We start from the raw sequence: 55,544 nt of genomic DNA on the forward strand, positions 1-55,544 counted from the left end.
TCGATGACGGGGCGGTCGCACATGACCATGCCGCCGGAGTGGATGCCCAGGTGCCGTGGGAGGCGCAGGAGCTGCTCGGCGAGGTCGACGACGGGGTCGGGGATGCCGTCGACGTCGCCGCCCTGGGTCTCGGGCGGGAGCGGCCACATGCCGTCGCGGGCCTGCGAGCGGTCGCCGCGCGCGGTCGGGATCCCGGGCGGCAGTGCTGCCGGGTGGGCAGGTTCGGGCGTGTCGGTCGGGCGCAGCGAGCCCCACCGTTCGATGCGCTTGCTCCAGGCGTCCTGCTGACCGACGTCGTAGCCGAGGGCTCGTGCTGCGTCCCGGACGGCTGACCGTGGTCGGTAGGAGATGATGTTGGCGACCTGTGCTGCGTGCGTGCGCCCGAACGTCGTGTAGACGTGCTGGATGACTTCTTCGCGACGGCCGGACTCGATGTCGACGTCGATGTCGGGCGGTCCGTCGCGCTCGGGTGCGAGGAAGCGCTCGAAGAGCAGTCCGTGGCGGACGGCGTCGACCGCGGTGATCCCTAACGCGTAGCAGACGGCCGAGTTGGCTGCCGACCCTCGGCCTTGGGCGAGGATGCGGTGGGTGCGGCAGAACTCCACGAGGTCGAAGACGATGAGGAAGTACCCGGGGAAGTCGAGGTTCTCGATGACCGTGAGCTCGTGGTCGATCTGGGCGTAGGCGCCGGGGATGCGTTCCGCGCCGCGGGGACCGTAGCGGTCGAGCGCCCCGCGCGCGACGAGCTCGCGCAGCCAGGTCGCCTCCGTGTGCCCGGCGGGCACCGGGTAGGGCGGGAGGTTCGGGGCGACGAGCGCGAGGTCGAACGCGCACTCGGCGGCGAGCGCTGCCGCCGCCGGCACCGCCTGCGGGTGACGACGGTGGCGGGCGAGCATCTCGGCGGCAGAGCGCAGGTGGGCGGTGGGCGCGGCGGGCAGCCAGCCGTCCATGTCGTCGAGGGAGGACCGGGCGCGGATGGCCGCGAGCGCTGCGGCGAGGTTCGCGTCCCGGGGGTGGGCGTAGTGGGCTCCGGTCGTGGCGACGTACGGCAGGCCGGTCGCCTGGGCGAGGTCGACGAGGAGGTCGTTGCGCTCGCCGTCGAAGGGGTCGCCGGTGTCGGTGAGCTCGACGGCCACGTTGTCGTGGCCGAAGGTCGCGACGAGCCGGTCGAGCTCGGTGCGGGCTGCGTCCGGGTCCCAGGAGGACCGGCCGCCTCCCAGTGCTTGGCGCACGGCGCCCTTGCGGCAGCCTGTGAGGACGAGCCACTCCCCGGCGGCCTCCTCTCCGAGGTGCTCCAGGGTGTAGTCCGCTGCTCCTTTGTGGCCGGTGGCGAGGTGTGCGGTGGCGATCGCTCTCGAGAGGTTGCGGTAGCCCTGGGGTCCGCGGGCCAGGACGAGCAGGTGCGAGGCGCGCGGGTCGGGGACGCCCGTGGGGGCGTCGAGGACTCCGTCGGGGCCGGGCAGGTGGAGCTCGGCACCGAACACGGTGGGGAGCCCCACCGTGCGTGCGGCCTCGGCGAAGCGGACGACGCCGTACAGACCGTCGTGGTCGGTGATCGCGAGCGCGGAGAGACCGAGGCGCACGGCCTCGGCCGCCATCTGCTCGGGGTGGCACGCGCCGTCGAGAAAGCTGAAGGCGGAGTGCGCGTGCAGCTCTGCGTAGGGCGGCGGTCGCTCAGTCATAGAGCGCCTCGCAGGTCCATCGGCCCCCGGTGCACGCGAGCAGGAGGGCGTCGCCGTCGTCGAGCATCGCCTGGAGGTACACCCTGCGCTGGGGCGTGGCGGTCCACCAGCGTTCCGCGACCGGCCACGGGCCGGCCCAGCCGCTGACGCGGTGAGTGCCGTCCTCGGTGACGATCACGGTGGGCTCCCCGCTCAGGGTCAGCCGCACGCTGACGCCGACGCTCTGCCCGGTCGCGTCGAGGACCTGCACGGGGGCGGGGTCGGTGAGGACGGTCGCGGGTGCCGGGTCGGGGAGCCGGCCGGGCCAGGGCCGGTCGACGGGTCGCGCGGCGGCGTCGGCGTCCCCCCAGGGGACGAGGTGCACCTGGTCGACGAGGCCGCGACCGCCCTGGATGCTCGCGCTGAGCACCGCGTCGCCGCCGAGAAGGCCTTGGACGCGCTCGGTGACGCGACGCGCCCGCAGGTCGTGACCGCTCGCGGCGCCCCACAGCCGGCCCTGCTGCGAGCCGGCGGGGGCGATGTCCTCGGCCGTGATCCCGAGCCGGACGAGCGCGGCGGGCTCCGGGTCGTCGTCGTCCCCGGTGAGGCGTGCGGCGGACAGCCATCCTTCGAGCTGCCAGCGCACGCGGTCGGTGATGCGGGCGGCGGAGAGCCCGCCGAGGGCGCCGTCGTCGGTGCGCCAGGTCCGGACGAGGTCGGTGCCCGACTCGGTGCGGGCGGTGATCCGGATGCGTCCGCACGTCACGGAGCGTTCGAGGACGAGCGCGTAGAGCTCTTCGGCGAGCGAACGAGCGGCGAAGGTCGCGATGTCGACGCGCTCGGCCGGCGGGTCGAGGACGCACCCCACCTCGATGTCCGCCTCGATGCGCCGACGTGCCGGTGGACGCAGGTCGGCGCCGCGAGCGAGCCGGTGCGCCCAGCGCCCCTGGGCACCGAAGCGTGTGTGGACGTCCGCCTCGGCGAGCGCCGCGAGGTCGCCCAGGGTGTGCAGACCGAGCCGCCCCCACAGGTCGACGAGCCCGCGGACCTCTGCCACGGCCTGGGGCGTCGTCGAGGCGTGGAGCAGCGCCTCGAGCGGGTGCGGGGCGAGGTAGCCGACCGACGTTCCTGGCGGCAGGATCTGCGAGGTCCGTGCCGCGAGGAGGGCCGCGAGGATCCCGTCGGCGATCCCCACCTGGCACTCGTGCCCGGTGCGCTCGGCGATCGTCTCCACGAGACGCCTCGCGAGGTTCTCCTCCGACCCGTGATACCTGCTCGCGCCTGCGGCAGGCAGCAGGACGAGACCAGGACGGGCGATCTCCAGCCCCGCCACGAGGGTCTCCACCGCCACGGCGACAGGCTCGAACTCCCGGGTGTCGCGCCCCTCGTCGACAGGCAGCAGCTCCACGCCGGGGCAGCACTCCTGAGCGGCCCGCAGACGCATGCCTCGGCGAACTCCCTGGGCGCGTGCGAGCGCCGAGACCGCCGTGACGCGACGACCGTCCTGGACCGCCGACGGGGTGCCTGCCGAGACGTCGTCCGCCCGCATCGCAGCCAGCACGGGCCAGTCCGGGACCCAGACGACAGCGGTCCGGTGCGCAGTGTCCACCACGCCTCAGCCCACCCTCGCGAGACGCGGCGGGGCCTGCGGGCGCGGCGCGGCCTGCGGGCGCGGCGCACCGCCCGCGGGGAGCCACACATCCTGCTGCTGACGGCTCCCGGCGCTCCCTCGGCCGGTGCGGGTCACGGTGAGCTGCCGCGAGAGCAGCCGGCCGTGCCCCGCACCGAGGCCTGACCACCGGCTGCGCTCGGCGGTCAGGACGAGGTGCGCGCCAGGCCACGGGGTCGTGGCGAGGATGATGCTCGCGCGCTCGCGGGCACGGGAGGTGAGCCGTCGTCTGTCCGTGTCGAGCAGGACCGTCCGCGGGCCGACGACGACGACGTCCATGCCGTCGAGCAGCGCCGCGACCGCTGTGGCTGATTCCGTGCCGGGGTGCGGCACGAGGACGAGCCGGTCGAGGTCGATGCCTGCCTCCGCGACGGCGAGCAGACCGATGCCGGGGGCTCCGACGACGGCGACCCACGAACCTGCCCGGGAGGCCTCGCCGAGGAGCGCCAGCACGAGGGACGTCGAGCCGGTGACCACCGCGGCGCTCCCCCGTCGCAGCCCGCCGGGGACCAGCCCGGAGAGCTCCGCCGGGACGGGCAGCGCGGGCCGTTCGTCGCTGGTCAGCGTCGTGGCCGGGCCGAGAGACGTCGTGGCCGGGCCGAGCGGCGAGAGGTCGGGAGCGGGTGCGTGCTCGGGCACAGACGGCCTGCTCGTCCGTGAAGGGGTCTCGGACGGGGAGATCATGCTCAGGGTCCGCGCACCGGTGGCCTCTTCGGCTCGGCGGAGCGCGGCGCGTGCTCGGGCGGCCCTGCTCGCGGGGTCGTCGACGACGGGCTGGGCGGACATCGCGCGCCTCCTTTCTCGCTCGGTTCGTCGACTGCGTCCGCCCATGCGTTCGAACACTTGTTCGAACACACGATACGTCACCCGACAGAGGCGTCGACCGCGCTCGGCGAAGGTTCACCCGGTCGACGGAACGAGGCGCAGCCCGATCCCGACAGAGCGCTTCCCAGCAGGCGTACGATTGATGAATCCATCAAGTCATCAACGGAACGGCTCTCATGCCACTGCACGCCCTCGGCGTCGACACCCCGCTCAACGAGCTCAAGGCGGAGCTGTTCAAAGCCCTCGCCCACCCCGTGCGCGTCCGCGCGCTCGAGCTCCTCGCCACAGGCCCCCACGCCGTCGCAGACATGCTCGTCGCGACCGGCATGGAAGCCTCGCACCTCTCCCAGCACCTGTCCGTGCTGCGCCGCTCCGGCCTCGTCACCGCACAGCGCGAAGGCAACACCGTGACCTACCGGCTCGCCAACCCCGAGGTCGCGAACCTCCTCGTCGTCGCCCGCACCGTCCTCGTCCAAGCGCTCAGCACCAGCAACGACGCGCTCACCGAGCTCCTCCACCAAGACGACGACCGCCCCAGCAGCACCCAGCAGAACGGCGGTGCGCTGTGAACCAGGACTGGCAGCTCGCCCGCACCCGCCTCGCGGCGCGCACCCTCCCCCGCCGCAGCGACTACGCAGGCCTGCGCCGCTCGTGGCGCGGCGACCTGATCGCCGGAGTGACCGTCTCCGTCGTCGCCCTCCCGCTCGCGCTCGGCTTCGGCGTCACCTCAGGCGTCGGCGCGAGGGCCGGGATCATCACCGCCATCGTCGCCGGGATCGTCGCCGGGTTCTTCGGCGGGTCCAACCTCCAGGTCTCCGGCCCCACCGGCGCCATGACCGTCGTCCTCGTCCCCGTCGTCGCCCAGTACGGCCCCAGCTCCGTCGTCGTCGTCTCCATCATGGCCGGCATCGTCGTCGTCGCCGTCGGGCTCCTCGGGATGGGACGCCTCGTCAACTACATCCCCTGGCCCGTCGTCGAAGGCTTCACCTTCGGCATCGGCGCGATCATCTTCCTCCAGCAGGTCCCCCTCGCCCTCGACACCACCGCGGCCGCCGGAGAGAACACCGCCGTCGTCGCCGTCCGCACCCTCGCCGCGACCGCCTGGCCAGACGCCCTGCCCGCCCTGGGCGTCGTCCTCCTCGTCATCGCCACCATGCTCCTCATCACCCGGGTCCGGCGCACCCTGCCCGCCTCGCTCTTCGCGATCGTCGCCGCCACGATCGTCGCCCACGTCGCGCACCTCGACGTCCGCACCATCGGGGCGCTCCCCGCCATCCTCAACGCACCCCACCTCCCGAGCACCGACCTCGAGACCGTCCGGTCCCTGGTCTCCGCCGCCCTCGCCGTCGCCGCCCTCGCCGCCCTCGAGAGCCTGCTCTCCGCCCAGGTCGCCGACGGGATGGCAGACGACATCCCCCGCACCCAACCCAACCGCGAGCTCGTCGGCCAAGGCCTGGCCAACATCGCGAGCGGCCTCTTCGGCGGCATGCCCGCCACCGGCGCCATCGCCCGGACCGCCGTCAACCTGCGCTCCGGCGCACACACCCGCGTCGCAGCGATCACGCACGCTGTCGCGCTCGCCGCCATCGTCCTCGCCGCCGCACCCCTCGTCGCACAGATCCCCTTGAGCGCGCTCGCGGGCGTGCTCATCGTCACCGCGCTGCGCATGATCGACCTGCGCACGGCACGCTCGATCCTGCGCTCCACCCGGTCCGACGGGCTCGTGTTCGCGCTCACAGCGTTCGCCACGATGGCGTTCGACCTCATCACGGCAGTCGGTCTCGGTGTGCTCGCGGCGATCCTCCTCGCCCTGCGAGCGCTCGCGCGGGCGAGCCACCTCGACCGGGTGCCGGTCCACGACACCGAGGTGAGCACCGAGGACGAGCACCAGCTCCTCAGCGAGCACATCGCCGTGTACCGGATCGACGGGGCGCTCTTCTTCGCGGACGCCCGACGGTTCCTCGACGAGCTGCTCGAGGTGACCGACGTCCACGTGGTCATCCTGCGGCTGAAGAACGTCACGATGCTCGACGCGAGCGGGGCGAACGCCCTCTCCCAGCTCGTGCAAGACCTCGCACGCCACCACGTCGCCGTCCTCGTCAAGGGACTGCGGCCCGAGCACCGGCACGTCATGGCCTCGGTCGGGGTCCTGGCGGAGCTCGAGCGCCGCAACCACCTGTTCGTCGACCTCGATACGGCGATCGAGCACGCCCGCAAGCACGTCCGCCGTGCGCAGGCAGCCATCGACACCGCATGATGGGTGGCATGGAACTCACCCGGCCCGTGCCTCCCGACCCGTACTCGCTCCTGCCGCAGGTCCCCTCCTTCACCCTCACGAGCACCGATCTCACCGACGGCGCCCCGCTCGACCCGCAGTTCTCCCAGGCCGGCGACAACGCCTCGCCGCACCTGGCCTGGTCTGGTTTCCCGGAAGGCACCCAGTCCTTCCTCCTCAACGTGTTCGATCCCGACGCCCCGACGCCTGCCGGCTGGTGGCACTGGACCGTCGTCGACCTGCCGACGGACGTCACCGAGCTCGAGCTCGGTGACGGCTCGAGCGACCTCATGCTCCCGGGCGCGGCGTTCCACGTGCGCAACGACGGCGGCGAGTACGACTACTCCGGAGCGGCCCCGCCGCGCGGCGACCGCGCGCACCGGTACGTCTTCGCGGTCCACGCGCTCGACGTCGACACGCTCGACGCCGACCCGGACGACGGCGCCACCCTCGTGGCGTTCAAGGCGGTCTTCCACACCATCGCGCGAGCGACGCTGACGGCGACGTTCCAGCTGAGCTAGCCTGCCCGGATGGCAGAGCATCCTTCCCCGCCCGCTCCAGCAGCGCCGCCACGGCTCGGCACCGTCACATGGGTCCGCGCCGTCGACCACCCCGAGCTCCTCGCGGGGCCGGTGCACGCCGCGCTGCTGGAGTGGGCTCACCACGACCCGTCGGTGAGCGATCAGGTGCACGTCGCCGAGATCGACCCGACCGTCTCCGACACCGCGGCGATGAGCGAGCAGTACGACATCCCCATGCACGCCTCGGTCAACTGTGTCCTCGTCGCCGGCAAGAGGGAAGGCGTCGAGCGCACCGCGGCCGCTGCCGTCCGCGCCTCGACGCGCGCGGACGTCAACGGCACCATCAAGCGCCTGCTCGACGTCCGCAAGGCGTCCTTCGTGCCGACCGAGCGTGCGGTCGACGAGTCCGGCATGGAGTACGGCGGCATCACGCCCATCGGCCTGCCGTCGGGCTGGCTCGTGCTCCTCGACGCGGCCGCTCGCGACGGATGGATCGTCATCGGCTCCGGGGTGCGCCGGTCGAAGATCGCTCTCCCCGGCGATCTGCTCGCGACCCTGCGCGGCGTCCAGGTCGTCGAGGACCTCGCCCGATGATCACCACACGCGTCGCGTCGCGTGCCGACGCCCCAGCCTTGGCAGCGCTCGCTGCGCGGACGTTCCCGCTCGCCTGCCCGCCGGGCACGAACCCTGACGACATCGCCGAGTTCCTCGCCACGGTGCTCTCCGCCGACGGCTTCACCGTGTTCCTCACCGACCCGACGCACACGATCCTCGTCGCCGACGAGAGGTCCGCCGTCGGTCCGGTCGCGTACGCCATGCTCGTGGCCGGCGAGATCGCAGACCCCGAGGTCGCTGTGTCCGTCACGGCTGCCGCGCCGCTCATGCTCAGCAAGTTCTACGCGCTGCCGGCTCAGCACGGTGGCGGTGCGGCGCACACCCTCATGGACGCGGTCGTCGCCCACGCGGTGCACCACGGCGCCGACGTGCTCTGGCTCGGTGTCAACGAGCACAACGCGCGGGCTCGCCGCTTCTACGAGAAGTCAGGGTTCGAGGTCGTGGGCTCCAAGCACTTCCGTCTGGGCTCCCAGGTGCACGACGACTTCGTCATGGTCCGGCAGGTCGCTCCCGCCGGGTAGGACCGCAGCGGGCGGGCCGGGTGCAGCGGTCAGACGTGGCGGGCGCGCAGCCCGTCGACGAACACGCTGAGACCGAATCCGAAGCGTGCGGTCGCCCCCGCGAGCTCGTGCGGCGCAGGGGCGCTCGTAGCAGCAAGCGCCCCGGCGCCGTCGGGGTCCGCGCCGAGTACCTCGGGGACGGCCGACTGCTCGTCGGCAGTGTTGCCGAGCACGTAGTGCAGGAGCGTCAGGGCGGCGAGCTGGGACTCTGCGGGCGTGAACCCTGCGTCGGTGAGCACCCCAGCCATGAGGGCCATCGTCGTGCTGCGGCCGGTCCGGGGCGGGTAGGCCGTCGCGACGAGCTGGGCACCGTCGCGGTGCGCGAGAAGAGCCGCGCGCAGGCGGTGCGCGAGCTCGTTGATCCGGGTGTCCCAGTCCCCCATCGGTAGGCCTGCCTCGATGCCGTCGAGGATCTCGTCGGCTAGCGCGACGAGGAGCGCGTGCTTGTTCGCGACGTGCCAGTAGAGGGCACCGGCCTGGATGCCCAACGATGCTGCGAGCCGACGCATGGTCAGTGCGGCGAGGCCGTGCTCGTCGAGGAGCACGAGGGCGCTGCGCAGGATCTCCTGCTGGGTGAGGGCCACCGGCTTCCTCTCTGAGACGGGTCGGTGCCCCGAGGATCCGGTCGGCACGACGCCCGACGGTACCTCACGAGAACCCACTCCTTGAACACCGTTCAGCCGAGGAGCTGTGCGCTGGCGCCTCGCCCCTGCGACCTTGCACACATCTCGCACGCGCACAGCACCCCGATCACGACCACGCTGATACCTTTGCGCCGGACGTTGACATCTCTCGTGTCACCAGCAGCACACGCAGTACACGCATCGCAGGGGGCAAGGAGGGTTCCATGGCGAGGATTCAGATCACCGTGTGCGACAGGTGCGGCTCCCTCGAGCGCCTCGTCACCCAGTACGACGTCACGCACGCCAACCGCACCGTGACCGTCGACCTCTGCAGCGAGCACGGTCTCCCGCTCGACGCGATCATGAACCTCGTCGCAGACGCCCCTCTGCGGGAAGCTGCCGCAGAGACGAACGTCACCACCCTCGAAGACCACAGGCGGCGGCCGGACGGCAAGTAGCGACGCAGACGGCAGCCGCTCCGATACTGTCGAGCCATGACCTCGTCGGCTCCCGCCACCTCCTTTCGTGGTCTGCCCCCGGCAGTCTGGCTGCGTGCGCACCCGCTCGTCGCCGACGCTCTGCTCGCTCTCGCGCTCCTCGCCCTGGTGGTCGGGGTGCGTCACGACGAGGGCCACGTCCCGGACGAGATCACGCGGATGGCGGTCGTGCTCGGGGGCGCGGTGCTCGTGGTCCGCCGTCGCTACCCGGTAGCGGTCTGGGCGGTCACGCTCGGGCTCGCCGTCCTGGGTCTGATCTCTGCGCAGGGGACGACGCCGGTCGTGCTGCCGTTGATGGTCGGGCTCTACACGCTCGCGTCTTTGCGTCCGCGACGCGTCGGTGTGCTCGCCGCTGGGCTCACCGCGGCGGTGCTCGTGGTGACCGTCGTGCTCGCGCTCGGATCGGCGTGGGCGAGCCCCGAGCCGTGGGCCGCTCTCGCCTGGAGCGGCATGCCGGCCGCGATCGGCGACGCCGTGCGCTCCCAGCGTGCGATCGTCGCTGCCGCACAGGAACGTGCGATCCGTGCGGAAGACACACGCGAGGAGGAGGCCCAGCGGCGTGTGGCCGAAGAACGGCTGCGCATCGCCCGCGAGCTGCACGACGTGGTCGCGCACCATATCGCGGTCATCACCGTCCAGGCGGGCGTCGCCAGCCACCTCCTCGACAGCGACGCGGCCCAGGCTCGCGAGTCGCTCGACCATGTCCGCAGCGCCGGCCAGACGGTCTTGCGCGAGATGTCGACGATCCTCGGCGTACTCCGCGAGAGCCCTGACGAGGACCGTCGTCCGGCGCCCGGTCTCGCCGGTGTGGACGAGCTCGTCGTCGACGCGCGGCACGCAGGGCTCGCGGTCACGCTGCGGGTCTCCGGGACGCCGTCCGACCTGGCTCCGGTAGTCGATCTCGCCGCGCACCGGCTCGTGCAGGAGTCGTTGAGCAACGCCCGCAAGCACGGGAGCGGGAGCGCCGTCCTCTCCGTCGCGCACACCGCCGAGCTCGTCACGATCGACGTCACGAACCCCGTCCGTGCTGACCAGCCGGTGTCCACACCCGGATACGGGCTGGTCGGTATGCAAGAGCGGGTGTCGACAGCCGGCGGGCTCCTCACGTTCGGGCCGGCGCAGGACGGCACCTTTCGGGTGCACGCCGAGCTGCCCGCCGCCCCGGACCACGAGCGGACCGCGTCGTGACGATCCGCGTCCTGCTCGCTGACGACCAGGCCCTCATCCGAGCGGGGTTCGCCGCCCTCGTCGGCTCGGCAGACGACCTGGAGGTGGTCGGCCAGGCCGTCGACGGTACCCAGGCTGTCGCCCTCGCGCACGAGACGCACCCCCACGTCATCCTCATGGACATCCGCATGCCCGGCACCGACGGGCTCTCGGCGACAGAGCTGATCACCACCGACCCTCGTCTCAGCGATGTCCGCGTGCTCGTCCTGACGACCTTCGAGTCCGACGACACCGTCGTGGCGGCGCTGCGTGCCGGCGCGAGCGGGTTCCTCGGCAAGGGCGTGGAACCGGTAGCGCTGCTCGACGCGATCCGCGTCGTCGCGGCCGGCGAGTCGCTGCTCTCTCCGTCGGCGACGAAGAGCCTTATCGCGCGGATGCTCGCGACGCCTGCCGGTCCGAGCGCAGGTCCGGGCACGCTCGACCTGCTGACCGACCGCGAGAGCGAGGTCGTCGGGCTCGTCGCACAAGGGCTGAGCAACGACGAGATCGCGACGCAGCTCTTCGTGTCACCGTCGACCGCCAAGACGCACGTCAACCGGGCGATGACGAAGCTCGGTGCACGCGACCGCGCCCAGCTCGTCGTCATGGCGTACCAGTCGGGGCTCGTCCAGCCCTAGCGACCGTGGAGCGCACCCGGCAACTCCAGGGGCCTCGTCTGCGCGACGTACCGCATCTGCGGTACGCGCCAGGTGTCTGCGCTGGGACGACGACGTGCAGCACCTGCACCGGGGAGGGTAGGACCACACCCCCGAGAAGGAGCCCCCATGATCGAAGTGCACGAGCTGACGAAGACGTTCGGCGACAACGTCGCTGTCGACAACATCAGCTTCACCGTCCAGCCAGGGATCGTCACCGGTTTCCTCGGCCCGAACGGCGCCGGCAAGTCCACGACGATGCGGATGATCCTCGGTCTCGACCGCCCCACCTCCGGGCACGCGCTGGTCAACGGCCGCAGCTACACCGGCTCTGCAGCACCGATCAGCGAGCTCGGCGCCCTGCTCGACGCCCGCAACGCCGACAAGGCCCGGTCCGCGCGGAACCACCTGCGTGCTCTGGGCGCCACCGTCGGGCTCGGCTCAGACCGGGTCGACGAGGTGCTCGAGGTCGTCGGCCTGACGGACGTCGCCCGGCAGAAGGCCGGGGCGTACTCGCTCGGCATGGGCCAGCGCCTCGGGATCGCCGCCGCGCTGCTCGGCGACCCGAAGGTCGTCATGCTCGACGAGCCCGTGAACGGTCTCGACCCGGACGGCATCCTGTGGATCCGTCACATGCTCAAAGACCTCGCGGCCGAGGGACGCACCGTGCTGCTCTCCTCGCACCTCATGAGCGAGATGGAGCTGACGGCCGAGCACCTCCTCGTCATCGGACGCGGCCGGATCATGGCCGACATGCCCATGCACCAGTTCATCGCGCAAGCGACCGGGAACCACGTGCACGTCGTCTCCCCCGACGGCACGGCGCTGCGCGACCTGCTCGCCGCTCCGGGCGTCGCCGTGGCGTCCGACGCCCCTGGCGTCCTCGACATCGAGGGACTCACCGCCCAGGAGATCGGCACCCGGGCTGCCGCTGCCGGGCTCGTCCTCTTCGAGCTCACCCCGGTCGAGCCCTCCCTCGAGGAGGCCTACATGACCATGACCCGCGACGCCGTCGAGTTCCACGGAACCTCAGCGAGCCCTCACCTCGAGACCGCCAGCGCGCACGCCGCAGACAAGGACGCAGCATGAGCACCGACCTGAAGAGCCCCGACGCACCGAGCACGGCATCACGGCTGTCGACCTGGCACATGCTCCGATCGGAGTGGATCAAGCTCTGGTCGGTCCGGTCGACCACGACCATGCTGCTCGTCGTCGTCGCGATCCTTATCGGGTTCGGCGCCCTCGCCGCAGCCGTCTCGACCGGAGACGTCACGGCCGCAGACGGTGACGGCGGGCCTGGCCGCTTTGCCACCGACCCGTTCTCGCTCGTCATGACCGGCTCGACCTTCGCCGTCCTGCTCGTCGGGACCCTCGGAGCCCTGGTCGGTGCCCGCGAGTTCACCTCCGGCATGATGCGCACCACCGTCTCGGCGGTCCCTCGCCGCCTCGCCCTGCTCGGGGCCAAGGCTGTCGCGCTCACCGTCGCACTCCTGCCTGCCGTCGTCGCAGGCGTCCTCGGCGCGTTCTGGGTCGGCATGACGATCCTGTCCAACGGTGGGGCAGAGACCGTCACGCTCGCCACCGCAGGCTGGGCAGCCGTCGGCACCATCGCCTACCTGCTGGGCGTCGGGCTCCTCGGCCTCTCCCTCGGGTTCCTGTTCCGCAGCATCGCCGGCAGCATCTCGACCATCATCGGCGGGCTGCTCATCCTGCCCGGGATCATCGGCGCTCTCCTGCCCGACAGCTGGAGCCCCCTGCTCAAGTACCTGCCGTCCAACGCGGCCTCGTCCTTCGCCTCGGTCACCGTCCCCACGGACATGCTCAGCGTCGGCGCAGGAGCGGCAGTGTTCGTCGCCTGGCTCGTCGTAGCCCTCAGCGCGGCCGGGTACGTGTTCCGCCGACGTGACGTCTGAACGACGGCCCGGCGCACGCTGAAACGATCTGCGGTCTGCCGCTGACCGCGTGACGGCCAACCACGACGCGACCTACCAGTTCATCTGCGCCAGGCCCACGACACCTCGAGGGACAGATCGTGCCGGGTCGTCGGGATAGTCGCCATCGACGATCCCGACGACCCGGTCGCCACGACGAAGCCTGTCTTTTTTCGCCCACCCTCGTCTTCCACGCCTCGACCCCAAGAATCACCCGTACGGGCGAGGCGGGTCGTGTCATCCGGTGAGGAATCCTCACTGAAGATGATCCGAGGGGGAGACACCATGAGCCAGCACGTGAGTGTCGTGGCACCGCGAGCTGCGTCACTCGGAGCTGCGCTCACAGCGACGCTTGCCGCGATGGGTTGGTCGACTGAGCGATCGTACGATCTCTCCGGGGTGGTCGGAGCCTGCTGTCAGCTGCTGACGGTGCTCGTGGTCGAAGACGACGACGGGTCGGTCCCTGAGACGATCGGCCTCCTGACGACGACCCCTCGTGTGTGCATAGGGTCGAGCCGGGCGCTCCCCCTCTATCTCGCACTAGCCGAGCGCGGTTCTACGGTGCTCAACCGCGATGCCCCCTTCGCGATCCTCATCCATCTCGTTGATGAGGCGTTGCGTGAGAACAGCCCCCGCCCCGGGTCCGCTCCCGTAGACACGACCCCGTTGAGGGATCGAATCATCGAGGCAGACGCGCTTGCACGGCTGACGCCTCAGGAGCTGGCGACCCTCAAGTCGCTCATGGAAGGCGCAACGGCTTCGGAGATTGCCACCCGCTCGTTTCGATCTCTCAACACCGTGCGTAGTCAGATCCGAGCGGTCCTCTGCAAGCTCAGCGTCAGCTCCCAGACTGCCGCCACGGCTCTGGCTGAACGGGTGGGAGGCGTAGCACCCGTACATCACGGACGTGCACGGTTCACCAATATTGGTGATGTGCGATGAAAGATCACCATTGAAGATGAAGGAGTCACACTCGCCAGGCGAGTCAGATCTCGCCTTCTTTATAGGGACCGAGAACATGGCACAAACTGTTGTGGAAGTTGTCAAGATCATTGCCCCGATCGCGCTCGAGGCTCTGGCTAAGTCAGCAGCATCGCTCATGGAGGGAGCCGCCACCCAATCAGCCGTCACGCTGTTGCCTGAGCCACGCACGGTGGCTGACGACGACTCCGGATCGATCATCACGACCGACACATGGCAGTACTGCGAGACCAACTTTGCCAGCCAGTACGGCTATTACTATCAAGGCCTGCGCTCGACGCCGGTCACCGGAGACCTGCCTATCGCCGCGGCCGAAGACATCATCATCTGGGAGCAGAAGAACGGAATCTCTGACATCCAGCACTACCTTCAGGTTGAGTTCAAAGACTCGATCAACAGTGCCGACTCGATCGAACTCGCCAACAACCTCGGATCCTTGTTCCAGGAGCGTTTCGGAGAGGAAGCCCTCAATTGGACGCCATTTTCAAAACGCTATAACTTCCCCGACGGACTCATCGTGGACGTGTACATGGTGACGGCCGCGGCTCGCGACGTCGACAACAACCCTGCCGGCATCGCGAGCTACTGCTTCGTCGCCTACAACCACGTGACGCACTGAGGCCGGTCATGCCTGTCGTCTATCGCGGGATGCTTCCGGACGTCCCTCCTCTCGCTCCGCTTCACGAGGAGAACAACGCGAACGCACTCGGTGTGCGCGTCAACCCGCCGAGCATGGCTCCCGATGTCGAGAGCTACTTGGAGAATGAGGAGCCTTGGGTCAACCCTGTCGACCAGAACGGTGATCCACAAGGCATCTCCGTAGCTACCGGTTCCGGATGCAACCTTCCGGTCCACCGGCGCCCACGAGATGCACCGTGGAACGGCAGCGGCCGAGTCGGCCTCCTGATGTGGGAGCTGGATACGATGCGCCTCGTACCTGCCCACTTGGCGTTGATGCCCGCCCCCTTGCCCGATCAGCCGCATCACGCCGTCATTGGACCTGCTGTGGCGATGTCGCTTGCGACGTACCGTGGTTACATCGCCGCCACCGCAAACGACTGGGCTATCAGCCCAGATCCTGCTGTGGCATGTGCAGCGGCTCTCGGAGGACCAGTCATGATGCAAACCCATCTCGACCGATTGTCCGTCGCGGTAGCGACCGGGGCCGATCCCGCTGACCTCGTCAAAGCTCTGATCGAGGCCAACGCCAGCGGGTTGAGTGCGGCCGAGATCGTCGCTGGCGTGCAAGCACAGGTGCTCAGCGCCGAACACCAGGGCAATTCCGATGGCGCCGAGTCATTGCGTGAGATCCTCGACCGGGTCCACGGATACTGCGCACCCGCCTATCGAATCCCGCTCACCTAGCAAAGTCCTGCTGTGGCTGGCCCCAGGCCGGGCCAGCCACAGCAGGCGCAGTCCGTAGTGATGTAGGTCGAAGAGACAGCTGCATGACTAGGAACCGTCATCTTTTCTTGCAGAAGTTCCGAGCCATCAAAGCCGGTGCGAGACCGGCTCGATCGTCCCTGCCGGGATGGAGGACCGAAGGCTGAGGAAACTGTCCCCGTCGATCATGACAATCGACAGCCCTTTCTGTTGATATTCCATAACCCGAGCTTCCTTGAGACCGTAACTACTGTGCTTCCACCTCTCATTCGGTCGGCACAGGACAAGCACATCAGTCTTCTTGCTCAAGGCTGCACCCACTCGCGCACCGAGCCTGACTGCCATCTGTGCGAGTTCGGCGTGCGTGTAGTCAGGGTGCTTGCCAGTGAAGACAATCACTTTGTCTGCGATCGACTGGATGAACTTCATTGTTGCCTCCTGAATCTCGCTGTTCATGTCAGCGGCCCGGGTGGACCCGCTTATAGAGTTGTTCTTCTGCCGCACACATCTCATGTTCGACCGCTTGTGCAGTATTCTCGTTGTCGATCGTGACTCCCAGCTCGACGTTTGCGTTCTCAGCACTCCAAGAAAAGTTCGCGCTCGTGACTGGAGCCGCGGACCTCCACTACTTGCCCTGGCTCGGGGACTTTCGGTGTCGTGTTCTTGACCTGCGCTGCTTCTTTGACGTCCATTGTCACGAACCGTCAGCCCCTTTGACTTCGCAGCGCTCGACGTCGCTGTCCGTAAACAGACTATCGACCTGACCAGGCCGGGAGTTGAGGCTCGCCGACTCTCAGGAGCACCACACATCCTGCGGTCACGATGGACAGGGCGATCGCCATTTCACCAGGCCTGACCAGGCGTGACACGGCACGCCTCAGCCTCGGGCTAGAACCTCGGCATGACGGCGACGACCTTGGTCGCGATGTCGACAATCGTGCGCGCAGCGGGGATAGCTTCCTTCACGTCCTGGTCTGTCGCGACCGGGCGGTCAGGCGAGGGGTACTCGGAGTCGTTGCGGGTCCTGCGCATCCACGAGAACTCCCGCAGGTCACGCCCCATCGGTGGATCGAGCTGGGCGAGGACGGCCTCCAGGACGACCGCATGCCCACCCTCGCTCCCTCGTGGGCGCAGGCCCTGGTTCGCCAGGATCGCAGTCAGTGCTTTACGCGCACCGTCATAGGCCGCAGTGAAGGCCATCACCTGGTCATCCGTTGCAGCGAGGATCTCAGCGGAGGCGAGGTGCGATCGCGCCTGGTCGAGCATCGCCTCAGCATGTGGGCGATTCGCGTCGACCGTCTCAAGACGTCGCTCAGCGATGAGCGCCTCGATCACGGGGCGGCCCTGCTCCCAGCGGTTCATGAACGGCCGTTCGTCGACGTGCCTGTGGAGTCATGGTCGATGATCGTGACCAGTGGCCGAGACCGGATGGTCACGATGAAGGGGTCTGTCCTGTCGGCCCATGCCTGCGCACTGACACGGGTGATGTTGACATCTAACCGAAGCCGATCGGATGCCTGCTGCGCCACGTCGTGAAGGACGCCACGAGGCGTTTCACCGATCACGAGTACGTCTAGGTCTCGTGGGAAAGGCCCGGGCTCGCCGTTCAGCCGTGCAGCCCAGGATCCGTAGATGATGGCTTGATGGACGCCAGCGATCTCGGTCAAGGCATCTCGCACCACGGGTACCGGGCCATACGTCAGAGTGATCAGCTCGGTGAGCGGACGCAGCAAGGGATAGTCGAGAGCAACTTTGACGTGACGTCCACGCCCAACACGACGAGCAGTGAGGAGCCCCGCCTCGATGAATCGGACGATCTCGCGGTGGACCACCGCGGACTGGGCGCCGGTAGCTCGCTGGAGATCGGCGAACGAGACCTCGTCGTCAGGGCGCAGGAGCAGCTCGGCGAGGAGCTGGCCTACGGTGTCAGAACGTATGATCGGAGCAAGCAAGGAGGGTCCTGTCTTCACAAAACGTGACTCTATCATCACGTTAAGGAGATCCGTTTTCGAGGTGCGGCGTGCTCCGCACCGTTAGCGGATGAGCAAGCCTCTGCGCGTCGCGGGACCACATCCGAGCCGACGGAGTGAGCGCACAGCCGCTGGCCACCGCGAGCTCAGCGATACTCCTGTATCACTGGTGCAACAGCAGTATCTCTACCCGCGTGGGGCCCTGCCGCCACCACCTTTGTAGAATCGGCCCTGCCCCGTCACCGGACACCCCTCCGAGAGGCGATCCCACCCTCGAGAGGTCCCCGGCAATGAGCCTGATCCGGCTGCACGACGTCCACGTCCGGTACGACAACGCCCAGATCCTGCGCGAGGCGTTCTTCCGCCTGGAGCCCGGCGACCGGGTCGGCCTCATCGGCAAGAACGGCTCGGGCAAGACGACGCTTCTCAAGCTCGTGCTCGGCCAGGTGGAGCCCGACTCCGGGACGGTGACGCTCGACCAGGGCATGAAGGTCGGCTACTTCTCGCAGTTCTCCGAGCTCGACGGCGAAGCGACCATCACCGAGGTGCTCGACGCGCTGTTCGTCGAGATCAAGGCGATCGAGGCGGAGCTCGCGTCCATCGACGAGGCCATCGCGGCCGACCCAGACGCTAAGGCCCTAGACGCGCTCGTCCACCGCCAGTCCGAGCTCTTCGAGGACATGGAACGGCTCGACGGCTGGGACTACCACCGCCGCATCGACACCGCACTGACGACCCTCGGCTTCGACGAGGCCCACCGCACGTGCTCCATCGACGAGCTCTCCGGGGGCTGGCGCAACCGCGCCGCTCTCGCGAAGATCATGCTCGAGCGCCCGGACGTCCTCCTGCTCGACGAACCGACGAACTACCTCGACGTCGCCGGGGTCGAGTGGCTCGAGTCGTGGTTCCGCGACTTCCGCGGCGCGGCCATCATCGTGTCGCACGACCGCACGTTCCTCGACGCCGTCATCACGCGCACCGTCGAGGTCGAGAACTTCCACCTCCACGAGTACCCCGGCAACTTTGCCGAGTACGTCACGCAGAAACAGTTCCGGCTCAAGACGCTCGAGTCGCAGTTCGTCCACGAGTCCGAGCTCCTCGCGTTCGAGGCCGAAGGCATCGCCGACCGACGCGAGGCCGCCAAGGCCGCGAGCAAGGGGCTGGGCAACCAGCTCGCCAAGATCAAGAAGTCGCGCGCCCCGCGCCCGGTCGACCAGATCATCACGGAGATCTACGGCGGACTCCACGTCAAGGACGTCTTGTGCCGGGTGGAAGGGCTGAGCAAGGCCTACGGCGACAAGGTCCTCTTCGAGGACCTGAGCTTCGAGATCCGGCGCGGCAACCGGATCGTCGTGCTCGGCGCGAACGGCAGCGGCAAGACGACCCTGCTGCGCGTCCTCACCGGCGAAGAGACCGCTGACTCCGGCGAGGCCGCATGGACCAAGGGCACGTCGACGATCTCGTACAACCAGGTGGTCGACGAGCTCGACCCCGCCGACACCGTGAGCCACGCCGTCAACGCCATGCCAGACAGCCTCGCACTCACCGCGACCCGCAAGTCCGTCAACAGGTTCCTCACGATGTTCCAGTTCTCTGACGCCGACCTCAAGCAGAAGATCGGCAACCTCTCCGGAGGCCAGCGGGCCCGCGTCGCGATGGCCCAGTGCCTGCTCTCCGGGGCGTCTGTCCTCCTGCTCGACGAACCGACCAACCACCTCGACCTGTCGAGCACCCAGGTCATGGAACGTGCACTCGTCCACTTCCCCGGCGCCGTCGTGGTCGTCAGCCACGACCGCTTCTTCACGGACAAGATCGCCAACCGTCACCTCGTCTTCGGCGGCGCTCAGCCGGGCGAGATCGAGGTCCGCGGGGCATAGCCGCACGGCAGAGCGCCCAGCACGCCCCCCCTGCTGGTGGAGGTCACCCACGTCTCGGGACCTAAGACCCAGGCGGCACCAACCACTAGATCTAGTCTCAAGAAGACACATCCTGCACAGCATGTTGTGTCCGATGCCAGATCAGGGTAGCCACCAGCAGGGAGCGAGACACGCAGTGACCGTCGTCGAAGAAGACCGGACCGAGCACGCCGCCGACCGAGAGCCGGGCGCCATGCCGACGATCGTCAAGCGGGACGGACGGGTCGCCGACTTCGACCCGTCACGCATCGAGCACGCGCTCCTGGCCGCGTTCGCGGCCGTCGGAGAGGAACCGCTCCCGCTCGTCCGACCGATCGTCAAGGGCCTGACGCAGCAGGCGAGCGAGGAGCTTGCGCGCCGCTTCCCGGAGACCGTGCAGATCTACGAGGTCCAGAACGTCGTCGAGCACGTGCTCATGGAGAGTCGGTACTACGACGTCGCCGAGGCATACATCGGCTACCGCGTGCAGCGCGACATCGCCCGCAGCAGGTCGACCGACGTCAACCACTCGATCGGCCAGCTCCTGAGCAAGGCGAGCGCGGTGGTGAACGAGAACGCCAACAAGGACAGCGACGTCTTCAACACGCAACGCGATCTGACGGCCGGAGCGGTCGGCAAGGCCATCGGCCTGACGATGCTGCCGGCGCACGTCGCGAACGCCCACCAGAAGGGCGAGATCCACTACCACGACCTCGACTACCACCCCTATGCCCCGATGACGAACTGCTGCCTCATCGATTTCAAGAGCATGCTCAGCAAGGGCTTCCGCATCGGCAACGCCGAGGTGGAGCCTCCACGCTCGATCCAGACGGCGACCGCTCAGATCACACAGATCATCGCGAACGTCTCCTCCAGCCAGTACGGCGGGTGCACGGTCAACCGGATCGACGAGCTGCTCGCGCCCTACGCGGCCAACAACCTCGCGAAGCACCTCGCGGACGCCGAGGCATGGGTGAGCGAACCAGAGCGACGCCAGGAGTACGCGGCCGCGAAGACGCGCAAAGACATCCACGACGCGATGCAGTCGCTGGAGTACGAGATCAACACGCTCTTCACGTCCAACGGGCAGACGCCGTTCACGTCGTTGGGATTCGGCCTCGGCCTCGGATGGTTCGAGCGAGAGATCCAGCAGGCGATCCTGCGGATCCGCATCCAGGGGCTCGGTGGCGAGCACCGGACGGCGATCTTCCCCAAGCTCATCTTCACGCTGCGGCGCGGGGTGAACCTCGAGCCGGACGACCCGAACTACGACATCAAGCAGACGGCGCTCGAGTGCTCGACCAAGCGGATGTACCCGGACGTGCTCAGCTACGACAAGATCGTCGAGCTCACGGGCAGCTTCAAGGCGCCGATGGGCTGCCGCTCGTTCCTCCAGGGCTGGGAGGACGAGAACGGCGAGGACGTCGTCGAAGGGCGCATGAACCTCGGTGTCGTCACGCTCAACCTGCCCCGCATCGCCCTCGAGGCCCGCGGGGACCACGAGCTCTTCTGGTCGTTGCTCGCCGAGCGTCTCGACACCGTGCGGGACGCCCTGCTCTTCCGGATATCCCGGTGCACCGAGGCCATCCCGGGCAACGCTCCGATCCTCTACCGGTACGGGGCGTTCGGCCGCCGGCTCGACCCCGAGGACTCGGTCGACGAGCTGTTCCGCGACGGACGGTCGACCGTCTCGCTCGGCTACATCGGCCTGTACGAGGCCGCGGCGGCGTTCTTCGGCGGCGCATGGGAGCACGACGCGGAGGCCAAGACGTTCACGCTCGACATCTTGCGCACGCTCTCCGACAGCGCACAGCAGTGGACGGACACGTACTCGTACAAGTTCTCCGTGTACTCGACCCCGAGCGAGAGCCTCACAGACCGGTTCTGCCGGCTCGACACGGCGAAGTTCGGGGCTGTCGCGGACATCACCGACAAGGACTACTACACGAACAGCTTCCACTACGACGTCCGCAAGAAGCCCACGCCGTTCGAGAAGCTCGACTTCGAGAAGGACTACGCCCCCCTCACCGCGGGCGGGTTCATCCACTACTGCGAGTACCCGATCCTCCAGCACAACCCCCAGGCACTCGAGGCCGTGTGGGACTACGCCTACGACCGGGTCGGCTACCTCGGGACGAACACACCCATCGACCACTGCTACGCGTGCGGCTTCTCTGGCGACTTCTCCCCCACGGCACGCGGCTTCTCATGCCCGGAGTGCGGCAACGAGGACCCGCGCACGTGCGACGTGGTCAAGCGCACCTGCGGCTACCTGGGCAATCCCCAGGCGCGGCCCATGGTGCACGGTCGCCACGTGGAGATCTCGTCTCGCGTGAAGCACCTGTCTGACGGACAGGTCTCAGGAGAGACCGTCACGGGCGGTGGCACGGTGTCGCTCGAGACCCAGGGCTGACCCGGTGAGGCAGCCGCAGCCGGACTGGCTGTCGGAGCGGGTGAGCCAGGACCACGTCGCCGACTACAAGCCGTTCGTCTTCGTCGACGGCGAGGGCGTGCGCTGCAGCCTCTATGTCAGCGGGTGCCTCTTCGCGTGCGAGGGATGTTTCAACGAGGCAGCGTGGAGCTTTCGGTACGGGCAGCCGTACACGCCTGATCTGGAAGACAGGATCGTCGCCGACCTCGGTCACGAGTCCGTGCAGGGACTGAGCCTGCTCGGAGGCGAGCCGTTCCTCAACACGAACGTGTGCCTGCGCGTCGTCGCCCGGATGAAGGCAGAGTGCGGCACGACGAAGGACGTGTGGGCATGGAGCGGTTTCACGTTCGAGCAGCTCCTGCAGGGCAGCCCGGACAAGGTCGCGCTGCTGGAACAGCTCGATGTTCTCGTTGACGGCCCGTTCACGCTCGCCGAGCGCGATCTCACGCTGGCGTTCCGCGGCAGCCGCAACCAGCGGGTGCTCGACGTCCCTGCGTCGCTGCGTGCTGGTGGGGCGGTGGCGTGGTCGTCGTGCCGTACCGCGGTCGGGAGGCGCGTGGCTCCCTGATCTGCCACGCTTCTCGTGAACGGCGTTTGGAATTACGGCATGCCGAACATTAAGATTGCCTTAGTCGAACAAGGCTCGATGTCATGCCACCAGACACCAGACCAGACAGGACCTCACATGCCTCTAGACCGCGCCACGGCCGCGCGCCGCCTGCTTGCCCTCGCATGCACGTCGACGCTCACGATCGGCCTGACAGGGTGCGCATCGTTCACCGACGACCTCGGCGCCGACGGCGACGACCGTCCGGTGGTGCTGACGACGTTCACTGTGCTCGCCGACATCGCACAGAACGTGGCCGGCGACTCCCTCCGGGTGGAGTCGATCACGAAGGTCGGAGCCGAGATCCACGGTTACGAACCGACCCCCGGGGACATCCGCAAGGCATCTCAAGCCGACCTCATCCTCGACAACGGCATGAACCTCGAAGCATGGTTCGAGCAGTTCGTCGCCGACCTCGACGTGCCGCACGTGGTCGTCAGCGAGGGCGTCGAACCGATCGACATCCGCGAGGACGCCTACGCCGGGCTGCCGAACCCCCACGCGTGGATGAGCCCGCAGAACGTCCAGGTCTACGTCGACAACATGGTCGAGGCGTTCAGCACGATCGACCCCGACAACGCGGCGCTCTACGAGGCGAACGGGGACTCATACACGACGGAGCTCCAAGCAGTTCAGGACGACCTCGTCGAGGAGCTCTCCGTCCTGCCGACGAACCAGCGCGCGCTCGTGACCTGCGAGGGGGCCTTCTCCTACCTGGCACGGGACGTCGGCCTGCAGGAGAAGTACATCTGGGCCGTCAACGCCGAACAGCAGGCGACCCCGCAGCAGATCACCGCCGCGATCGCCTTCGTCGAAGACAACGACGTCCCTGCCGTGTTCTGCGAGTCGACCGTCTCTGACGCTCCGATGCAGCAGGTCGTCGAAGCGACCGACGCCGTCTTCGGCGGGACGCTCTACGTCGACTCCCTCTCAGAGGCCGACGGCCCCGTCCCGACCTACCTCGAGCTCATCCGCCATGACGCGACCGTCATCACCGACGCGCTCACCGGCCATCTCTCATGAGCGCGTCCGCGATCCACGTCGACGACGTCACCGTGCACTACGGCGACGTGCTCGCCCTCGACCACGTGACCCTCGACATCGCGCCCGGACGAGTGTGCGGCCTCGTCGGGATGAACGGCTCCGGAAAGTCGACGCTGTTCAAGACGATCATGGGCATCGTCCGCCCCGACTCCGGAACCGTGCTCCTCGACGGCGCTCCCCCGTCCGAGGCCCGGACCGCCGGCCGGCTCGGCTACGTCCCGCAGAGCGAGGACGTCGACTGGGCGTTCCCCATCTCTGTCCGAGACGTCGTCATGATGGGCCGGTACGGGCACATGGGGTTCACGCGCCGACCGAAGAGAACAGATCACGAAGCGGTGGACCAGGCCCTCGAACGCGTCGAGCTCACCGACCTCTCTCGGCGACAGATCGGGCAGCTGTCCGGCGGACAGAAGAAGCGTGCGTTCGTCGCTCGCGGCATCGCACAGGGCGCGACGACCCTCTTGCTCGACGAGCCCTTCGCCGGCGTCGACAAACGCTCTGAAGCGACGATCACACGCCTCTTGCGAGAGGTCGCCGCCGCGGGAGCGACGGTCCTCGTGTCCACCCATGACCTGCACGCGCTGCCGCGGCTCGCCGACGAGGCGATCCTCCTCATGCGACGTGTCCTCCTGCACGGCGAACCGAGCGCAGTCCTCACGCCCGACAACCTCGCCCTGGCCTTCGGCCTCGACGTCCTGGACCGCGGTGATGACGCGTGACTCTCGTCGACTTCTTCCTCGAACCGCTCACGTACGACTTCATGGTCCGTGCGCTCGCGACGACGCTCGTCGCGTCGATCGTCTGCGCGGTGCTGTCCTGCTGGCTCGTCCTCGTCGGATGGTCCCTCATGGGCGACGCGGTCTCGCACTCGGTCCTGCCGGGAGTCGTCCTCGCGTACATCGCCGGGGTGCCCTTCGCGATCGGTGCGGTCGTGTTCGGATTCCTGGCCGTCGGGCTCATCGGCGCCGTCCGCGACTCCGGCCGTGTGAAAGAGGACGCCGCCATCGGCATCGTCTTCACCACGTTGTTCGCGCTCGGACTCGTGCTGATCTCTGTCACGCCGTCTCAGACGGACCTCAACCACATCATCTTCGGAAATCTTCTCGGGGTGTCGTGGAGCGACCTTCTCCAGATCGTCATCCTCGGGGTCGTGACGTTCACCATCCTCGTGGTGAAGCGTCGCGACTTCACGCTCTTCGCGTTCGACCCGACGCACGCTCACGCGATCGGTCTGCGTCCGAAGCTGCTCGGGGCTGCGCTCCTCGGGCTGCTCGCGCTGACCGCTGTCGTCGCGCTCCAGGCGGTCGGTGTGGTCCTCGTGGTGGCGATGCTCATCATCCCCGGCTCGACCGCCTATCTCCTCACCGACCGGTTCGGGCGAATGCTCGTCATCGCACCGGCGATCTCGGCGCTCTGCGCCGTGGCCGGGCTCTACCTGAGCTACTACCTCGACACGGCGTCCGGCGGGATGGTCGTCCTCACCCAGGGCGCGATGTTCGTGCTCGTCTTCCTGTTCAGCCCGAGCCACGGGGTGGTCGCTGCAAAGATCGCGGCCCGACGTCGCCGACGGGCCGTCGCCGACGCGACGACGGTCTGAGGACCGGGCCGGCTACGTGACCCGGCGCGAGGTAGCGTGCGAGGCTGCTCCCGGCGGAGCCTAGACAGTCATGCGCTCGGGATCGAGACGAACAGCGCGTCGGTGGCGGAGCGTCCCAACGAGACCGACGTGCTCTGGCCCTCGACCTGGACGTCGAGAGCGTCCGAGAACGGCGGGCCGGCGGTGACAGAGACCCGCGTGTCGAGGACGATCCCCTGCTCCTGGAAGAACTGCAGCAGCGTCGGGTCGTTGTCCGAGATCCGCTCCACCACGACGTGTGCGGGCGTGTCCACCGTCGTCATCTGGACCGCGTCAGGGAAGACGACCGTTCCTGCAGCCGACGGGATCGGGTCTCCGTGCGGGTCGCGCGACGGAAACTCCAGGAACGCGTCGACCCGCTCGACCATGAAGTCGGACACGGCGTGCTCGAGGTTCTCGGCCTCGTCGTGGACCTGGTCCCACCGATAGCCGAGGACGCTCACGAGGAAGGACTCGATGAGCCGGTGACGGCGCACCATCGCCAGCGCGTACGCCCTCCCCGTCGCGGTCAGCTCGACCGACCCGTAGGGGGCGTGGTCGACGAGCCCCTGCGCCGAGAGCTTGCGGATCGCGTCAGAGACTGACGACAGCCTCAGCCCGGTCTTTTCCGCGATCGCCGTCGGTGTGACGGGAGCGTCCGACCACTCGGAGAGCCCCCACACGGCCTTGAGGTAGTTCTGCGTGCTCGTGGAGAGATCCGACACCGACATGGCGTCAGCCTACGGACGAACATCCGACTACGACAAACCCTCGCCACCGAGTTCGGCCGGCGCGAGACCATGGGTCAGTCGGTCTCCGGTTCCGTCGTCTCGGTGGTCTGCTCAGGGGCGTGGTCGACCGACAGGCGGAAGTTGTCGCCGTGCTGCTCGACGCCGTGCACGACCGCGTCGCGGACCATGCCGATCCCGACCTCCTGACGCACGATCATCGGATCGGTCCGGAGGTCTTTCCACAGCGCGACCGCGATGAGGAGCATGACGACCACGAACGGCAGGGACACGACGATGGTGATGTTCTGCAGCCCGGTGAGCGCCTCGGCGCCGCCCCCGCTGATAGCGAGCATGATCGCTGCGACGGCGCCCATGAGGACGCCCCAGAACGTCACGACTCCCTTGCTCGGCTCGATCGCTCCTCGTTGGGACAGCGTGCCCATGACGATGGACGCGGCGTCGGCTCCGGAGACGAAGAAGATGGCGACGAGCACCATGACGAGCACGGTGCTGATGCTCGCGAGCGGGTAGCCCGTGAGCAGCTGGAACAGCGCAGCGTTGGAGTCGACGGCCCCGTCGATGGTCATGGTCCCGCCGTCCTGCTGCTGCCGGACGGCTGCCCCGCCGAAGATCGAGAACCAGACGAGCGCGACGAGGGTCGGAGCGAGCAGCACGCCGGTGACGAACTCCCGGATCGTGCGTCCTCGGCTGATCCGCGCGATGAACATCCCGACGAACGGGGTCCAGGAGATCCACCACGCCCAGTAGAAGATCGTCCAGCTGGACAACCATGCGGACATCTCGTCGCCGCCGGTCGCTGACGTCCGAGACGCCATCTCGGCCATGTCGCCGAGGTACGAGCCGATCGTCGCGGGCACGAGGTTGAGGATGAAGAGCGTGGGCCCGACGAGGAAGACGAAGACGGCGAGCACGAGCGCGAGCACCATGTTGATGTTTGACAACCACTGGATGCCGCGCGCGATCCCGGAGACGGCGGAAGCGACGAAGGCGACGGTGAGCACGGCGATGACGCCGACGAGCAGGGGCGTGCTGAGGTCGTCTGCCCACCCGTTGAACTCGAGACCGGCGGCGATCTGCGTGGCACCGATGCCGAGCGAGGCGGCGGAACCGAAGAGCGTCGCGAAGATGGCGAGCATGTCGATGATCCTGCCGGGCACACCTTCGCTCTTGCGTCCGAACAAGGGCCACAGCACCGAGGAGAACAGCTGTTTGCGCCCCTTGCGGAAGGTGCCGTAGGCGATGGCGAGCCCGACGACCGCGTAGATGGCCCACGGGTGCAGTCCCCAGTGGAACAGCGACGTGGCCAGCGCGGTGCGCACGGCGGCCTCGGACTCCGCGGCGGTGGTCCCGGGGGGCGGATCGATGAAGAAGCTCAGCGGCTCGGCTGCGCCGAAGAACATGAGGCCGATGCCCATGCCCGCGCTGAACATCATCGCGATCCAGGAGACGGTGCGGAACTGGGGCACCTCGTCGTCAGCGCCCAGCTTGATCCGCCCGTACCTGCTGGCTGCGAGCCAGATGATGAAGACGACGAAGAAGCTCGCGGACAGCACGAACAGCCACCCGGTCTTGTCGATGACCCAGCTCTCGCTGGTCGACGCGACGGACCCAAGGTTGTCCGTGCTCACGAGCCCCCAGACGACGAAACCGAGCGCGAGCGCGGCTGTCACTCCGAACACCCACCGGTCCAGGCGGGGGTTCTCCGGCTCGTAGAGCTTCACAGACCCGGCGCTGCGCGCCTCGAGGAGACGGTGACCCGAGTGGTCCACACGATCGGCCAAGGACCGCGCGGCGGCCTGCCGGGTCTTGTGGCCGCCCAACGGTCTGCTCGACCCGGTCGATGACCTCTTGTCCGGCTTGGGCATCTGCACCAGCTCCTGCCACGCGTCGTCGAGCGGTCTGGACCGAGCGTCCTGCGGACCAGCGAACGATCAACCACGCTATCTCAGCACGTCAGAGGCTGCCCGGGATGCCTCGCTGAACAGGCTCCGTGGCGTGGAGGGAGACTCGATGGTTCACGTCAGCCGTCGGTACACGACGCGCAGCCCGACGAGCCCGTCGTCCGGGTGGTCGAACGCTTCGGGCACCGTGCCGATGACCTCGTCGCCCTCGACTGCCACCACCGTCTGCCCCGTGCGTGCTCCATCCACCAGGGACGTGCTTCATCGCGCGGACAGACATATTGATGGGTCCGACCTGGCACGACCCGGTACAAAACTCCCGAGAACTTTCCGAAAATGGTGGGGACCATGTCCATCGGAACAGGTCTTCCTGCCGCCACGGCGAGGCGTCGGTCGTGATGTACCGAGGCGAGGCCGACGAGCGTGCGCGGCTGCTGAACTTCGCCGCGCAGCTCATCACCGTCCCCCTCGACGACAGCGGCACGCTCGCCGAGCGAATGTCCAAGACCTTCCCCTGGATGCTCGCGCTCTCGCCAGCAGACCGGGAATCGTGTGCGCGGGACCTCGTCGAGGCCGCGAGGGCTTCGTCCTCCACAGACCAGCGACACCTGGCGATCGAGGAGCTGACATCGTGGAAGGAGACGGCCACAGCGGTGGCCGCCGGTCTCGGCCGCAGCGACCTCGAGTGGCTCGACGACGCCGAGCGTGTGGAGCGTCCCTGATCAGGGCTGCTACGAAGAAGTGCTACCTCGGGACGATCCAGCAGGGCTGGAATGACACATGAGTGTTCGATGACCGACCGCAGGCCGTGGTTCGGGACAGTCTCAGATGCGCATCGCGGCCACAGAACATCTAGCAGCTGAGGACATAGTCGTCAGCGCGTCGCATAGAACACCACGGCCGCAGACGCCGCCACGTTCAACGAGTCCACTCCCCCAGCCATCGGGATCTTCACCACAGCGTCCACGGCTTGCAACGTCTCGCCCCCGAGCCCGTGCCCCTCGGTCCCGAACACGAACGCCACCTTCTCGTTCTCCTGCCCCACGAACTCGTCCAACGTCACCGAATCATCGCTCAACGCCAACGCGGCAACCGTGAACCCCTCCGCCTGCAGCTCCGCAACACCGCCGGGCCAGTTCTCGATCCGCGTCCACGGCACCTGGAACACCGTCCCCATCGACACCCGCACGCTCCGCCGGTACAGCGGATCCGAGCACCGCGGCGTCACGAGCACCGCATCCACCCCGAGGGCCGCAGCCCCTCTAAAGATCGCACCGACGTTCGTGTGGTCGACGATGTCCTCGAGCACAGCAACCCGCCGTGCCCCGGCCCCGCCACGTGCACCAGCCAGGAGCTCGCGCACCGAGAGCAGCAGCGGACGGTGCATCGCCGCGAGCGCCCCGCGGTGCAGGTGGAACCCCGTGATCGACTCCAGCACCGCGGGCTCCCCCACGTACACCGGGACGTCCGGCCACTCGGCGAGGACGTCGTCCATCGACGCGAGCCACTTCTCCGCCATGAAGAACGACCTCGGCTGATACCCCGCCGCCAGCGCACGACGGATCACCGTCGAGCTCTCCGCGATGAAGAGCCCCTTCTCCGGCTCGTGCTTAGACCGCAGCACGATGTCGGTGAGGTTCGTGTAGTCGGCGACACGGTCGTCGGTGGCATCAGTGATCACAGAGGCAGGCACCCGTCGATTCTCCCTGACGCCACGACCTCCGAGCGTCAGGCCCCCACGACCACGCCCCTCAGTCGAGCGCGGAGGCGAACTGGCTCTCGTACAGCCGCGCGTACGCGCCGTGCGCGGCAAGGAGCTCGTCGTGCGTGCCCTGCTCGACGATGTCGCCGTGCTCCATGACGAGGATGACGTCCGCGTCACGGATCGTGGACAACCGGTGCGCGATGACAAAGCTCGTCCGGCCTGCACGCAACGCGTTCATGGCCTTCTGCACGAGCACCTCGGTGCGCGTGTCCACCGAGGACGTGGCCTCGTCGAGGATGAGGATCGCCGGGTCCGCGAGGAACGCACGAGCGATCGTCAGCAGCTGCTTCTCGCCGGCGCTCACGCTGGCCCCGCCCTCGTCGAGAACCGTGTCGTACCCGTCGGGGAGAGTGCGCACGAACGGGTCGACGTGCGTGGCCTCCGCGGCCTCGACCAGCCGAGCGTCGTCGACGTCCGGTCCCGCGCCGTACCGGATGTTGTCCGCGATGGTTCCCTCGAAGAGCCACGTGTCCTGGAGGACCATCCCGATGTTCGAGCGCAGGTCGTCTCGCGTCATCGTCGCGACATCGACCCCGTCGAGCGTGATCCGCCCGGAACCCACCTCGTAGAACCGCATGATGAGGTTGACGAGCGTCGTCTTGCCCGCGCCCGTCGGGCCGACGATCGCGATCGTCTTGCCCGGCTCGGCCACCAGCGAGAGACCCGTGATGAGCGGCGCGTCCGGCGAATAGCTGAACGCCACGTCCTCGAACGCGACCCTGCCCTGGACACGACCGACCCGCACCGGCGACGCCGGGTCCGGCGACTGCTCGTCCGCGTCGAGCAGCTCGAACACCCGCTCTGCCGACGCGACCCCAGACTGCAAGAGGTTCATCATCGACGCGACCTGCGTGATCGGCTGCGTGAACTGGCGCGAGTACTGGATGAACGCCTGCACGTCGCCGAGCGTCATCGTCCCCGACGCCACCCGCAGCCCGCCGACCACCGCGACGATGACGTAGTTGAGGTTCGCGACGAACCCCATCGCTGGCTGGATGATCCCCGAGATGAACTGTGCCTTGAAGCTCGCCTCGTACAGGTGCGCGTTCTCCTCGTCGAACGTCTCGATCGCCCGTTCCTGGTGACCGAACACCTTGACGAGCGCATGGCCCGTGTACATCTCCTCGATGTGCGCGTTGAGCCGGCCCGTCGACGCCCACTGGCGGACGAACTGCGGCTGCGAGCGCTTCGCGATCGCCGCCGTGATGATCACGGACAGGGGCACGGTGACGAGGGCGACGATCGCGAGCAGCGGCGAGATCCAGAACATCATCGCGAGCACACCGACGATCGTGAGGATCGAGGAAACGAGCTGGGAGAGCGTCTGCTGGAGCGTCTGGGCGACGTTGTCGATGTCGTTCGTGACGCGCGAGAGGACCTCGCCGCTCTTCTGCTTGTCGAAGTACCCGAGGGGCAGCCGGTTGACCTTCTCCTCGACCTGGTCGCGCAGGCGTCGCACGGTGTTCTGCACGACGATCGCCGTGAAGCGTCCTTGCAGCCACCCGAAGAGGAACGCACCGACGTACACGGCGACGACGAGCAGCAGGACGTCGCGCAGCGCGGTCGTGTCGAGCCCGACGCCGGGCGTGAGCGTCATCCCGCTCATCATGTCCGCGAGCTGGTCCTGGCCGTCGGCACGCAGCCCGGCCACGGCCTCGGCCTTCGTCGAGCCGGCCGGCAGCTGTTTGCTGACGAAGCCTTCGAAGATGAGGTTGGTCGCGTTGCCGAGAAGCTTGGGCCCCATGACGGTCAGCCCGACCGACACGACGGCGAGGACAGTGACGACCACGACGCGGACCTTCTCCGCACCGAGGTACCCGGCGAACCGGCGGAGCGACCCGGTGAAGTTCATGGCCTTCTCGGCCGGCATGCCCATGTTCCCCATGGGGCCGTGGCCGGGTCGGCCACCCGGCCCGCCGGGGCGCGAGGCGGTAGCGGCAGGTGCTGCGGCGGGCTCGTCGGCCGGCTGCTTGGCGCTCTGGTCGGTGCTCATGCTGCTTCCTCCGCCGAGAGCTGTGAGTACACGATCTCCTGGTAGGTCTGGCACGTGGCCAGGAGATCTGGATGGGTGCCCTGGCCGACGATGCGACCGTTGTCGAGGACGATGATCTTCTCCGCCTGGCGGATGGTCGCGACCCGTTGGGCGACGATGATCATCGTCGAACGACGGGCGATCGGTGCGAGCGCTCTACGGAGCGCAGCGTCGGTGGTGTAGTCGAGCGCAGAGAAGGAGTCGTCGAAGAGGTAGATCTTCGGGTCGCGGATCACGGCCCGGGCGATCGCCAGGCGTTGGCGCTGGCCTCCCGAGAGGTTCGTCCCGCCCTGGGAGACTTCAGACTCCAGGCCGTCGGGCAGCGCCTCGACGAAGTCGCGGGCCTGGGCGACCTCGAGCGCTGCCCACATCTGCTCCTCGGTGGCGCCCTCGAGCCCGTACGCGAGGTTCGAGGCGACCGTGCCGGAGAACAGGTACGGCTTCTGCGGGATCATGCCGATCCGGGACCACAGGTCTTGCCCGGCAGCCTCTCGGACGTCGATCCCGTCGATGGTCACCGATCCGCCGGTGACGTCGAAGAGCCGAGGCACGAGGTTGATGAGCGTCGTCTTGCCCGAGCCCGTCGACCCGATGATCGCGGTCGTCTCCCCCGGCTCGGCCGTGAACGTGAGGTCTCCGAGCACCGGCTGCTCCGCACCCGGGTAGCGGAACTCCACGCCGGCGAACTCCACGCGGCCGCGACCTTCGCTCATCGAGCGAGGCGCGAGGGGCTCGACGACGCTCGCCTCCGTAGCGAGCACCTCGCCGATCCGCTCGGCAGAGACCGCTGCACGCGGCACCATCATGAAGATCATCGTCGACATCATGACCGCCATGAGGATGTACATGATGTAGCTGAGGTAGGCCGTGAGCGAGCCGATCTGCATCTCGCCGGAGTCGATGCGTGACGCACCGAACCACATGACGGAGACGCTCGACAGGTTCATGATGAGCATGACGACCGGGAACATGAGGGCCATGAGCTTGCCGACGCGCAGCGACGTCTCGAACAGCTCCGTGTTCGCGACAGCGAACCGCTCTTGCTCGTGGCGCTCACGGACGAACGCGCGGATCACGCGGATGCCGGAGATCTGCTCACGCAGGACGGAGTTGATGCGGTCGATCCGCTTCTGCATCGCCCGGAAGTACGGGATCATCCGGGAGAGGATCACGGCGATCGTCACACCGAGCACCGGGACGATGACGATGAGCAGCCCGGAGAGCCCGACATCTTGACGCAAGGCCATGACGACGCCGCCGACGAGCATGATCGGCGCCATGACCATGATGGTCAGGCCGAGCATGACGACCATCTGGACCTGCTGGACGTCGTTCGTCGTCCGCGTGATGAGCGTCGGGGCACCGAACACGCCGACCTCCTGGCCGGAGAACGCCTGGACGCGTGTGAACAGCGCCCCACGGACGTCCCGGCCGAAGCCCATCGCGGCCCGCGCACCGAAGTACACGGCGACGACCGCGCAGAGCACCTGCCCCAGGCTCACGACAAGCATGATGACACCGATGCGCACGATGTAGCTCGTGTCCCCCTGCGTCACCCCGTTGTCGATGATGTCTGCGTTGAGGCTGGGGAGGTAGAGCGACGCGATCGTCTGGACGAGCTGGAGCACGAGCACCAGGACGAGTGCTTGCCGGTACGGGGCAAGGTGGGACTTGAGGAGCGAGAGCAGCATGCAGGGCCTCGAGGTCAGGAGAGACGTCCAGGGCCACGCCCCGGGCTGACGGACGATCACGAGTGATCGTCAGACAGCCTACGGTGCGTGGCCCTGTCTGCACTGCTGATATTCGTCAGTTCCGCTGAGGGCTGGTGCCCCCGTGGAACCTGGTGCTGCGTCGGGCTAGTGCCCGGCGGGTGGTGTCCCTGCGTCGTGGTCCGGTCCGCTCTGTCCGGGCTCGGTCGGCGGAGCCTGCTCGGCGCTGTCGGCAGGCTCGGCGAACCGCGTGCCCTCGGTGCCGAGGACCCTCGGCGACGTCCCCGCAGCGGCGCCGTAGCCCGTGCTGGGCTGCTGTCCTTGCTGCTGCTTCGGGTCGAACGGCGCACCTGAGTGGGTGCCCGCGCTCGTCGCGTCAGCCGTCGCTGCCTCAGCGAGACGACGTGCCTCGGCGAGAGCCTGCGTCGGGTCCGCGAGCGCAGACGTCAGCGCGGACTTGGTGCGCTCTCCACGCTCACGTCGCGCCTCTGTTCGCGAGTCGCCGGAACCGTCTGACGACCCGTCGGGGACGCCGCCGAAACCCTTGGCGATGGGAGCGAGCGCAGCGGTGAACTCCGTCGGGACGATCCACATCTTCGACGAGCTGCCGTTGGCGATCTGCGGCAGCATCTGCAGGTACTTGTAGGCGAGGAGCTTGGGGTCTGCGTCGCCCTCGTGGATGGCGTCGAACACCTGGAGGATGGCGCGGGCCTCGCCCTCGGCCGTGAGGATCGCGGCCTGTGCAGATCCCTCGGCACGGAGGATCGCGGCCTGCTTCTCGCCTTCGGCTGTGAGGATCTGCGACTGCTTGAAGCCCTCGGCCGTGAGGATGACAGCACGACGGTCTCGCTCGGCGCGCATCTGCTGCTCCATGGAGCCCTGGATGCTCTGGGGCGGGTCGATCGACTTGAGCTCAACACGGTTGACGCGGATCCCCCAGCGTCCGGTCGCCTCGTCGAGCACCCCGCGGAGCTGGCCGTTGATCTGGTCACGGCTCGTGAGGGTCTGCTCGAGGTCCATCGACCCGATGACGTTACGCAGGGTCGTGACGGTGAGCTGCTCGATCGCGGTGATGTAGTTCGCGATCTCGTACACGGCGGACTTCGGGTCCGTCACCTGGAAGTACAGGACGGTGTCGATGCTCACCACGAGGTTGTCCGAGGTGATGACGGGCTGCGGAGGGAACGACACGACCTGCTCGCGCAGGTCGACGCTCGCGCGGACCCGGTCGACGAACGGGATGAGGAAGTGGAGCCCGGCGTCCATCGTCCGGGAGTACCGGCCGAGGCGCTCGACGATGAGAGCTACGGTCTGTGGGACGATGCGCACCGCGCGGACGAGCGCGATGATGAAGAACAGGGCGATGAGCCCCGCAAGGATGATGCCAAACAGCTGCCCGGTGTCTTCCGGCATGAAGTGTCCTCTCGAGTTGCAGCGTGCGTGGGCGCTGGGCGCCCGCGCTCAGGAACGAGCGTGAGCGTCAGGCCGGCAGCTCCGGTCGGTGGGGTTCCTTGACCGGAGCGTCGGCGGACCCGACGATCGCGGTCGCTCCGTCGATGCGTACGACGACCACGTCTGAGCCCAGCGGGTAGGTCACGTCGCCGGCAGACCGCGCGCTCCACACCTCGCCGAACAGCTTGATCCTGCCACCGTCGTCGGTGACCTCTGCGACGACCACGCCGATACGTCCGACCTGTGCTGCGGCGTTCGTCTCGGTCAGCGGCGTGCGCTGGCGCAGGTACTTGAGGAGCCAGGGCCGGATAGCGAAGAGCAGGAGCGTCGACACCACGCCGAACAGGAGGATCTGGACCGCGAGGTCGGCTCCGAGAGCGCTCCCGACACCGGCTGCGACGGCTCCTCCGGCGAACATCATGAGGACCAGATCGAGCGAGACCATCTCGACGACGACCAGGATCAAGGCCGTGCCGATCCACCAGTACCAGTCCATCGTTCCTCCACTCATCGTCGACCGCCCCTTTGCCTGAACTTTACGCTACACAGAGGTGATTGTGCGCAGTGAACAGCCGACAAGTTGCTGGTGATCAGCCTGAGTGCCCACCGGAGCGTGGAGCAGCCTGCGCCGCGCGTGCGGTCCACCTGTCACCGACCTGCGTGACGTCGAGGGGCAGCCCGAAGGCGGCGCTGAGGTTCTCGTTCGTGAGGACCTCCGCGATCGGCCCGCCGCTGTGCACGCCCCCGTCCTGCATGAGCATGACGTGCGTGAAGCCCGGCGGGATCTCCTCGACGTGGTGCGTGACGAGCACGAGCACCGGTGAGCCGGGATCGGCTGCCAGCTCGGCCAGGGCGCCGACGAGCTCTTCGCGGCCACCGAGGTCGAGGCCCGCCGCAGGCTCGTCGAGCAAGAGAAGCTCAGGGTCGGTCATGAGAGCCCGGGCGATCTGGACGCGCTTGCGCTCGCCCTCGCTCAGGGTGCCGAACCGACGGTCTGCCAGATGCCCGACGTCGAACGCCTCGAGCAGGTCGGCGGCACGCTTCTCGTCGAGCTCCTCGTACGACTCTCGCCACCGGCCCGTCACGGCGTAGGAGGCCGTGAGGACGACGTCAGCGACCCGCTCGGAGGCGGGGATCCGCTCGGCCAGGGCTGCGCTGGCGAGCCCGATGCGCGGTCGCAGCTCGAAGACGTCGACCGAGCCGAGCCGAGAACCGAGGATCTCGGCGACACCGCTCGTGGGGTGCAGCCGGCCCGCCGCGATCTGGAGGATGGTCGTCTTGCCGGCGCCGTTGCGTCCGAGGACGACCCACCGCTCTCCCTCGGCGATCCGCCACGAGACGTCGTCGACGATGTTTTTCTCGCCGCGCCGGACAGTGACGTTCTGCAGATCAAGAACCCAGGTCATGCCTCCAGACCCTATCCGGTGGTGAGGCTCTTCGGCGACGCGGTACAGACCCGTCCGAGCGCGTACTTTGTTCCGTGTGAGCTCGACACCATCCCTTCCGTCCGCAACCGATCCCGGGGCGATCCTCCCCCGCTCTGCCTCCCTCGCCCTGTGGCTCTGGGGCACCGACCCCGCCAGCGCTGCGGTCGAGCGCGCAATCCGTGCTGTCGTCCACGACGACGAGCCCCACGGGCTGTCCGGAGACGTTCCCGACGATGTGGCGGAGCCCACACTGCACGCGCTCCTGAGCGCCTGGTGTGGTCGAGTCGTCGCGTCCGCAGCGCTCTTCCCGGAGCCGGGCGACGCCATGGGCGTGCCTGCCGAGGTGAGCGCTCCGGCGATCGAGGCCGAAGAGTGCGTCCTCGTGAGCGTGAGCCCCAGCAGCGGCACGAAGCACCAGGAGCACGTCGAGAGCTGGGCGCTCGTCCCAGAGGTCGAGGCGTTCGGCAGCGTGCTCGAGCCAGGTCACCTCGTGCACTGGACGATGACCCGGGTCGCCCCGTGGACGCACCGGACGCTCGGCACGGTCGGGTCGCTCGCCGACGCCGAGCGGGCGCTCCAGCGCAGCCTGCGCTCGACGACCGAGGCGCTCGCGTCCCTCGACGTCTCCCGCTGGCGAGAGGACGCGGGCGAGGCGATCGCCGCCCTGCGGTCCACGGTGGACCTGCGCGGTCACCTGCCTCGCGACCTGGACCCGCGCCGGACGCACGTCTTCCAGTCGGCTGCCCGGCTCCGAGCGATCGTCGACCTCGCGACCGTCGACGACGGCGGTGCCGTCAACCTCTGGCAGGCCGACCAGCGGTCGACCGCGCTGCGAGAGATCGACCGCGTCGCACGACGCGCGATGGCAGCAGCGACCTTCAACGCGCCGGTCGGCGCGGTCCCGCCTGCCCGCTAGCCGGCGTCGAGCACCGACCGGTACACCTCGATGGTGCGGTCTCCGATCGCGTCCCAGGCGAAGTGGTCCTCGACGCGGGTGCGGGCCGCGAGGCCCATCGCGCGTGCGCGTGCGGGGTCACCGACGACGGCCTCGAGCGCTTCGACGAGGTCGGCGACGAACTGCTCAGGGTCGGTCGGTGTGCCGGTGCCGTCCTGGACCTGGTCGATCGGGACGAGCAGGCCGGTGACCCCGTCGTCGATGACCTCCGGGATGCCGCCTGTGGCGCTGCCCACGACGGGCAGTCCCACGGCCATCGCCTCGAGGTTGACGATGCCGAGCGGTTCGTAGACCGACGGGCACACGAAGACCGTCGACGCAGCGAGGACGGCTACGAGGTCGGCGCGAGAGAGCATCTGCTCGATCCACACGACTCCCGTGCGCCGGGTGGAGAGCTCGGCGACCGCGCCGGAGACCTCGGCCGCGATCTCGGGGGTGTCGGGCGCACCTGCGCAGAGGATGAGCTGGATGTCCGGGTGCAGCCGCTCCGCCGCCTTGAGCAGATAGGGCAGCCCCTTCTGCCGAGTGATGCGACCGACGAACACGACCGCTGGACGCGTCGGGTCGATCCCGAGGTCACGGACCACGCGGTCGGCGCGTTCTGCCGCGTGCCCCTCGGGCCGCCGCCACCCGGCGAGGTCGATGCCGTTGTGGACCACGTGCACCTTCGCCGGGTCGACCGCCGGGTAGGACCGCAGGATGTCTTCTCGCATGCCGGCGCTGACGGCGATGACGCCGGCCGCGCCTTCGTAGGCGGTCTTCTCCGCCCAGCTCGACAACGCGTACCCGCCACCGAGCTGCTCGGCCTTCCACGGGCGCAGAGGCTCGAGGGAGTGCGCCGAGAGCACGTGCGGGATCCCGTGGAGCAGGCCAGCGAGGTGGCCGGCGAGATTCGCGTACCACGTGTGAGAGTGCACGAGGTCGGCGCCCGCGACGTCGTTCGCCATCGCGAGGTCGACGCCGAACGTCGCGAGCGCGGCGTTCGCACCGTCGAGCTCGGCAGGCGGGGCATATCCGGTCACCCAGTCAGCCTCGTCCGCACCTGTGCGTGGTCCGTCGAAGCAGCGCACCCGCACGTCGATGCGCTGGCGCAGCACGCCGGACAGCTCAGCGACGTGCACACCCGCCCCGCCGTAGACGTACGGCGGAAACTCTCGTGTCAACAGATCTACTCTCACAGTCGACACGGTAGCGCCTCTTGGTGCATTCCAGCGCCCGGAGCAATAAGGTCAGGTCATGGCACCTCCTAAAGTTCTTGCGATCGTCCTGGCGGGTGGAGAAGGCAATCGCCTCAAGCCCCTGACCGCGCACCGGGCCAAGCCGGCCGTGCCGTTCGGGGGGATCTACCGCCTCGTCGACTTCGCACTCTCCAACCTCGTCAACTCGGGGTACCTGCACATCGTCGTGCTCACCCAGTACAAGTCGCACAGCCTCGACCGCCACATCTCCAAGACATGGCGGATGTCGGCTCTGCTCGGCAACTACGTCGCCCCGGTACCCGCCCAGCAACGTGTGGGCAAGCACTGGTACCTCGGCAGCGCGGACGCCATCTTCCAGTGCCTGAACATCATCGAGGACGAGCGTCCGGACATCGTCGTCGTGGTCGGAGCAGACCACGTCTACCGGATGGACTTCTCCCAGATGGTCGACGCCCACATCGCGTCGGGCGCGGAGATGACGGTGTCAGCGATCCGCCAGCCGATCGCTCTCGCGACCGAGTTCGGTGTCATCGACACCGCACCCGAGTCGCCGGAGAAGATCCGTGCGTTCCTCGAGAAGCCGGCGAACCCGACCGGCCTGGCCGACTCCCCCGGCGAGATCCTCGCGTCCATGGGCAACTACGTCGTCAACGCCGACGCCCTCGTCGAGGCCGTCACGCGCGACGCGGAGAACGCCGACTCTCGCCACGACATGGGCGGCGACATCGTGCCGTACTTCGTCGATCGAGGGACTGCCGGCGTCTACGACTTCATCCGCAACGACGTGCCAGGCTCCACCGACCGTGACCGCGACTACTGGCGTGACGTCGGCACCATCGACTCGTACTACGAAGCGAACAAGGACCTCATCGCGGTCACCCCGGTCTTCAACCTCTACAACTCGCAGTGGGCTCTGCACACCGGGTACGTCGGGCTGCCGCCCGCCAAGTTCGTGCACGCCGGAGCGGGTCGTCTCGGTCACGCGGCAGACTCGATCGTCTCCCCCGGTGTGCTCATCTCCGGTGCCACGGTCGTAGGTTCCGTCCTCTCGCCGGACGTCCACCTCCACTCGTGGGCAGCGGTCTCCGACAGCGTCTTGCTCGACAACGTCAAGGTGCACCGCCACGCACAGGTCCACCGGGCGATCATCGACAAGAACGTGGTCATCCATGAGCGTGCCCGCGTCGGCCTCAACGCCGACGAGGACCGGGCACGGGGGTTCACCGTCACCGACTCCGGCATCACCGTCGTCCCGAAGGGAACGATCGTCGAGTAGCAGTCTCTGCCGCACCACCCGCTCTACCTCACCACCCGGGCGCCTCCGCGCCACGCGATCCTCACCGCGCACGTCGACGACGACGTGTCCGTGTCGTGGTCGCCTCGCGGACGGCGCCCGGTCGTGCGTCTAGGCTGGCGCCGTGACCGGACCCGCCACGCAGGACGCGCCAAGCAACTCCCCGAGACCGTCCGGGACGCAGACCGACGACTGGGGGCCACGCCGCCTCCTCGTCATGGACGTCGACTCGACGCTCATCTCCCAGGAGGTGATCGAGCTCATCGCCGAGCACGCCGGCACACGCGCCGAGGTCGCCAACATCACCGAGCGCGCGATGCGCGGCGAGCTCGACTTCGCCGCCTCTCTCCGCGCACGGGTCGCTACCCTCGCGGGCGTCCCCGTCTCAGCCCTCGGCGCGGTGCGTGAGCGTGCCACGTTCACGCCCGGGGCCCGCGAGCTCGTCGCCGAGTGCCACCGTCGCGGCTGGCTCGTCGCCCTCGTCTCCGGCGGGTTCGAGGAGATCGTCGGACCGCTCGCTGCCGAGCTCGGCATCACGCGCTTCCGCGCGAACCGGCTCGAGGTCGCCGACGGCGTCCTCACCGGCCGCACGACAGGCCAGGTGGTCGACCGCGCCTACAAGGCCCAGACGCTGCGCGAGCTGGCCGCCGAGGCGAGCATCCCGCTCGAGTGCACCATCGCCGTCGGTGACGGCGCGAACGACCTCGACATGATCGCCGCCGCCGGGATCGGGATCGCTTTTGCAGCAAAGCCTGTGGTCCGCGAGCAGGCGCCCTTCGCCGTAGACGGGCCACGTCTCGACGCCGTGCTCGCGGTCATCGACGCGCACTGAGGCAAGCGACCTGAGCCAAGAGCACGGAGCCGAGACGGCCCGCCCGTCAGGCCTCTGGACGACCGATGTGCGTGAGGACCGCGCCGGCAGCGGACCAGCCGGCCCACGGCGCGGCCGACTCCAGCACCACGTAGGTCGCGGTCTGCACACCGACACGGACCTGCGCGAGCCCCGCGGAGTCCGAGCCCGGTCCGGCGAGACGCGCAGCGACAGCGGACATCACCGGCTCGTGCCCGACGACGAGAAGCGTCCGTACCTCGTCGTCCGTCTCGTGGACGAGCCGCAGGATGTCGTCGACACCCGCCGAGTAGACGTCTCCCGTCACCAGGACCTCCGGCTCGTCGTCGCCGAGGCCGGGCCGCAGCAGCTCCCACGTCTGGCGTGTCCTGAGGGCGTCCGAGCACACCACCCGCTCGGGGACGAGACCGAGCCCCGCGAGCGCTGTCCCGACGCGAACAGCCTGCCGACGCCCCTGGAGGGCGAGCGGCCGCAGCTCGTCAGAGACGTTGCCGGCAGGCTCGGCCTTCGCGTGCCGCAAGAGCACGAGACGACGGTACGAGCCGTCCTGCACCTTCAAGGTCACAGGCCCATCGCATGGACGCCGCCGTCGACGTGGACGATCTCTCCTGTGGTGGCGGGGAACCAGTCAGACAGGAGCGCAGCGACGGCGCGAGCGGTCGGCTCCGGGTCGTGCTGGTCCCAGCCGAGCGGCGCCCGCTCGGGCCAGCCACCCTCCATCTTCTCGAAACCGGGGATCGACTTGGCCGCGGTGGTGCGGATCGGCCCGGCAGAGACGAGGTTGACGCGGATCCCGGACGGACCGAGGTCGCGGGCGAGGTAGCGGGAGGTCGACTCGAAGGCCGCCTTCGCGACGCCCATCCAGTCGTAGACGGGCCAGGCGTAGCGGGCGTCGAACGTCAGGCCGACGATCGATCCGCCGGAGGACAGGAGCGGGAGGGTCGCGACCGCGAGCGACTTGAGCGAGTAGGCGGACACCTCGAGCGCCGTCGCGACGTCGGGCCACTCGCCGGTGAGGAAGTTCCCGCCCATCACGGACTGTGGAGCGAATCCGATCGAGTGCACCACACCGTCGAGGTGGTCGGTGTGCTCGCGCACGCGACCCTCGAGCGCGGCCAGGTCCTCGGCGGACGTGATGTCGAGCTCGACCACGGGTGCCGCCTCGGGGAGGCGCTTCGCGATCGCCTGGGTGAGGCGGAACTGGCGTCCGAACGAGGTGAGCACGACCTCGGCGCCTTCTTGCTGCGCCAGCCGAGCCACGTGGAACGCGATCGAGTGATCGGTCAGCACTCCTGTCACGAGCAGCTTCTTGCCTTCGAGCAGACCCATCGTTGTCCTTCCGTCGGTGGTGGGGCGGGCGCACGGATCGCCGCTGCCCCACCCATGAGAATACTGGCGCGGCCACCTGTGGTGCCGCACGCTCGCGGTGCGGTGGGCTAGTGACCCATCCCCAGGCCACCGTCCACAGGGACGACGGCGCCGTTGATGTACCCGGCCTCCGGTGCGGCGAGGAACTGCACGACAGCAGCGACCTCGTCGGGCTGGGCGAAGCGGCCTGCCGGGATCAGGGCCCGGTACGTGGCCTGACGCTCTTCCGGCAGCGCTGCCGTCATCGCGGTGTCGATGAACCCCGGAGCCACGACGTTCGCCGTGATGTTGCGGGCCCCGAGCTCACGGGTGATGGATCGTGCCATCCCGATGAGCGCGGCCTTCGACGCGGCGTAGTTGACCTGACCGGCGCCTCCGTAGAGACCGACCACGGACGAGATGAGGACGATACGACCGCTGCGGTTCTTGATCATCCCCTTGGACGCGCGGCGCACGCACCGGAACGTACCGGTGAGATTGACGTCGATGACGTTCTCGAACTCGTCGTCCGTCATGCGCATGAGCAGCTGGTCGCGGGTGACGCCTGCGTTGGCGACGAGCACCTCGACCGTGCCGAGCTCCGCCTCGATCGCCGTGAACGCTGCGTCGACCGCCGCGGTGTCGGTGATGTCGCCGACCACGCCGAACACGCCCGCTGGCAGGTCGCCCGAGCGGTAGATCGTCGCCACCTTGTCGCCGGCCGCCACGAAGCGTTCGGCGATGGCGCGGCCGATCCCACGGTTGGCGCCGGTCACCAGGACGACCCGGGCCATCTTCTCGTTTCCCTCAGCCGGAGCCACGGGACCTCCTCGTCGATCGAGCTCGATGTGCACCACGCTCGCGGAGCGCGGCGGGACGAGCGTCGTGCTCGTCGTGCGGATAAAAACGTTAACGGACGCGCGGCCCTCGGCATGCGGAGGTTTCACTGCGTCTGCAGGTGGAGGGTAGTGGGAACCCTACACATCGCGCCCGGATGCACCACTCGACGGTGGGATGCCTCACACCGTCCTCACGCCGCTGCCCGCCGTGGATCGCGCGTAAACTCGTCGAGTGAAGACACCCGGCTCGATCAGGCTCGGGCGCCGTGGCAGAGGTGGCACTCGTACCGACGGCAGCACCGGCCCCCGACAGACGCCCGAGGTCTACCGCATCACGTCGGCGGCAGACTCCCTCAGCGACGACCAGTCGCGGCGGGTCAAGCGGTACCTCCTCCAGATGTCCATCCGCATGGCGTGCATCATCGGAGCCGTGTTCGTCGACGGTATCTTCATGTGGGTCCTGCTCCTGGGAGCGGTCCTGCTGCCGTACGCCGCTGTCATCGACGCGAACTCCGGCAGGGAGCGACGCGACGACGACCTTCCACCCATGGACTACCACCGCCAGCTGCCTGGAGTGCCCGTGTCTCCCACCGTCCCCCTCGCAGAACCCTCGTCGTACACGGCAGGAGCGCACCATGTCTGACGTTCTCGGTCTCGCCGACCCGCTCGACGACGAGCTCGTCTGCAGCGGCAAAGGCTGCCGCGCCGTCGCCACGTGGGGACTGCTGTGGAACAACCCGAAGATCCACACGCCGCAGCGTCGCAAGGTGTGGCTCGCCTGCGACGACCACCGCGAGCACCTCGAGACCTTCCTCGGCGCCCGCGACTTCCTCCGTGCGACGGTCCCGGTGAGCGACCTCGAGCAACGGACCGCTCCTTGACCATGAGCGCCACACGCTCCCGCACACCGTCGGAGCCTGCTGACGCGCACGGCGGCGAGCTCCCCGAACGCACCGTCCGCCAGTGGATCGTCCTGTGGGCCGGGGTGCTCCTGCTCGTCGTCGGGTGCCTCGCCGCGTCGCACTGGCAGTGGAACAGGTATGTCGCGCGCTCCGCCGCCATCGACCTCATCGAGAGCAACTACGCGTCCGCACCGGTCCCCATCGACAACCTGCTCCCTGGTCCCGGGGCCACCGTGGACCCGGACGACGTGTGGCGATCAGTGACCGTCCACGGACACTACGACCCGGAGCGCACCGCGCTCCTGCGCAACCGTCCGGTGAACGGGCAAGCGTCTTTCCACGTCCTCGTCCCCTTCGTCACCGACGCCGGGACCGTCCTCGTGGTCAACCGCGGCTGGCTGCAGTACGACGCCGGCAGCGCCGGGCCCAGCGCCGTCCCCGCACCGCCGAGCGGCGAGACGACGATCACGGTGCGTCTGCGTGCGAACGAGCCCGCATCGACCCGTGGCGCACCGGCCGGCCAGGTCCAGGCGATCAACGTCGGCCAGGTCCTCGACGCGGGCACCGCCGGCGGCGAGCGGGCCGACGGGCTGGGGTACGACGCGTACGGGTCTCTCGCGTCAGAGGACCCGGCGCCCGCCGAGCCGATCTTCGCGCTCCCGAGGCCGGACACCGACCCCGGCTCGCACCTGTCCTACACGTTCCAGTGGCTCGTGTTCGCGGTCGGGGGCTTCGTCGGTGTGCTCGTCCTCCTGCGTCGAGAGAAGCAAGAACGCGTGCTTGTTGAGCTGGACGGCACCGAGCACCCCTTCGCCGCCGGTCCGGCCGCACCAGGCGGTCGGAGACGACGCGACGGCTCGGCGCGGGTGCCGAGCGCCGAAGAGATCGAAGACGCTCTCATCGACGCCCAGGACGCCCGCTGACCCGCACGCCTCAGGCGAGCTCGATGAGCTCCGCGTAGGAGTCGTTCCAGAGGTCCTCGTCACCGTCAGGCAGCAGGAGGACACGCTCGGGTGCGAGCGCCGCGACGGCCCCGGCATCGTGGGTGACCATGACCACGGCGCCTTCGTAGGTCTTCAGTGCGCCGAGGATCTCAGCGCGCGAGGCCGGGTCGAGGTTGTTCGTCGGCTCGTCGAGAAGAAGGACGTTCGCCGAGGACACGACGAGGGCCGCGAGCGCGAGCCGCGTCTTCTCACCACCCGAGAGCACGTTCGTCGGCTTGTGCGCGTCGTCGCCCGAGAAGAGGAAGGACCCGAGGGTGGACCGGACCTCGACGTCGGTGAGGTCCGGGGCGCTGTGCCGCAGGTTCTCGACGACGGTCAGAGACATGTCGAGCGTCTCGTGCTCCTGGGCGTAGTAGCCGAGTTTGAGCCCGTGCCCTGCGTCGACCGTCCCGGTGTCGGACGCCTCGACGCCTGCCAGGATGCGCAGGAGCGTCGTCTTGCCGGCACCGTTGAACCCGAGGATGACGACGCGGCTCCCCCGGTCGATCGCGAGGTCGACCCCGGTGAAGACCTCCTGCGAGCCGTAGGCCTTGCTGAGCCCGGACGCGGTGAGCGGCACCCGGCCGCAGGGCGCGGGTGTCGGGAAGCGCAGCTTCGCCACCTTGTCGTTGGCGCGCTCGCCCTCGAGCGAGGACAGCATGCGTTCGGCACGGCGGATCATGTTCTGCGCGGCGACGGCCTTCGTGGCCTTCGCGCGCATCTTCTCGGCCTGGACCATGAGGACCGACGCCTTCTTCTCGGCGTTGGCCCGCTCGCGGCGGCGGCGGCGCTCGTCCGTCTCTCGCTGGAGCAGGTAGGCGTCCCAGCCGAGGGCGTACTGGTCGAGCTCGCCGCGGTTGGCGTCCAGGTGGAACACCTTGTTGACGGTGGCGCGCATGAGCTCGTTGTCGTGGCTGATGACGACGAAGCCGCCGGAGTAGTTCTTGAGGTACTCGCGCAGCCACGTGATCGAGTCGGCGTCGAGGTGGTTGGTCGGCTCGTCGAGCAGGAGGGTCCCGACGCCGGAGAAGAGGATGCGTGCGAGCTCGACGCGGCGACGCTGGCCACCGGAGAGCGTGCCGATCTTCTGGCTGAGGACGCGCTCGTCGAGCCCGAGGTTGGACGCGATGCGCTCCGCCTCGCTCTCGGCTGCGTAGCCGCCGGCCGCGGTAAAGCGCTCTTCCAGCCCGGGGTAGCGGTCCATCGCGGCCTGCTGCGTCGCCTCGTCGGCGCTCGCCATCTCGCCCTCGGTGTCGCGCATCTCGCGCACGAGCTTGTCGAGGCTGCGTGCGGACAGCACGCGGTCCATGGCGATCATCTCCATGTCCCCGGTGCGCGGGTCCTGCGGGAGATATCCGATGTCCCCACCACGCGTGATCTGACCGGCCGTGGGCAGCGTCTCGCCGGCCAGCGCCTTGGTGAGCGTGGTCTTTCCGGCTCCGTTACGGCCGACGAGGCCGATCCTGTCCCCCGCAGCGATGCGGAAGGTAGCCTCTTCGAGAAGGACGCGGGCGCCGACCCGTAGTTCAACGGCGTGGGCTGAGATCACTGAGGTTTCCTCCGTAGGATGCCCATAAGTCTTGGGGGCGGGCACAAACGTCACCAATTCTATGGGCGGATAGCCTTCACAGGGCACCACTGTGACCGATCACGCGTGTGACACGCGTCGACGGTCCCCCCTGTGTGCACCATCATCTGAGGCGACACCGCCGCGACCCGTGGGAGAACGATGACGAACAGCACGGTGCGAACGACGCCGACCCCGCCGCTGGACGGTGCCGACCCGGCCCCGACGACGAGCAGCAGCCCGGTCCTCGTGAAGGGTGCTGTGCAGCAGCCGGAGACCGGTGAGCCGCACGCCGCTCGCCGTGAGCTGACGGCGTCGTCGCCGGGCCGTGACATCGCGCTCGTCTCGACCTTCGCCGCGCTCGTCGCGGTGTGCGCGCTGCTTCCGGCGATCACCGTGGGCAACGGGCTCGTCCCGATCACCCTGCAGACCTTCGCCGTCCTGCTGACCGGTGCCGTCCTCGGGTGGCGCCGGGCGGGGCTCGCGATCCTCCTGTATCTCGCGGTGGGCACTGCGGGTGTCCCGATCTTCTCCAACGGCCGGTCGGGTCCCGGCGTCTTCGCCGGCCCGTCGACCGGCTATCTCGTCGCGTTCCCCCTCGCCGCGATGCTCGCGGGGGTCCTCGTCTCCCGCATCCGTGCATCGGTCACCCGAGTCCGGCGCACCGGCCTGACGTTCCTCGGCTGCTTCGCTGCCAGCCTCGTGACGATCCACCCGCTCGGGATCCTCGGCCTGATGTGGCGTGCGGACCTGTCGTTCACCGAGGCCGTCGTCACGGATGCGGTGTTCCTCCCGGGGGACATCGTCAAGTGCCTCGCGGTCGCGGTCGTCGCGACAGCGGTGGTGCGCGCGTTCCCGGCCTTGTCCGCTCCGAAGCGCTGACCGTGCGCACCGACACGTGATCGAGCTCGACGCAGCGAGCGTCTGCGTCGACAGCCCGTCGGGCGAGCTGACGATCCTCGCGCCCACGACGATGACGCTCACGGAACAGCGCGTGAGCGTCATCGGGGCGAACGGTTCCGGGAAGTCGACCCTCGCGCGGCTCGTCAACGGACTCGCCCTCCCGACGACCGGCTACGTCCGGGTCGACGGGCTCGACTCGCACGACGACGGGGCAGCCGTGCGTCGGCGGGTCGGTTTCGTCTTCAGCAACGCCGACTCCCAGATCGTCATGCCGACGCCCCTCGAGGACGTCGCGCTCTCGCTGCGACGCCTCGGCCTCAAGGGCCGCGAGCGCACCGATCGCGCACGGCAGATCCTCGCGCAGTACTCCCTCGACCACCTCGCTGACGTGAGCGTCCATGCTCTCTCGGGCGGCCAGAAGCAGCTGCTCGCTCTTGCTGGGGTGCTCGCGACGGAACCGAGCATCCTCGTGTGCGACGAGCCCACGACGTTGCTCGACCTGAGGTGGCGCACGCACGTCAACGACCTCCTTGCCGCGCTCGACCAGCAGGTGCTGCACGTCACCCACGATCTCGAGGCGGCGCTGCTCGCCGACCGGGTCCTCGTCGTCGACGAGGGCAGGGTCGTCTTCGACGGCACGGCGTCGGCGGCCGTCGCTCACTACCGTGCGCTCATGGCACCGTCCACGGCGCCGCACGATGGTGCCCCAGACGCGGGTCGCGTGGTCCACGACGGCGCCGAGGACGCGTGAGCGAGCGCCGGCGCCGTCCCTCCCGCCCTCCGTGGTCGGGGCCTCTGGGCCTGTACTCCCCGCACGCCACGTGGCTGCACGCTCTCTCCCCCGGAGACAAGCTCGGCGCGGTCGCCGCCGCGTCGATCGCCCTGACGTTCGTCCACGACCCTCGCCTCGCCGTGGGTGCACTCACGGTCAGCCTGCTCGTGCTGGCGAGCGCGCGCGTTCCTGCTCGCGCCACGGTGCGCGCGCTCGCACCGATCATGATCGCCGCCGTCGGCATCGGCCTCTACCAGTGGTGGTCTCAGGGCTGGGAGATGGCCGTGGTGACGTCGGGCACGCTGGCGACCCTCGTGGTGCTCGCGACCGTCGTGACAGCGACGACGAGGACGGACCGGATGCTCGACGCCCTCGTCCGCCTCGCCGGCCCGCTGCGCCGCATCGGTCTGGATCCCGAGGTCCTCGCTCTGGCGGTGGCTCTCATGCTCCGCACGATCCCTGCGCTCATCGAGCTCGTCGGCGAGGTCCGCGACGCAGCGCGGGCCCGAGGGCTCGACCGCGACCCACGTGCCCTGCTCGTCCCCTTCGCGCTGCGCACGGTGGCACGTGCCCAGGCCACGGGGGACGCGCTCACGGCTCGTGGCATCCTCGACTGAGCATCGCGCGGTACCCGCCGGTACTCTCCCCCTATGACTTTTCGAGACGGTGGAGACTTCGACAGCGGACGAGTCCGCAAACGTGCTGGCGGCAAGGGCGGCGTGGCGGTCGGCGGTGGCGTGGCCGCGATCGCGGTCTTCCTCCTCTCGCAGGCGCTCGGTGTCGATCTCAGCGGCCTCCTCGGAGGCGGCACGAGCACCGAGAGCCAGACAGAGACGGACCTCGACTGCGCCACCGTCGAGGACGTGAACACCGACCCGGAGTGCCGCTACCAGGCGACCGTCGATGCGCTCGACGCGTACTGGTCGACGGCGCTGCCTGCCGAGACGGGCGTCGACTACACGCTCCCCGGAGCGGTCGCGTTCACGGGGTCCGTCGGGACGGCCTGCGGCGACGCCACGAGCGCGACCGGCCCGTTCTACTGCCCACCCGACACGACCGTGTACGTGGACGTGGACTTCTTCGCCGTGCTGCGCGACCAGTTCGGGTCCTCTGCAGGCGCCCTCGCCCAGGAGTACGTGGTCGCCCACGAGGTCGGCCACCACATCGAGCAGATCACCGGTGTCATGAGCTCGGCCGACCGTTCTGGGACCGGCCCCGAGTCCGACTCGGTGCGCATCGAGCTCATGGCCGACTGCCTCGCCGGCATGTGGGTCGGCAACGCCGCGACGGTCCCCGACCCGGACACCGGCCAGCCGTTCCTCGAACCGATCACCGACGCCCAGCTCACCGACGCCCTCTCCGCCGCCGAGGCGGTAGGCGACGACCGCATCCAGGAGGCGTCGTCCGGGCAGGTGAACCCCGAGGCGTGGACCCACGGATCGGCTGAGCAGCGCCAGCGCTGGTTCATGACCGGCTACGAGGGCGGGACGTTCGCGGAGTGCAACGCCGTGGAGGCCACGACCCTCTGACCCCTCTAGGACCTCCGACCCATGAGGTAAGGCTTACCTGGTCTCTAGTCTCGGAGGATGCGACTGTCTGATGCTCCCTTCGCCACTCCCCTCCGGCTGAGTCCCCACACGGTGGGCGACCCGTTGCGGATGCGCGAGCTCGGGCTCGGCGCGGGGGCCCTCGTCGAGGTCGCTCACCGCGCCGGGTTCGGTGGCAGGGTCGTCACTGTCGGCCCGACCCGGATCGCGCTCGACCACGTGACGTGCACCCGCCTCGACGTCGTTCTGGTCGCCAGCCCGACGCACGCCGCTGGTGCGAGCACCGGTGCCGGCGCCGGTCCGGTCGCTCCGTGACCTGCCCTGGCTGCACCCCGGCGCCAGGGCCCGACCGGCGCATCACCACGGAAGGACGGCTCCCGACGCTCGCGCTCGTCGGCACGCCCAACGTCGGCAAGTCCACCCTCTTCAATGCACTGACCGGGGTGCGAGCCGCCGTCCGCAACGCACCGGGAACGACCGTCGAGCTCGCGGCCGGGACATGGCACCACCGGGAACACGCGGCGACCCGCCTACGGGTGCTCGACCTCCCGGGCACCTACTCGCTCGTCCCGCGGTCCCCGGACGAGCGGGTCACCCGGGACGTCCTGGCAGGGGCCTACGAGCAGCCACCGGAGATGGTCGTCCTCGTGATCGACGCGAGCGAGCCCGCACGGTCGGTCTACCTGGCCGCGCACGTCGCCCGGACTCGCGTGCCCACGGTCGTGGCGCTGAGCCTCGCCGACGTCGCTCGCTCGCGGGGGCGTGGGGTCGACGCCGTGGCGCTCGAGACGGTGCTCGGTGTTCCGGTCGTCGAGATCAACCCACGCACGGGGGAAGGCCTGGCGGCGCTCGACGAGGCTGTCCAGCACCTCGTCGACCACCCTGCCCCCCTGAGCGGACCGCCGGGGGCAGGGACCGACTGGTCCGAGGACGCACTGATGGAGACCGCCGAAGACACCTTCGAGTGGGTCCGTACCGTCCTCGACACGACAGCGCTCCGTATGCCGTCCCCCGCAGGCCCATGGGCCGGTGGCAGCATCCCCGGCCCGCACCGGACTCTCACAGACCGCATCGACCGAGTCCTCCTCGACCCGCTCTGGGGGCTGCTCGCCGGGCTCCTCGTCCTGTGGGCGCTGTTCTCTGTCGCGACCTCGGTGGCCGCGCCCCTCATGGAGGCAGCCGACACGCTCGTGAGCGGGCCGGTCGCCGCGGCGGTCTCCTCCGCGCTCGACGCCGCGGGGTGGGGCGCCGGATGGTTCGAGAGCCTCGTGGTGGACGGGGTCCTCGTCGGTGTCGCAACCGTCGCGTCCTTCGCTCCGTTGATGGGGCTCATGTTCCTCGCGATCGCGCTCCTTGACGACAGCGGATATCTCGCTCGCGTCGCGCTCGTCACCGACCGGGCGATGCGACGGCTCGGTCTCGACGGCCGCGCCGTGCTCGCCCTCGTCGTCGGCTTCGGCTGCAACGTCCCCGCGCTGGCAGCGACGCGCACGCTCCCGGACCGGCGCCAGCGCCTGCTCGTCGGGCTCCTCGTCCCGTACACGGCGTGCGCCGCACGTCTGACCGTGTTCGTGCTCCTCGCGACCGTCTTCTTCCCGGACCACGCGACCCTCGTCGTGCTCGCCATGTATGTCGTGAGCGTCCTGCTCGTCGTCGTGTCAGGTCTCGTCTTGCGTGCCACCGTCTTTCGTGACGTCCGCTCGACTCCGCTCGTCATCGTGCTGCCCAGCTACCAGCGGCCGCGTCTTCGTTCGATCACCACAGCGACATGGGTCCGGACCTGGGGCTTCGTCCGCGGAGCAGGAGTCGTCGTCGTCGCGACGCTCCTCGTCGTGTGGGCGCTTCTCGCTGTCCCGGTGCACGGGAACCACCAGATCGGTGCAGTCCCCGTCGTGGACAGCGCCTACGGTGCCACGGCGCAGCTCCTCGCCCCGGTGTTCACTCCCGCGGGCTTCGGCGACTGGCACGCGACCTCGGCGCTCATGACCGGGTTCATCGCCAAAGAGGTCGTGGTCGGTGGCCTCGCCCAGTCCTACGCTGTCGCCGAACCAGCAGCCGGCGGAGAGTCGAGCCCGCTCGGGGACGCCCTCTCGGCCACGTTCGAGCAGTCGTCTGGAGGCCACCCACGCTCTGCGGCCGCAGCCTTCATGATCTTCGTCCTGGCCTACACCCCGTGCCTGGCGACCGTCGCCGAGCAGGCACGTGTCCTCGGCAGGCGCACGACCGGACTGGCTGTGGCGGTGCAGCTCTCGGTGGCCTGGTTCCTTGCCGTGGTCGTGTTCCAGGTCGGGCGGATGCTGTGAGCGTGCTCGAGGACGTGCTGCGGGAGCTGCGCACCGGCGCGAGCACGGCGACCGTGGCTCGTCGCCTGGGCATCACAGACGACCTCGCCGCCGCGCTCGTCGACCACTGGGTCGACGCCGGTCAGGCACTTCGACAGCCGAGCGCCGTCGGGGTGCCACCACGGGAAGGGGGACGCTCGTCCACCTCGCCCCTCCCAGCCAGCGCCGCTGTGCCATGCCCCACATGCACCCCTCGCGCGCGGTGGCTCACCCCGATCTCCTGCCACGGTTGTCCTTTCGCAGCACGACCGTGACGCGACACCGACCAGGCGCATCTCGGGCCTGACCGCTCGCGCCACGACACAGCAAGGCCCGGCACCGCGAACGGTCCGGGCCTTGCGCACTGTTCCGTACGACGTGCGGTGTGCACGTCTCAGACGTTGAAGCCCAGCGCGCGCAGCTGGTCCTTACCGTCCTGGGTGATCTTCTCCGGGCCCCACGGCGGCATCCAGACCCAGTTGATGCGGTAACCGTCGACGACGCCGTCGAGCGCCTGGCCGGCCTGCTCTTCGATGACGTCGGTCAGCGGGCACGCCGCCGATGTCAGCGTCATGTCGATGACGGCGTGGTTGTTCTGGTCGACGAGGACACCGTAGATGAGACCGAGATCGACGACGTTGATCCCGAGCTCGGGGTCGATGACGTCGCGAAGTGCCTCTTCGATGTCGGCCACGTTGGGCGGGGCGCCCACCTGGCTGCTCGAGCTCGCTGTGTCGCTGCTCATGGGTTCTCCTCCGAGACGATGGTGGTGCTCAGGCGTGGTGGGGTGTAGCGGGAACGGCGGTCGGATCGTCTGACGTCAGCAGTCCTGACCGTGCGAACGTGTCACGGAGCGCGACCCATCCGAGCATCGCGCACTTGACGCGAGCAGGGAACTGGGAGACGCCGGTGAAGGCTGCGGCGTCGCCGAGCTCGTCTTCGCGTGCCTCGTCGAGGCCCTTGCCCCGCGAGCCCATGAGCTCACGGAACGTGGCGGCGATGTGCTCGCTGGTCGCGATGTCCTTGCCGGTGACGAGCTCGGTGAGGACGGACAGGGATGCCTGGGAGATGCTGCACCCCTGGCCTTCCCAGCTGATCCGTTCGACGACCGTCGTGCCGTCCGCGCTCTCTGCGAACTGGACGCGCATGGTGACCTCGTCGCCGCACGTCGGGTTCACCTGGTGCGACTCGCTCCCGAGGTGCGACCCGTCGAGGTCGACCAGGCCGCTCCCTTGCGGGTTCTTCGCGTGGTCGAGGATGACCTGTTGGTACAGGGTTTCCATGGAGCTGCTCATGCGTGATCTCTCCTCATGTCAGTCCGAAGAACGCGCGGACCGTCCCCAAGGATTCCCGGAAGGTCTCGACCTCTTCAGCGGTGGTGTAGACCGACGCGGAGGCGCGCGCCGTGGCGGCGACGCCGAACCGGCGGTGGAGCGGCTGCGCGCAGTGGTGACCGACCCGCACAGCGATGCCTGCGTCGTCGAGCATCTGCCCGACGTCGTGGGAGTGGACCCCGTCGACGACGAACGAGACGACCGCCAGACGGTCCACGGTGTCGAGCGGCCCGATGATACGGATTCCTGGGAGCTCGCCGATGGTGAGGAGCTGTGCAGCGAGCTCGCGCTCGTGCGCAGCGACCGCGTCCATCCCGAGCTCGGTGAGGTACCGGGCTGCCGCACCCATGCCGATGGCCTGGGCGACCATCTGGGTGCCCGCTTCGAAGCGCTGCGGCGGCGGGGCGTAGGTGGTCTCGGTCATCGTGACCACCTCGACCATCGAGCCACCGGTGATGACGGGCGGCATGGCCTCGAGCAGCTCGCGTCGACCGTACAGCGCGCCGACGCCGGTGGGGCCGAGCATCTTGTGCCCGGAGAATGCTGCGAAGTCGACGCCGAGCGCATGGAAGTCGACCGGGAGGTTGGGCACGCTCTGGCACGCGTCGAGGACGGTGAGCGCTCCCACGGCCCGCGCCCGGGCGACGAGCGGGGCGACGTCCGTGACGGCTCCCGTGACGTTCGACGCGTGCGTGAAAGCGAGCACCTTGGTCCGGTCGGTCACCACGTCGGCGGCCTGCTCGGTGCGGATGCGACCGTCGTCGCCGACCTCGAGCCAGCGCAGCACAGCACCGGTCCGTGCTGCCAGCTCTTGCCACGGGATGAGGTTGGCGTGGTGCTCGGCCTCGGTGACGACGATCTCGTCTCCCGGCCGCAGGACGAACCGTTCGGCTGCTGCACCGCCGCGGCCTGCGGTCGCGTTGGACATCGCGTAGGCGACGAGGTTGATCCCCGCGGTCGCGTTCGTCGTCCAGACGATCTCGTCCGGGTCGACGCCGACGAAGTGCGCTACAGCCTCCCGGGCTCCCTCGAACGCTTCGGTCGCTTCCTCGGCAAGCTGGTGCGCCCCACGGTGCACGGCGGCGTTGTGGTGAAGGTAGAAGTCTTGCTCCGCGTCGAGGACGGGATCCGGCTTCTGGGACGTCGCCCCGGAGTCGAGATACACGAGCGGCTTGCCGCCGCGCACGCTGCGCGCGAGGAGCGGAAAGTCCGCACGGACCGCAGCGAGCTCGGTCGCGCTCAGCAGCGTGCCTGCTCGGCGCCCTGCGTCCGCACGTGCAGAGGCTTTTCCTGTACCGCTGCCCACGACAGGGACAGCCTGGTCGATCGCACTCATCATCACCCGATTCCTGGTGGTGGCCCGTCAGGGGCCACCACCGAGCTGTTCCCGTCGTGCATCACATCGTGGAGCGGGCGACCGTCAGGCGGTCGCCGTGGTGAGGAAGCGGTCGTAGCCCTCGTTCTCGAGACGCTGGGCGAGCTCCGGGCCCCCCTCTTCGGCGATGCGTCCGTCGACGAAGACGTGCACGAAGTCGGGGGTGATGTAGCGCAGGATGCGCGTGTAGTGCGTGATGAGCAGGACGCCCACCTCGCCCGAGGCACGCACACGGTTCACGCCTTCGGACACGACGCGCAGCGCGTCGACGTCGAGGCCGGAGTCGGTCTCGTCGAGGATCGCCATCTTCGGGTGGAGGAGCTCCATCTGGAGGATCTCGTGGCGCTTCTTCTCGCCACCGGAGAAGCCCTCGTTGACGGAACGCTCAGCGAAGGACGGGTCCATGCGCAGGTTCTCCATGGCCCCCTTCATGTCCTTGACCCAGGTGCGCAGCGCAGGAGCCTTGCCGTCGATCGCGGTCTTGGCGGTCCGCAGGAAGTTCGAGACGGAGACGCCAGGCACCTCGACCGGGTACTGCATCGCGAGGAACATGCCGGCACGGGCGCGCTCGTCGACGGACATCGCGAGGACGTCTTCGCCGTCGAGCGTGACCTCCCCGGAGGTGACCTTGTACTTCGGGTGCCCGGCGAGAGAGTAGGCGAGCGTGGACTTGCCCGAGCCGTTCGGGCCCATGATGGCGTGCGTGCGCCCGCTCTCGATCGTCAGGTCGACTCCACGCAGGATCTGCTTGGGGCCTTCCTTCGTGTCGACGCTCACGTGCAGGTCACGGATTTCAAGTGTGGACATTCTCGGATCTCCTAAGAAGACGACAGGGGTGAGTCGATGTCGACGAGCACGTGCTCGCCCTCGACGGTCAGCGGGTAGACGGCCACGGGGCGCATGGCTGGCGGGCTCGTAGGCACGCCGGTGCGGAGGTCGAACTGCGAGCCGTGCAGCCAGCACTCGATGAGGCAGCCCTCGACCTCGCCCTCGGACAGCGACACCGCACCGTGGGTGCAGATGTCAGAGATGGCGTGGAGGTCGCCCTCCTCGTCGCGGACGATCGCGACCTCGACCGGTCGACCGTTCACGTCGTCGAGCTCGACCTTCAGTGCGCTGGCCGGCCCGACGTCGCCGGTGAAGCACGCGATCTGTGCGGTCATGCGTCCGTGGATCCTGCCTCGATGACGCTCATCGACTTGGCGAGCTCGGCCTCGATCGACTCGAGGAGCCGTTCTTCGATGGAGCTGACACCGATCGCCTGGATGAGCTCGGCGAAGAACCCGCGCACGACGAGCCGTCGTGCCTCGCCCTCGGTGATGCCTCGAGCCTGGAGGTAGAAGAGCTGCTCAT

Annotated in this window: 59 protein-coding genes (2 of these 59 running past the window's edge); 33 read left to right on the top strand and 26 right to left on the bottom strand. The window is 68.8% G+C overall.

Translation table 11 applies throughout. The annotated features are described in order from the left end of the window. The 3 genes in view from ATL42_RS05945 to ATL42_RS05955 are tightly spaced (at most 6 nt apart) and all read right to left on the bottom strand, a layout consistent with a single transcriptional unit that may run on beyond the window. On the bottom strand, positions 1–1,682 hold the 5' portion of the coding sequence (locus ATL42_RS05945; protein WP_098454560.1) for an error-prone DNA polymerase. Its footprint begins 1,654 nt before the window's first position; only the first 1,682 of its 3,336 coding nucleotides appear in the window; the start codon lies at positions 1,680–1,682; the stop codon falls past the left edge of the window. Next, positions 1,675–3,270: a DNA polymerase Y family protein gene (locus ATL42_RS05950; protein WP_342748112.1), complete on the bottom strand. Its 1,596-nt coding sequence runs from the start codon at positions 3,268–3,270 to the stop codon at positions 1,675–1,677. The genes ATL42_RS05945 and ATL42_RS05950 overlap by 8 nt, the downstream gene beginning before the upstream one ends. A gap of 6 nt (positions 3,271–3,276) precedes the next feature. Continuing rightward, positions 3,277–4,116, bottom strand: a complete 840-nt coding sequence (locus ATL42_RS05955; RefSeq protein ID WP_098454561.1) for a hypothetical protein — start codon at positions 4,114–4,116, stop codon at positions 3,277–3,279. A 215-nt stretch (positions 4,117–4,331) separates the two neighbouring features. On the opposite strand from ATL42_RS05955, the gene ATL42_RS05960 reads away from it, so the two are divergent. Genes ATL42_RS05960 through ATL42_RS05980 form a run of 5 tightly spaced genes read left to right on the top strand, consistent with a single transcriptional unit; the run spans position 4,332 to position 8,087 of the window. Continuing rightward, on the top strand, positions 4,332–4,724 hold the full coding sequence (locus ATL42_RS05960; RefSeq protein WP_098454562.1) for an ArsR/SmtB family transcription factor: 393 nt from the start codon (positions 4,332–4,334) through the stop codon (positions 4,722–4,724). Next, positions 4,721–6,412, top strand: a complete 1,692-nt coding sequence (locus tag ATL42_RS05965; RefSeq protein ID WP_098454563.1) for a SulP family inorganic anion transporter — start codon at positions 4,721–4,723, stop codon at positions 6,410–6,412. Before ATL42_RS05960 ends, ATL42_RS05965 begins: the two co-directional genes overlap by 4 nt. An 8-nt stretch (positions 6,413–6,420) precedes the next feature. Beyond that, on the top strand, positions 6,421–6,951 hold the full coding sequence (locus ATL42_RS05970) for a YbhB/YbcL family Raf kinase inhibitor-like protein (protein ID WP_098456375.1): 531 nt from the start codon (positions 6,421–6,423) through the stop codon (positions 6,949–6,951). Positions 6,952–6,960: 9 nt separating this feature from the next. Continuing rightward, positions 6,961–7,545, top strand: a complete 585-nt coding sequence (locus ATL42_RS05975; protein WP_098454564.1) for a YbaK/EbsC family protein — start codon at positions 6,961–6,963, stop codon at positions 7,543–7,545. After that, the gene (locus ATL42_RS05980) at positions 7,542–8,087 is read left to right on the top strand and encodes a GNAT family N-acetyltransferase (protein ID WP_098454565.1); all 546 of its coding nucleotides are present in this window, start codon (positions 7,542–7,544) and stop codon (positions 8,085–8,087) included. Before ATL42_RS05975 ends, ATL42_RS05980 begins: the two co-directional genes overlap by 4 nt. Before the next feature lie 29 nt (positions 8,088–8,116). Here ATL42_RS05980 and ATL42_RS05985 read toward each other — a convergent pair whose 3' ends face one another. After that, on the bottom strand, positions 8,117–8,710 hold the full coding sequence (locus ATL42_RS05985; RefSeq protein WP_098454566.1) for a TetR/AcrR family transcriptional regulator C-terminal domain-containing protein: 594 nt from the start codon (positions 8,708–8,710) through the stop codon (positions 8,117–8,119). Between the two features lie 263 nt (positions 8,711–8,973). On the opposite strand from ATL42_RS05985, the gene ATL42_RS05990 reads away from it, so the two are divergent. The 8 genes from ATL42_RS05990 to ATL42_RS16150 all read left to right on the top strand — a co-directional run bounded on the left by ATL42_RS05990 (position 8,974) and on the right by ATL42_RS16150 (position 15,385). Next, on the top strand, positions 8,974–9,207 hold the full coding sequence (locus ATL42_RS05990; protein ID WP_098454567.1) for a hypothetical protein: 234 nt from the start codon (positions 8,974–8,976) through the stop codon (positions 9,205–9,207). A 36-nt stretch (positions 9,208–9,243) separates the two neighbouring features. Beyond that, on the top strand, positions 9,244–10,434 hold the full coding sequence (locus ATL42_RS05995; RefSeq protein WP_098454568.1) for a sensor histidine kinase: 1,191 nt from the start codon (positions 9,244–9,246) through the stop codon (positions 10,432–10,434). Then, on the top strand, positions 10,431–11,090 hold the full coding sequence (locus tag ATL42_RS06000; RefSeq protein WP_098454569.1) for a response regulator: 660 nt from the start codon (positions 10,431–10,433) through the stop codon (positions 11,088–11,090). Before ATL42_RS05995 ends, ATL42_RS06000 begins: the two co-directional genes overlap by 4 nt. A 147-nt stretch (positions 11,091–11,237) precedes the next feature. Then, positions 11,238–12,197 (top strand): ABC transporter ATP-binding protein, encoded by a 960-nt coding sequence (locus ATL42_RS06005; RefSeq protein ID WP_098454570.1) that lies wholly within the window; start codon positions 11,238–11,240, stop codon positions 12,195–12,197. After that, positions 12,194–13,021: an ABC transporter permease gene (locus ATL42_RS06010; RefSeq protein ID WP_098454571.1), complete on the top strand. Its 828-nt coding sequence runs from the start codon at positions 12,194–12,196 to the stop codon at positions 13,019–13,021. Before ATL42_RS06005 ends, ATL42_RS06010 begins: the two co-directional genes overlap by 4 nt. Before the next feature lie 303 nt (positions 13,022–13,324). Continuing rightward, positions 13,325–13,981, top strand: a complete 657-nt coding sequence (locus tag ATL42_RS06015) for a helix-turn-helix domain-containing protein (RefSeq protein ID WP_169925350.1) — start codon at positions 13,325–13,327, stop codon at positions 13,979–13,981. Positions 13,982–14,057: 76 nt separating this feature from the next. Beyond that, positions 14,058–14,639, top strand: a complete 582-nt coding sequence (locus ATL42_RS06020) for a hypothetical protein (protein ID WP_143556702.1) — start codon at positions 14,058–14,060, stop codon at positions 14,637–14,639. 8 nt (positions 14,640–14,647) lie between these two features. Further along, a complete protein-coding gene (locus ATL42_RS16150; RefSeq protein ID WP_143556703.1) occupies positions 14,648–15,385 on the top strand; it encodes a Tse2 family ADP-ribosyltransferase toxin in 738 nt (245 codons plus the stop codon). A gap of 126 nt (positions 15,386–15,511) precedes the next feature. On the opposite strand, the gene ATL42_RS06035 is transcribed toward ATL42_RS16150, so the two are convergent. Together ATL42_RS06035 and ATL42_RS06045 are read right to left on the bottom strand one after the other, a co-directional pair. Beyond that, positions 15,512–15,832 (bottom strand): BRCT domain-containing protein, encoded by a 321-nt coding sequence (locus tag ATL42_RS06035; protein ID WP_143556704.1) that lies wholly within the window; start codon positions 15,830–15,832, stop codon positions 15,512–15,514. A 459-nt stretch (positions 15,833–16,291) separates the two neighbouring features. Next, on the bottom strand, positions 16,292–16,765 hold the full coding sequence (locus ATL42_RS06045; RefSeq protein ID WP_098454577.1) for a HEPN domain-containing protein: 474 nt from the start codon (positions 16,763–16,765) through the stop codon (positions 16,292–16,294). Positions 16,766–17,046: 281 nt separating this feature from the next. Here ATL42_RS06045 and ATL42_RS16155 point away from each other — a divergent pair, with 281 nt between their 5' ends. From ATL42_RS16155 to ATL42_RS06080, 7 genes are all read left to right on the top strand, one after another. Then, entirely contained in the window at positions 17,047–17,382 is a 336-nt protein-coding gene (locus ATL42_RS16155) for a hypothetical protein (protein ID WP_143556705.1), read from the top strand. A gap of 281 nt (positions 17,383–17,663) precedes the next feature. After that, a complete protein-coding gene (locus ATL42_RS06055) occupies positions 17,664–19,250 on the top strand; it encodes an ABC-F family ATP-binding cassette domain-containing protein (protein WP_098454579.1) in 1,587 nt (528 codons plus the stop codon). A 175-nt stretch (positions 19,251–19,425) separates the two neighbouring features. After that, positions 19,426–21,681 carry an anaerobic ribonucleoside-triphosphate reductase gene (gene nrdD / locus ATL42_RS06060; RefSeq protein ID WP_211281783.1) on the top strand — a complete coding sequence of 752 codons (2,256 nt, stop codon included), beginning with the start codon at positions 19,426–19,428 and terminating at the stop codon, positions 21,679–21,681. A gap of 4 nt (positions 21,682–21,685) precedes the next feature. After that, on the top strand, positions 21,686–22,267 hold the full coding sequence (gene nrdG / locus ATL42_RS06065; RefSeq protein ID WP_098454580.1) for an anaerobic ribonucleoside-triphosphate reductase activating protein: 582 nt from the start codon (positions 21,686–21,688) through the stop codon (positions 22,265–22,267). 117 nt (positions 22,268–22,384) lie between these two features. Next, the gene (locus ATL42_RS06070) at positions 22,385–23,329 is read left to right on the top strand and encodes a metal ABC transporter substrate-binding protein (protein WP_098454581.1); all 945 of its coding nucleotides are present in this window, start codon (positions 22,385–22,387) and stop codon (positions 23,327–23,329) included. Continuing rightward, positions 23,326–24,069 carry a metal ABC transporter ATP-binding protein gene (locus ATL42_RS06075; RefSeq protein ID WP_098454582.1) on the top strand — a complete coding sequence of 248 codons (744 nt, stop codon included), beginning with the start codon at positions 23,326–23,328 and terminating at the stop codon, positions 24,067–24,069. Before ATL42_RS06070 ends, ATL42_RS06075 begins: the two co-directional genes overlap by 4 nt. 41 nt (positions 24,070–24,110) lie before the next feature. Continuing rightward, positions 24,111–24,947 (top strand): metal ABC transporter permease, encoded by an 837-nt coding sequence (locus ATL42_RS06080; protein WP_211281858.1) that lies wholly within the window; start codon positions 24,111–24,113, stop codon positions 24,945–24,947. A gap of 68 nt (positions 24,948–25,015) precedes the next feature. Here ATL42_RS06080 and ATL42_RS06085 read toward each other — a convergent pair whose 3' ends face one another. The 3 genes from ATL42_RS06085 to ATL42_RS16835 form a co-directional block, all read right to left on the bottom strand. Then, positions 25,016–25,696 (bottom strand): metal-dependent transcriptional regulator, encoded by a 681-nt coding sequence (locus tag ATL42_RS06085; RefSeq protein ID WP_098454584.1) that lies wholly within the window; start codon positions 25,694–25,696, stop codon positions 25,016–25,018. Positions 25,697–25,770: 74 nt separating this feature from the next. After that, the gene (locus tag ATL42_RS06090) at positions 25,771–27,582 is read right to left on the bottom strand and encodes a BCCT family transporter (RefSeq protein WP_098456377.1); all 1,812 of its coding nucleotides are present in this window, start codon (positions 27,580–27,582) and stop codon (positions 25,771–25,773) included. 150 nt (positions 27,583–27,732) lie between these two features. Then, positions 27,733–27,867 carry a hypothetical protein gene (locus tag ATL42_RS16835; protein ID WP_281254280.1) on the bottom strand — a complete coding sequence of 45 codons (135 nt, stop codon included), beginning with the start codon at positions 27,865–27,867 and terminating at the stop codon, positions 27,733–27,735. Positions 27,868–28,013: 146 nt separating this feature from the next. Between ATL42_RS16835 and ATL42_RS06095 the strand changes: the two genes are divergently transcribed. Beyond that, on the top strand, positions 28,014–28,340 hold the full coding sequence (locus tag ATL42_RS06095; RefSeq protein WP_211281784.1) for a prevent-host-death protein: 327 nt from the start codon (positions 28,014–28,016) through the stop codon (positions 28,338–28,340). Positions 28,341–28,492: 152 nt separating this feature from the next. Here the strand turns inward: ATL42_RS06095 and ATL42_RS06100 are convergent, their stop codons facing one another. The 6 genes from ATL42_RS06100 to ATL42_RS06125 all read right to left on the bottom strand — a co-directional run bounded on the left by ATL42_RS06100 (position 28,493) and on the right by ATL42_RS06125 (position 35,982). After that, positions 28,493–29,311 (bottom strand): TrmH family RNA methyltransferase, encoded by an 819-nt coding sequence (locus tag ATL42_RS06100; protein ID WP_098454585.1) that lies wholly within the window; start codon positions 29,309–29,311, stop codon positions 28,493–28,495. Between the two features lie 58 nt (positions 29,312–29,369). Further along, a complete protein-coding gene (locus ATL42_RS06105) occupies positions 29,370–31,376 on the bottom strand; it encodes an ABC transporter ATP-binding protein (protein WP_098454586.1) in 2,007 nt (668 codons plus the stop codon). Beyond that, on the bottom strand, positions 31,373–33,106 hold the full coding sequence (locus ATL42_RS06110; protein ID WP_098454587.1) for an ABC transporter ATP-binding protein: 1,734 nt from the start codon (positions 33,104–33,106) through the stop codon (positions 31,373–31,375). The genes ATL42_RS06105 and ATL42_RS06110 overlap by 4 nt, the downstream gene beginning before the upstream one ends. 165 nt (positions 33,107–33,271) lie before the next feature. Beyond that, positions 33,272–34,537, bottom strand: a complete 1,266-nt coding sequence (locus ATL42_RS06115; RefSeq protein WP_098454588.1) for an SPFH domain-containing protein — start codon at positions 34,535–34,537, stop codon at positions 33,272–33,274. Positions 34,538–34,604: 67 nt separating this feature from the next. Beyond that, positions 34,605–35,087 carry an NfeD family protein gene (locus tag ATL42_RS06120; RefSeq protein WP_245862185.1) on the bottom strand — a complete coding sequence of 161 codons (483 nt, stop codon included), beginning with the start codon at positions 35,085–35,087 and terminating at the stop codon, positions 34,605–34,607. A 79-nt stretch (positions 35,088–35,166) separates the two neighbouring features. Then, a complete protein-coding gene (locus ATL42_RS06125) occupies positions 35,167–35,982 on the bottom strand; it encodes an ABC transporter ATP-binding protein (protein WP_098454590.1) in 816 nt (271 codons plus the stop codon). Positions 35,983–36,058: 76 nt separating this feature from the next. Here ATL42_RS06125 and ATL42_RS06130 point away from each other — a divergent pair, with 76 nt between their 5' ends. Further along, on the top strand, positions 36,059–36,919 hold the full coding sequence (locus ATL42_RS06130; RefSeq protein ID WP_169925351.1) for a hypothetical protein: 861 nt from the start codon (positions 36,059–36,061) through the stop codon (positions 36,917–36,919). Here ATL42_RS06130 and glgA read toward each other — a convergent pair. Further along, on the bottom strand, positions 36,916–38,136 hold the full coding sequence (gene glgA, locus ATL42_RS06135; protein WP_098454591.1) for a glycogen synthase: 1,221 nt from the start codon (positions 38,134–38,136) through the stop codon (positions 36,916–36,918). The two genes, ATL42_RS06130 and glgA, sit on opposite strands and share 4 nt — an antisense overlap. 58 nt (positions 38,137–38,194) lie before the next feature. On the opposite strand from glgA, the gene ATL42_RS06140 reads away from it, so the two are divergent. Both ATL42_RS06140 and serB read left to right on the top strand, forming a co-directional pair. Then, entirely contained in the window at positions 38,195–39,433 is a 1,239-nt protein-coding gene (locus tag ATL42_RS06140; RefSeq protein ID WP_098454592.1) for a glucose-1-phosphate adenylyltransferase, read from the top strand. Positions 39,434–39,575: 142 nt separating this feature from the next. Beyond that, positions 39,576–40,283 carry a phosphoserine phosphatase SerB gene (serB, locus tag ATL42_RS06145; RefSeq protein WP_281254282.1) on the top strand — a complete coding sequence of 236 codons (708 nt, stop codon included), beginning with the start codon at positions 39,576–39,578 and terminating at the stop codon, positions 40,281–40,283. A gap of 46 nt (positions 40,284–40,329) precedes the next feature. On the opposite strand, the gene ATL42_RS06150 is transcribed toward serB, so the two are convergent. From ATL42_RS06150 to fabG, 3 genes are all read right to left on the bottom strand, one after another. After that, positions 40,330–40,866 (bottom strand): SixA phosphatase family protein, encoded by a 537-nt coding sequence (locus tag ATL42_RS06150; RefSeq protein WP_245862188.1) that lies wholly within the window; start codon positions 40,864–40,866, stop codon positions 40,330–40,332. Continuing rightward, positions 40,863–41,630: an enoyl-ACP reductase FabI gene (gene fabI / locus ATL42_RS06155; RefSeq protein ID WP_098454593.1), complete on the bottom strand. Its 768-nt coding sequence runs from the start codon at positions 41,628–41,630 to the stop codon at positions 40,863–40,865. The genes ATL42_RS06150 and fabI overlap by 4 nt, the downstream gene beginning before the upstream one ends. A 107-nt stretch (positions 41,631–41,737) precedes the next feature. Further along, positions 41,738–42,442 (bottom strand): 3-oxoacyl-ACP reductase FabG, encoded by a 705-nt coding sequence (gene fabG, locus ATL42_RS06160; protein ID WP_098456381.1) that lies wholly within the window; start codon positions 42,440–42,442, stop codon positions 41,738–41,740. 277 nt (positions 42,443–42,719) lie between these two features. Between fabG and ATL42_RS06165 the strand changes: the two genes are divergently transcribed. Genes ATL42_RS06165 through ATL42_RS06175 form a run of 3 tightly spaced genes read left to right on the top strand, consistent with a single transcriptional unit; the run spans position 42,720 to position 44,312 of the window. Next, positions 42,720–43,130: a DUF3099 domain-containing protein gene (locus tag ATL42_RS06165; protein ID WP_245862191.1), complete on the top strand. Its 411-nt coding sequence runs from the start codon at positions 42,720–42,722 to the stop codon at positions 43,128–43,130. Next, positions 43,123–43,368 (top strand): hypothetical protein, encoded by a 246-nt coding sequence (locus tag ATL42_RS06170; protein WP_098454594.1) that lies wholly within the window; start codon positions 43,123–43,125, stop codon positions 43,366–43,368. The genes ATL42_RS06165 and ATL42_RS06170 overlap by 8 nt, the downstream gene beginning before the upstream one ends. A 2-nt stretch (positions 43,369–43,370) precedes the next feature. Next, a complete protein-coding gene (locus ATL42_RS06175; RefSeq protein ID WP_098454595.1) occupies positions 43,371–44,312 on the top strand; it encodes an SURF1 family cytochrome oxidase biogenesis protein in 942 nt (313 codons plus the stop codon). 10 nt (positions 44,313–44,322) lie between these two features. Here ATL42_RS06175 and ATL42_RS06180 read toward each other — a convergent pair whose 3' ends face one another. Continuing rightward, positions 44,323–45,921, bottom strand: a complete 1,599-nt coding sequence (locus ATL42_RS06180) for an ABC-F family ATP-binding cassette domain-containing protein (RefSeq protein ID WP_098454596.1) — start codon at positions 45,919–45,921, stop codon at positions 44,323–44,325. A gap of 180 nt (positions 45,922–46,101) precedes the next feature. On the opposite strand from ATL42_RS06180, the gene ATL42_RS06185 reads away from it, so the two are divergent. Genes ATL42_RS06185 through feoB form a run of 6 tightly spaced genes read left to right on the top strand, consistent with a single transcriptional unit; the run spans position 46,102 to position 51,464 of the window. After that, the gene (locus ATL42_RS06185; protein ID WP_098454597.1) at positions 46,102–46,821 is read left to right on the top strand and encodes a biotin transporter BioY; all 720 of its coding nucleotides are present in this window, start codon (positions 46,102–46,104) and stop codon (positions 46,819–46,821) included. Between the two features lie 16 nt (positions 46,822–46,837). After that, positions 46,838–47,593, top strand: a complete 756-nt coding sequence (locus ATL42_RS06190; RefSeq protein ID WP_245862194.1) for an energy-coupling factor ABC transporter ATP-binding protein — start codon at positions 46,838–46,840, stop codon at positions 47,591–47,593. Then, the gene (locus ATL42_RS06195; protein ID WP_098454599.1) at positions 47,590–48,231 is read left to right on the top strand and encodes an energy-coupling factor transporter transmembrane component T family protein; all 642 of its coding nucleotides are present in this window, start codon (positions 47,590–47,592) and stop codon (positions 48,229–48,231) included. Before ATL42_RS06190 ends, ATL42_RS06195 begins: the two co-directional genes overlap by 4 nt. A gap of 33 nt (positions 48,232–48,264) precedes the next feature. Beyond that, positions 48,265–49,143 (top strand): KPN_02809 family neutral zinc metallopeptidase, encoded by an 879-nt coding sequence (gene ypfJ / locus ATL42_RS06200; RefSeq protein ID WP_098454600.1) that lies wholly within the window; start codon positions 48,265–48,267, stop codon positions 49,141–49,143. 57 nt (positions 49,144–49,200) lie between these two features. After that, the gene (locus ATL42_RS06205) at positions 49,201–49,476 is read left to right on the top strand and encodes a FeoA domain-containing protein (RefSeq protein WP_143556706.1); all 276 of its coding nucleotides are present in this window, start codon (positions 49,201–49,203) and stop codon (positions 49,474–49,476) included. Continuing rightward, a complete protein-coding gene (gene feoB / locus ATL42_RS06210; RefSeq protein WP_245862197.1) occupies positions 49,473–51,464 on the top strand; it encodes a ferrous iron transporter B in 1,992 nt (663 codons plus the stop codon). The genes ATL42_RS06205 and feoB overlap by 4 nt, the downstream gene beginning before the upstream one ends. Before the next feature lie 412 nt (positions 51,465–51,876). On the opposite strand, the gene ATL42_RS06220 is transcribed toward feoB, so the two are convergent. From ATL42_RS06220 to sufD, 6 genes are all read right to left on the bottom strand, one after another. After that, positions 51,877–52,227, bottom strand: coding sequence for a metal-sulfur cluster assembly factor (locus ATL42_RS06220; RefSeq protein WP_098454603.1), 351 nt, complete (start codon positions 52,225–52,227; stop codon positions 51,877–51,879). A gap of 28 nt (positions 52,228–52,255) precedes the next feature. After that, positions 52,256–52,777, bottom strand: a complete 522-nt coding sequence (sufU, locus tag ATL42_RS06225) for a Fe-S cluster assembly sulfur transfer protein SufU (protein ID WP_098454604.1) — start codon at positions 52,775–52,777, stop codon at positions 52,256–52,258. A 13-nt stretch (positions 52,778–52,790) separates the two neighbouring features. Continuing rightward, complete coding sequence (locus ATL42_RS06230) at positions 52,791–54,152, bottom strand: cysteine desulfurase (RefSeq protein WP_425443187.1); 1,362 nt, start codon at positions 54,150–54,152, stop codon at positions 52,791–52,793. Between the two features lie 84 nt (positions 54,153–54,236). Beyond that, positions 54,237–54,998: a Fe-S cluster assembly ATPase SufC gene (sufC, locus tag ATL42_RS06235; protein WP_098454606.1), complete on the bottom strand. Its 762-nt coding sequence runs from the start codon at positions 54,996–54,998 to the stop codon at positions 54,237–54,239. Between the two features lie 11 nt (positions 54,999–55,009). Next, positions 55,010–55,354: a non-heme iron oxygenase ferredoxin subunit gene (locus tag ATL42_RS06240; RefSeq protein ID WP_098454607.1), complete on the bottom strand. Its 345-nt coding sequence runs from the start codon at positions 55,352–55,354 to the stop codon at positions 55,010–55,012. Further along, on the bottom strand, positions 55,351–55,544 hold the end of the coding sequence (gene sufD / locus ATL42_RS06245; protein WP_098454608.1) for a Fe-S cluster assembly protein SufD. 1,051 nt of this gene lie beyond the right edge of the window; the window shows 194 of its 1,245 coding nt (coding positions 1,052–1,245); the start codon falls outside the window, past its right edge; its stop codon occupies positions 55,351–55,353. Before sufD ends, ATL42_RS06240 begins: the two co-directional genes overlap by 4 nt.

It is taken from the genome of Sanguibacter antarcticus (assembly GCF_002564005.1).
Lineage (GTDB): Bacteria > Actinomycetota > Actinomycetes > Actinomycetales > Cellulomonadaceae > Sanguibacter > Sanguibacter antarcticus.

Excerpts from the sequence above, each read along its gene's own strand:
- ATL42_RS05955 (WP_098454561.1), bottom strand. The coding sequence starts at position 4,116 with ATGTCCGCCCAGCCCGTCGTCGACGACCCCGCGAGCAGGGCCGCCCGA.
- ATL42_RS05960 (WP_098454562.1), top strand. The coding sequence starts at position 4,332 with ATGCCACTGCACGCCCTCGGCGTCGACACCCCGCTCAACGAGCTCAAG.
- ATL42_RS05970 (WP_098456375.1), top strand. The coding sequence starts at position 6,421 with ATGGAACTCACCCGGCCCGTGCCTCCCGACCCGTACTCGCTCCTGCCG.
- ATL42_RS05975 (WP_098454564.1), top strand. The coding sequence starts at position 6,961 with ATGGCAGAGCATCCTTCCCCGCCCGCTCCAGCAGCGCCGCCACGGCTC.
- ATL42_RS05980 (WP_098454565.1), top strand. The coding sequence starts at position 7,542 with ATGATCACCACACGCGTCGCGTCGCGTGCCGACGCCCCAGCCTTGGCA.
- ATL42_RS05990 (WP_098454567.1), top strand. The coding sequence starts at position 8,974 with ATGGCGAGGATTCAGATCACCGTGTGCGACAGGTGCGGCTCCCTCGAG.
- ATL42_RS05995 (WP_098454568.1), top strand. The coding sequence starts at position 9,244 with ATGACCTCGTCGGCTCCCGCCACCTCCTTTCGTGGTCTGCCCCCGGCA.
- ATL42_RS06005 (WP_098454570.1), top strand. The coding sequence starts at position 11,238 with ATGATCGAAGTGCACGAGCTGACGAAGACGTTCGGCGACAACGTCGCT.
- ATL42_RS06010 (WP_098454571.1), top strand. The coding sequence starts at position 12,194 with ATGAGCACCGACCTGAAGAGCCCCGACGCACCGAGCACGGCATCACGG.
- ATL42_RS06015 (WP_169925350.1), top strand. The coding sequence starts at position 13,325 with ATGAGCCAGCACGTGAGTGTCGTGGCACCGCGAGCTGCGTCACTCGGA.
- ATL42_RS06020 (WP_143556702.1), top strand. The coding sequence starts at position 14,058 with ATGGCACAAACTGTTGTGGAAGTTGTCAAGATCATTGCCCCGATCGCG.
- ATL42_RS16150 (WP_143556703.1), top strand. The coding sequence starts at position 14,648 with ATGCCTGTCGTCTATCGCGGGATGCTTCCGGACGTCCCTCCTCTCGCT.
- ATL42_RS06035 (WP_143556704.1), bottom strand. The coding sequence starts at position 15,832 with ATGAAGTTCATCCAGTCGATCGCAGACAAAGTGATTGTCTTCACTGGC.
- ATL42_RS06045 (WP_098454577.1), bottom strand. The coding sequence starts at position 16,765 with ATGAACCGCTGGGAGCAGGGCCGCCCCGTGATCGAGGCGCTCATCGCT.
- ATL42_RS16155 (WP_143556705.1), top strand. The coding sequence starts at position 17,047 with ATGGACGCCAGCGATCTCGGTCAAGGCATCTCGCACCACGGGTACCGG.
- ATL42_RS06055 (WP_098454579.1), top strand. The coding sequence starts at position 17,664 with ATGAGCCTGATCCGGCTGCACGACGTCCACGTCCGGTACGACAACGCC.
- ATL42_RS06070 (WP_098454581.1), top strand. The coding sequence starts at position 22,385 with ATGCCTCTAGACCGCGCCACGGCCGCGCGCCGCCTGCTTGCCCTCGCA.
- ATL42_RS06075 (WP_098454582.1), top strand. The coding sequence starts at position 23,326 with ATGAGCGCGTCCGCGATCCACGTCGACGACGTCACCGTGCACTACGGC.
- ATL42_RS06080 (WP_211281858.1), top strand. The coding sequence starts at position 24,111 with ATGGTCCGTGCGCTCGCGACGACGCTCGTCGCGTCGATCGTCTGCGCG.
- ATL42_RS06085 (WP_098454584.1), bottom strand. The coding sequence starts at position 25,696 with ATGTCGGTGTCGGATCTCTCCACGAGCACGCAGAACTACCTCAAGGCC.
- ATL42_RS06090 (WP_098456377.1), bottom strand. The coding sequence starts at position 27,582 with ATGCCCAAGCCGGACAAGAGGTCATCGACCGGGTCGAGCAGACCGTTG.
- ATL42_RS06105 (WP_098454586.1), bottom strand. The coding sequence starts at position 31,376 with ATGAGCACCGACCAGAGCGCCAAGCAGCCGGCCGACGAGCCCGCCGCA.
- ATL42_RS06110 (WP_098454587.1), bottom strand. The coding sequence starts at position 33,106 with ATGCTGCTCTCGCTCCTCAAGTCCCACCTTGCCCCGTACCGGCAAGCA.
- ATL42_RS06115 (WP_098454588.1), bottom strand. The coding sequence starts at position 34,537 with ATGCCGGAAGACACCGGGCAGCTGTTTGGCATCATCCTTGCGGGGCTC.
- ATL42_RS06120 (WP_245862185.1), bottom strand. The coding sequence starts at position 35,087 with ATGAGTGGAGGAACGATGGACTGGTACTGGTGGATCGGCACGGCCTTG.
- ATL42_RS06125 (WP_098454590.1), bottom strand. The coding sequence starts at position 35,982 with ATGACCTGGGTTCTTGATCTGCAGAACGTCACTGTCCGGCGCGGCGAG.
- ATL42_RS06140 (WP_098454592.1), top strand. The coding sequence starts at position 38,195 with ATGGCACCTCCTAAAGTTCTTGCGATCGTCCTGGCGGGTGGAGAAGGC.
- fabI (WP_098454593.1), bottom strand. The coding sequence starts at position 41,630 with ATGGGTCTGCTCGAAGGCAAGAAGCTGCTCGTGACAGGAGTGCTGACC.
- fabG (WP_098456381.1), bottom strand. The coding sequence starts at position 42,442 with ATGGCCCGGGTCGTCCTGGTGACCGGCGCCAACCGTGGGATCGGCCGC.
- ATL42_RS06170 (WP_098454594.1), top strand. The coding sequence starts at position 43,123 with ATGTCTGACGTTCTCGGTCTCGCCGACCCGCTCGACGACGAGCTCGTC.
- ATL42_RS06175 (WP_098454595.1), top strand. The coding sequence starts at position 43,371 with ATGAGCGCCACACGCTCCCGCACACCGTCGGAGCCTGCTGACGCGCAC.
- ATL42_RS06185 (WP_098454597.1), top strand. The coding sequence starts at position 46,102 with ATGACGAACAGCACGGTGCGAACGACGCCGACCCCGCCGCTGGACGGT.
- ypfJ (WP_098454600.1), top strand. The coding sequence starts at position 48,265 with ATGACTTTTCGAGACGGTGGAGACTTCGACAGCGGACGAGTCCGCAAA.
- ATL42_RS06205 (WP_143556706.1), top strand. The coding sequence starts at position 49,201 with ATGCGACTGTCTGATGCTCCCTTCGCCACTCCCCTCCGGCTGAGTCCC.
- ATL42_RS06220 (WP_098454603.1), bottom strand. The coding sequence starts at position 52,227 with ATGAGCAGCGACACAGCGAGCTCGAGCAGCCAGGTGGGCGCCCCGCCC.
- sufU (WP_098454604.1), bottom strand. The coding sequence starts at position 52,777 with ATGAGCAGCTCCATGGAAACCCTGTACCAACAGGTCATCCTCGACCAC.
- ATL42_RS06230 (WP_425443187.1), bottom strand. The coding sequence starts at position 54,152 with ATGAGTGCGATCGACCAGGCTGTCCCTGTCGTGGGCAGCGGTACAGGA.
- sufC (WP_098454606.1), bottom strand. The coding sequence starts at position 54,998 with ATGTCCACACTTGAAATCCGTGACCTGCACGTGAGCGTCGACACGAAG.
- ATL42_RS06240 (WP_098454607.1), bottom strand. The coding sequence starts at position 55,354 with ATGACCGCACAGATCGCGTGCTTCACCGGCGACGTCGGGCCGGCCAGC.